The organism is Acinetobacter sp. CFCC 10889 (assembly GCF_003268395.1).
Classification (GTDB): Bacteria; Pseudomonadota; Gammaproteobacteria; order Pseudomonadales; family Moraxellaceae; genus Acinetobacter.
Window position 1 is genome coordinate 1 of sequence record NZ_LQXQ01000005.1, and the last position, 57671, is coordinate 57671.

General features: G+C 37.3%; 49 protein-coding genes, 3 pseudogenes and 1 other annotated feature (1 of these 53 running past the window's edge). Of the genes and pseudogenes, 26 read left to right on the forward strand and 26 right to left on the reverse strand.

Annotated features, from left to right (window positions below; genetic code table 11):
- A pseudogene (locus AVJ19_RS02675) lies at positions 1-731 on the reverse strand (IS3 family transposase); the annotation flags it as partial.
- Positions 340-456, reverse strand: a sequence feature (AL1L pseudoknot). (Overlaps the previous pseudogene by 117 nt.)
- 51 nt (positions 732-782) lie before the next feature.
- Between AVJ19_RS02675 and AVJ19_RS02680 the strand changes: the two are divergent.
- The gene (locus AVJ19_RS02680; protein ID WP_322873937.1) at positions 783-1214 is read left to right on the forward strand and encodes an HAD family hydrolase; all 432 of its coding nucleotides are present in this window, start codon (positions 783-785) and stop codon (positions 1212-1214) included.
- A 13-nt stretch (positions 1215-1227) separates the two neighbouring features.
- On the opposite strand, the gene AVJ19_RS02685 is transcribed toward AVJ19_RS02680, so the two are convergent.
- On the reverse strand, positions 1228-1476 hold the full coding sequence (locus tag AVJ19_RS02685) for a hypothetical protein (protein ID WP_111858272.1): 249 nt from the start codon (positions 1474-1476) through the stop codon (positions 1228-1230).
- A 77-nt stretch (positions 1477-1553) separates the two neighbouring features.
- Here AVJ19_RS02685 and AVJ19_RS02690 point away from each other — a divergent pair, with 77 nt between their 5' ends.
- Positions 1554-1793, forward strand: coding sequence for a helix-turn-helix domain-containing protein (locus AVJ19_RS02690; RefSeq protein WP_111858273.1), 240 nt, complete (start codon positions 1554-1556; stop codon positions 1791-1793).
- 223 nt (positions 1794-2016) lie between these two features.
- Here AVJ19_RS02690 and AVJ19_RS02695 read toward each other — a convergent pair whose 3' ends face one another.
- The 4 genes from AVJ19_RS02695 to AVJ19_RS02710 form a co-directional block, all read right to left on the reverse strand.
- Positions 2017-2442 (reverse strand): hypothetical protein, encoded by a 426-nt coding sequence (locus tag AVJ19_RS02695; RefSeq protein WP_111858274.1) that lies wholly within the window; start codon positions 2440-2442, stop codon positions 2017-2019.
- Between the two features lie 300 nt (positions 2443-2742).
- Positions 2743-4068: a type II toxin-antitoxin system HipA family toxin gene (locus tag AVJ19_RS02700; RefSeq protein WP_111858275.1), complete on the reverse strand. Its 1326-nt coding sequence runs from the start codon at positions 4066-4068 to the stop codon at positions 2743-2745.
- Positions 4062-4424, reverse strand: a complete 363-nt coding sequence (locus AVJ19_RS02705) for a helix-turn-helix transcriptional regulator (RefSeq protein WP_111858276.1) — start codon at positions 4422-4424, stop codon at positions 4062-4064. Before AVJ19_RS02705 ends, AVJ19_RS02700 begins: the two co-directional genes overlap by 7 nt.
- Positions 4425-4680: 256 nt before the next feature.
- Positions 4681-7344, reverse strand: coding sequence for an ankyrin repeat domain-containing protein (locus tag AVJ19_RS02710; protein ID WP_111858277.1), 2664 nt, complete (start codon positions 7342-7344; stop codon positions 4681-4683).
- 249 nt (positions 7345-7593) lie between these two features.
- Between AVJ19_RS02710 and AVJ19_RS02715 the strand changes: the two genes are divergently transcribed.
- Positions 7594-11475: a DUF4365 domain-containing protein gene (locus AVJ19_RS02715; protein ID WP_111858278.1), complete on the forward strand. Its 3882-nt coding sequence runs from the start codon at positions 7594-7596 to the stop codon at positions 11473-11475.
- Between the two features lie 507 nt (positions 11476-11982).
- Here the strand turns inward: AVJ19_RS02715 and tmk are convergent.
- From tmk to pabC, 3 genes and pseudogenes are all read right to left on the reverse strand, one after another.
- A pseudogene (gene tmk / locus AVJ19_RS02720) lies at positions 11983-12276 on the reverse strand (dTMP kinase); the annotation flags it as partial.
- Between the two features lie 9 nt (positions 12277-12285).
- Entirely contained in the window at positions 12286-13341 is a 1056-nt protein-coding gene (gene mltG / locus AVJ19_RS02725) for an endolytic transglycosylase MltG (RefSeq protein WP_111858280.1), read from the reverse strand.
- A complete protein-coding gene (gene pabC, locus AVJ19_RS02730) occupies positions 13334-14158 on the reverse strand; it encodes an aminodeoxychorismate lyase (RefSeq protein ID WP_111858281.1) in 825 nt (274 codons plus the stop codon). The genes mltG and pabC overlap by 8 nt, the downstream gene beginning before the upstream one ends.
- Before the next feature lie 160 nt (positions 14159-14318).
- On the opposite strand from pabC, the gene AVJ19_RS02735 reads away from it, so the two are divergent.
- The 7 genes from AVJ19_RS02735 (at position 14319) to AVJ19_RS02765 (ending at position 21224) form a co-directional block, all read left to right on the forward strand.
- Complete coding sequence (locus AVJ19_RS02735; RefSeq protein WP_111858282.1) at positions 14319-15326, forward strand: sulfate ABC transporter substrate-binding protein; 1008 nt, start codon at positions 14319-14321, stop codon at positions 15324-15326.
- Between the two features lie 36 nt (positions 15327-15362).
- On the forward strand, positions 15363-15965 hold the full coding sequence (locus AVJ19_RS02740) for an RBBP9/YdeN family alpha/beta hydrolase (protein ID WP_111858283.1): 603 nt from the start codon (positions 15363-15365) through the stop codon (positions 15963-15965).
- Between the two features lie 82 nt (positions 15966-16047).
- Positions 16048-16881 carry a sulfate ABC transporter permease subunit CysT gene (gene cysT / locus AVJ19_RS02745; protein ID WP_111858284.1) on the forward strand — a complete coding sequence of 278 codons (834 nt, stop codon included), beginning with the start codon at positions 16048-16050 and terminating at the stop codon, positions 16879-16881.
- Positions 16878-17771 (forward strand): sulfate ABC transporter permease subunit CysW, encoded by an 894-nt coding sequence (cysW, locus tag AVJ19_RS02750; RefSeq protein WP_111858285.1) that lies wholly within the window; start codon positions 16878-16880, stop codon positions 17769-17771. Before cysT ends, cysW begins: the two co-directional genes overlap by 4 nt.
- An 11-nt stretch (positions 17772-17782) precedes the next feature.
- Entirely contained in the window at positions 17783-18844 is a 1062-nt protein-coding gene (locus tag AVJ19_RS02755; RefSeq protein ID WP_111858286.1) for a sulfate/molybdate ABC transporter ATP-binding protein, read from the forward strand.
- Positions 18845-18899: 55 nt separating this feature from the next.
- The gene (locus AVJ19_RS02760) at positions 18900-19829 is read left to right on the forward strand and encodes a CysB family HTH-type transcriptional regulator (RefSeq protein WP_111858287.1); all 930 of its coding nucleotides are present in this window, start codon (positions 18900-18902) and stop codon (positions 19827-19829) included.
- A gap of 177 nt (positions 19830-20006) precedes the next feature.
- Positions 20007-21224, forward strand: a complete 1218-nt coding sequence (locus tag AVJ19_RS02765; RefSeq protein ID WP_111858288.1) for an outer membrane protein transport protein — start codon at positions 20007-20009, stop codon at positions 21222-21224.
- A gap of 62 nt (positions 21225-21286) precedes the next feature.
- Here the strand turns inward: AVJ19_RS02765 and carO are convergent, their stop codons facing one another.
- Positions 21287-21997 carry an ornithine uptake porin CarO gene (gene carO, locus AVJ19_RS02770; RefSeq protein ID WP_111858289.1) on the reverse strand — a complete coding sequence of 237 codons (711 nt, stop codon included), beginning with the start codon at positions 21995-21997 and terminating at the stop codon, positions 21287-21289.
- A 304-nt stretch (positions 21998-22301) separates the two neighbouring features.
- On the opposite strand from carO, the gene dapD reads away from it, so the two are divergent.
- The 6 genes from dapD (at position 22302) to AVJ19_RS02800 (ending at position 26348) form a co-directional block, all read left to right on the forward strand.
- Positions 22302-23123, forward strand: coding sequence for a 2,3,4,5-tetrahydropyridine-2,6-dicarboxylate N-succinyltransferase (gene dapD / locus AVJ19_RS02775; protein ID WP_111858290.1), 822 nt, complete (start codon positions 22302-22304; stop codon positions 23121-23123).
- Positions 23124-23220: 97 nt separating this feature from the next.
- Positions 23221-23931: a 7-carboxy-7-deazaguanine synthase QueE gene (queE, locus tag AVJ19_RS02780; protein WP_111858291.1), complete on the forward strand. Its 711-nt coding sequence runs from the start codon at positions 23221-23223 to the stop codon at positions 23929-23931.
- 90 nt (positions 23932-24021) lie between these two features.
- Positions 24022-24690: a 7-cyano-7-deazaguanine synthase QueC gene (gene queC / locus AVJ19_RS02785; protein WP_111858292.1), complete on the forward strand. Its 669-nt coding sequence runs from the start codon at positions 24022-24024 to the stop codon at positions 24688-24690.
- Between the two features lie 16 nt (positions 24691-24706).
- Positions 24707-25114 (forward strand): hypothetical protein, encoded by a 408-nt coding sequence (locus AVJ19_RS02790; protein ID WP_111858293.1) that lies wholly within the window; start codon positions 24707-24709, stop codon positions 25112-25114.
- Between the two features lie 68 nt (positions 25115-25182).
- On the forward strand, positions 25183-25869 hold the full coding sequence (locus AVJ19_RS02795) for a diphthine--ammonia ligase (protein ID WP_111858294.1): 687 nt from the start codon (positions 25183-25185) through the stop codon (positions 25867-25869).
- Positions 25870-25889: 20 nt separating this feature from the next.
- Entirely contained in the window at positions 25890-26348 is a 459-nt protein-coding gene (locus tag AVJ19_RS02800; protein ID WP_111858295.1) for a peroxiredoxin, read from the forward strand.
- 66 nt (positions 26349-26414) lie between these two features.
- Here AVJ19_RS02800 and AVJ19_RS02805 read toward each other — a convergent pair whose 3' ends face one another.
- The 4 genes from AVJ19_RS02805 to AVJ19_RS02820 form a co-directional block, all read right to left on the reverse strand.
- Entirely contained in the window at positions 26415-27656 is a 1242-nt protein-coding gene (locus AVJ19_RS02805) for an alpha/beta hydrolase family protein (RefSeq protein ID WP_111858296.1), read from the reverse strand.
- Positions 27657-27780: 124 nt separating this feature from the next.
- A complete protein-coding gene (gene ubiA / locus AVJ19_RS02810) occupies positions 27781-28668 on the reverse strand; it encodes a 4-hydroxybenzoate octaprenyltransferase (RefSeq protein WP_111858297.1) in 888 nt (295 codons plus the stop codon).
- 14 nt (positions 28669-28682) lie between these two features.
- On the reverse strand, positions 28683-29183 hold the full coding sequence (locus AVJ19_RS02815; RefSeq protein ID WP_111858298.1) for a chorismate lyase: 501 nt from the start codon (positions 29181-29183) through the stop codon (positions 28683-28685).
- A 195-nt stretch (positions 29184-29378) separates the two neighbouring features.
- A complete protein-coding gene (locus AVJ19_RS02820) occupies positions 29379-29807 on the reverse strand; it encodes a hypothetical protein (protein ID WP_111858299.1) in 429 nt (142 codons plus the stop codon).
- Between the two features lie 294 nt (positions 29808-30101).
- On the opposite strand from AVJ19_RS02820, the gene AVJ19_RS02825 reads away from it, so the two are divergent.
- Entirely contained in the window at positions 30102-30500 is a 399-nt protein-coding gene (locus AVJ19_RS02825; protein WP_111858300.1) for a DUF596 domain-containing protein, read from the forward strand.
- A gap of 236 nt (positions 30501-30736) precedes the next feature.
- Here AVJ19_RS02825 and dapF read toward each other — a convergent pair whose 3' ends face one another.
- The 5 genes from dapF to AVJ19_RS02850 form a co-directional block, all read right to left on the reverse strand.
- Positions 30737-31582 (reverse strand): diaminopimelate epimerase, encoded by an 846-nt coding sequence (dapF, locus tag AVJ19_RS02830; protein ID WP_111858301.1) that lies wholly within the window; start codon positions 31580-31582, stop codon positions 30737-30739.
- Positions 31583-31595: 13 nt separating this feature from the next.
- Complete coding sequence (gene lysA / locus AVJ19_RS02835; protein ID WP_111858302.1) at positions 31596-32840, reverse strand: diaminopimelate decarboxylase; 1245 nt, start codon at positions 32838-32840, stop codon at positions 31596-31598.
- Positions 32841-32870: 30 nt separating this feature from the next.
- Entirely contained in the window at positions 32871-33089 is a 219-nt protein-coding gene (gene lptM, locus AVJ19_RS02840; protein WP_111858303.1) for an LPS translocon maturation chaperone LptM, read from the reverse strand.
- A gap of 118 nt (positions 33090-33207) precedes the next feature.
- Positions 33208-34773 (reverse strand): hypothetical protein, encoded by a 1566-nt coding sequence (locus tag AVJ19_RS02845; RefSeq protein WP_111858304.1) that lies wholly within the window; start codon positions 34771-34773, stop codon positions 33208-33210.
- Positions 34774-34936: 163 nt separating this feature from the next.
- Positions 34937-36334, reverse strand: a complete 1398-nt coding sequence (locus tag AVJ19_RS02850) for an amino acid permease (RefSeq protein ID WP_111858367.1) — start codon at positions 36332-36334, stop codon at positions 34937-34939.
- A gap of 421 nt (positions 36335-36755) precedes the next feature.
- On the opposite strand from AVJ19_RS02850, the gene AVJ19_RS02855 reads away from it, so the two are divergent.
- The 3 genes from AVJ19_RS02855 (at position 36756) to AVJ19_RS02865 (ending at position 40753) form a co-directional block, all read left to right on the forward strand.
- Positions 36756-38111 carry an alanine/glycine:cation symporter family protein gene (locus AVJ19_RS02855; RefSeq protein WP_111858305.1) on the forward strand — a complete coding sequence of 452 codons (1356 nt, stop codon included), beginning with the start codon at positions 36756-36758 and terminating at the stop codon, positions 38109-38111.
- 138 nt (positions 38112-38249) lie between these two features.
- Positions 38250-39635 (forward strand): DNA repair protein RadA, encoded by a 1386-nt coding sequence (radA, locus tag AVJ19_RS02860; protein ID WP_111858306.1) that lies wholly within the window; start codon positions 38250-38252, stop codon positions 39633-39635.
- Between the two features lie 125 nt (positions 39636-39760).
- Positions 39761-40753, forward strand: a complete 993-nt coding sequence (locus tag AVJ19_RS02865) for a Tim44 domain-containing protein (RefSeq protein ID WP_111858307.1) — start codon at positions 39761-39763, stop codon at positions 40751-40753.
- A gap of 78 nt (positions 40754-40831) precedes the next feature.
- On the opposite strand, the gene AVJ19_RS02870 is transcribed toward AVJ19_RS02865, so the two are convergent.
- Positions 40832-41524, reverse strand: coding sequence for an aspartate/glutamate racemase family protein (locus AVJ19_RS02870; RefSeq protein ID WP_111858308.1), 693 nt, complete (start codon positions 41522-41524; stop codon positions 40832-40834).
- Positions 41525-41695: 171 nt separating this feature from the next.
- Positions 41696-42871, reverse strand: a complete 1176-nt coding sequence (locus tag AVJ19_RS02875; RefSeq protein WP_111858309.1) for a S1C family serine protease — start codon at positions 42869-42871, stop codon at positions 41696-41698.
- A 294-nt stretch (positions 42872-43165) separates the two neighbouring features.
- Here AVJ19_RS02875 and AVJ19_RS02880 point away from each other — a divergent pair, with 294 nt between their 5' ends.
- From AVJ19_RS02880 to AVJ19_RS02890, 3 genes are all read left to right on the forward strand, one after another.
- A complete protein-coding gene (locus AVJ19_RS02880) occupies positions 43166-43924 on the forward strand; it encodes a Nif3-like dinuclear metal center hexameric protein (RefSeq protein WP_111858310.1) in 759 nt (252 codons plus the stop codon).
- Positions 43925-44209: 285 nt separating this feature from the next.
- Positions 44210-44833 carry a superoxide dismutase gene (locus tag AVJ19_RS02885; protein ID WP_111858311.1) on the forward strand — a complete coding sequence of 208 codons (624 nt, stop codon included), beginning with the start codon at positions 44210-44212 and terminating at the stop codon, positions 44831-44833.
- A 231-nt stretch (positions 44834-45064) separates the two neighbouring features.
- Positions 45065-45691: a superoxide dismutase gene (locus AVJ19_RS02890; RefSeq protein ID WP_111858312.1), complete on the forward strand. Its 627-nt coding sequence runs from the start codon at positions 45065-45067 to the stop codon at positions 45689-45691.
- A gap of 77 nt (positions 45692-45768) precedes the next feature.
- Here AVJ19_RS02890 and AVJ19_RS02895 read toward each other — a convergent pair whose 3' ends face one another.
- The 4 genes from AVJ19_RS02895 to AVJ19_RS02910 all read right to left on the reverse strand — a co-directional run bounded on the left by AVJ19_RS02895 (position 45769) and on the right by AVJ19_RS02910 (position 52490).
- Positions 45769-46662, reverse strand: a complete 894-nt coding sequence (locus tag AVJ19_RS02895; RefSeq protein WP_111858313.1) for a metal-dependent hydrolase — start codon at positions 46660-46662, stop codon at positions 45769-45771.
- A 136-nt stretch (positions 46663-46798) separates the two neighbouring features.
- Entirely contained in the window at positions 46799-47980 is a 1182-nt protein-coding gene (locus AVJ19_RS02900; RefSeq protein WP_111858314.1) for a lipid-transfer protein, read from the reverse strand.
- Positions 47981-48143: 163 nt separating this feature from the next.
- Positions 48144-51158, reverse strand: coding sequence for a peroxisomal multifunctional enzyme type 2 (locus AVJ19_RS02905; RefSeq protein WP_111858315.1), 3015 nt, complete (start codon positions 51156-51158; stop codon positions 48144-48146).
- Between the two features lie 156 nt (positions 51159-51314).
- Positions 51315-52490: an acyl-CoA dehydrogenase family protein gene (locus AVJ19_RS02910; RefSeq protein ID WP_111858316.1), complete on the reverse strand. Its 1176-nt coding sequence runs from the start codon at positions 52488-52490 to the stop codon at positions 51315-51317.
- Positions 52491-53201: 711 nt separating this feature from the next.
- On the opposite strand from AVJ19_RS02910, the gene AVJ19_RS02915 reads away from it, so the two are divergent.
- Complete coding sequence (locus AVJ19_RS02915) at positions 53202-54713, forward strand: outer membrane protein transport protein (RefSeq protein WP_111858317.1); 1512 nt, start codon at positions 53202-53204, stop codon at positions 54711-54713.
- A gap of 85 nt (positions 54714-54798) precedes the next feature.
- Here the strand turns inward: AVJ19_RS02915 and AVJ19_RS02920 are convergent, their stop codons facing one another.
- Positions 54799-55413 carry a carbonic anhydrase gene (locus AVJ19_RS02920; RefSeq protein ID WP_111858318.1) on the reverse strand — a complete coding sequence of 205 codons (615 nt, stop codon included), beginning with the start codon at positions 55411-55413 and terminating at the stop codon, positions 54799-54801.
- 390 nt (positions 55414-55803) lie between these two features.
- On the opposite strand from AVJ19_RS02920, the pseudogene AVJ19_RS02925 reads away from it, so the two are divergent.
- Both AVJ19_RS02925 and AVJ19_RS02930 read left to right on the forward strand, forming a co-directional pair.
- A pseudogene (locus tag AVJ19_RS02925) lies at positions 55804-56771 on the forward strand (alpha/beta fold hydrolase).
- A 12-nt stretch (positions 56772-56783) separates the two neighbouring features.
- Positions 56784-57671: the 5' portion of a hypothetical protein gene (locus AVJ19_RS02930; RefSeq protein WP_111858319.1), read on the forward strand. It continues 123 nt past the right edge of the window; the window shows 888 of its 1011 coding nt (coding positions 1-888); the start codon lies at positions 56784-56786; the stop codon falls past the right edge of the window.

Sequence of the window (57671 nt, forward strand, 5' to 3'; positions counted from 1 at the left end):
AAAGTCACTCACCCACAGTTGGTCAGGATGATCAGCATTAAAATTACGTTTCACTAAATCATCTGCTCTTTTTTGATCATCTCGGTTACGGGTGGTTTGTTTATTCTTACCACGCCAAACACCTTGTATACCTAGCTTCTGCATCAATTGAGCAACTGTACAACGTGCGATAATATAACCTTCACGTTTCAATTGTTGCCAGACCTTACGCACACCATATCGACCTGAACTTTCTTTCCAAATTCGTTTAATTTGTTCAGCATGATACTCATCATGTAGATCTCGTTTCGCTCGATGTTCTGGATTGTCAGCGAGATCTAAAGTTCGGTAATAGGTTGAAGCTGCGATCGGTAAAATCCTACAAATCGCATCAACACCATATAAGCCTTTATTGTTATGGATGAAATCCACCATTATTTGTGTGGGCGGTCGAGCTCCGCCTGGGCGAAAAAAGCGGCTGCTTTACGTAGAATTTCATTGGCACGCTTTAATTCTTTAATTTCACGTTCCATTTGTTTCATTTTTTCTTGATCAGATATCTGTTGTACTTTAATAGGATTTTGCTGATCTAAATGCTTTTGATGCCAGGCACGAAGTGTTTCAGGAGTACAACCAATCTTAGGCGCAATTGCTGTGATTGCAGCCCAAGTAGAAGGATAATCTTTTTCAGATTCAATCAATAATTGAACCGCTCTTTCTCTGATTTCAGGGGTATATTTTAATTTTGTCATCGGGGTAGTCTCTCAGAATATTGACTCTCCGACAAACCCGGTACGGTTCAATTGGCTAAGCTTTTTGGGAAAGTAATTCCATTACAACTTTTGAAAGAAATCAACGAAGATCTTATGTATGACTTAAAGTCGATTGAACTATACGAAGATACACTTTCCACTCTTCAAACTCTAAAAAAGTATGGTTTCCAAATTGCACTTTGTTCCAATTTAGCAATGCCCTATGGTGAACGGCTTAAAACAATATTTCCTAGTATCTTTGATGCCGTTTTTTTAAGTTATGAAGTTGGGGCTATAAAGCCTGACCAGCAAATCTATGAAGTTATTAAAGCTCATTTTAGCTGTGAAATGACAGAAATACTATTTATTGGAGATCATCCAATTTTAGATTTTGAAAAACCAATTTCTTTAGGAATGTCCGCAAGACTAATTGAACGCCATAGCGAACAAAACCTATCGGATGTAATACATGATCTAATTTAAAGCTAGATAGGCCTTAGCTTTGATTTTCAAGAAAAATATCCGATGTATACATATATGGAGATTTTTCAGTACATGCTGTTACAAAACCACTTTTTTGTGCTTCTCTAAATGCTCGATAGTGTTTTCTATAAAGTGACTTTTCCTTAAATTGAGGAAATACAAAATAAAAACACTCATTAATTTCTTTAAATGTACTCTCTTTAAAATATGTTTGCGATAAGAAACTAAACCAATAGCTCTTAATTGATTGATATTCATACATAATTTTACACACATATAATTCTTAATGAAAATATCCCATTTTGGGATAATTTTGTTAATAGTACAACATCTTGAGCCATGAGCTCAATACATGACCCTCGCTATAAAAAGCTAATAAAAGAACTTATTCGTATACGTGAGTTAAAACAAGTGACTCAGGTAGAATTAGCCACATCTTTAAATAAACCCCAATCTTACGTTGCTAAAGTTGAAAACTTAGATAGAAGACTAGATATATTGGAACTGAATGATTGGTTAACTGTTTTGAATATTTCTATCATTTCGTTTATAGAACAAGCTTTAGGCATAGACACTTAAAATGCAGCAATAATTTCTCTAGAACCCAATAGAAATATTTTAAGGTAAGTACCCAAAATGGTACTTACCTGCGACTATTCATAAATCATCAAACCACTGAAAAATTCTCAGATTATAGGGGCTTTTGTTGCACAAACCTGAATAGTCATAGATTGAGCTAATCCAAACAGTAGTAACTCATTCCATTGTTTAATTAAGATGTATATGAAATAAAATTAGATACTTAAACAAAATGAGCCATCAGCTTCTTATATTGCTCATATGTCACATTGGATATTTTTATAATCCTTGCAATCTGCTTTAATCCATTAATTCTTTTATCATCAATTGCTGAGTGAATTGTATCAGTGCCACTATATCGCTTGATATTCTCTGCGTTAAAGACTCCTAGTTTTGAAACCTGCACAAATGCCTGTGAATCATTTAGATATAGAGTGGTGCTGTCTTTATTAGCACGATAGGCTATTGTTACATTTGATGAGATTTGATAAGCAATAAATGGACCTGCCTGATGCTTAATCGCATGTAATGCTTCTTCATCACATAATGTATTTAAATCCTTAAAAATATTATAGCTTTCCTGATTTAGAATTTCAGTTTCTAGAATTTTACCTTTACGATTTTTAGCATTAATTTTGACTTTAAACATCACACTTCATCCATCATCAACCTATCTAATTGATAAATATTCGTTTTATATAATTTACTTTGTAGAGGTTGAAGTTGGTCAATCATAGAATAGAGTTGATTTACTTTTTCAATAATACGTTTCTGTTTATCTAATGGCAGTAATAAAACAGGAACTTCTATTATCCAAATAATTATTCATAATGATTAAAAATATCAACAATAGTTCACAAAGAAGAACTTATGATAAAAAATATCAGCGTTATACATACTAAAATATAATACAATATAGCGCTGACTTGTAAACATTCTAACGTCAAATTTAAAACTTCAGCCTCAAATTTTCGGATACTTCAGCTATTAGTTTTCCAGGAACATTTGAAGCTTTAGCCAGATCCTTCCATCCTGACACAACCTCTATTGTGTGATTTAAAACCTCTAGCACATATTTACGAGTAAATTTCCTACTCAAATGTTCTACTGAAAGAATATCTTCTAATACATAATCTCTGCGTTTACCATTCAGGGACATCCAGTGAGAATCTACCCAGAATGAATCTGGTTTATAACTAAATGCTAAATCATAAGCAGGTGCTAGCTCCCATTTCTGATCTCGAAGTATAAATGAGAAGTTTTTGGCATGATCATCGTGATTACGTGCCACAATATTGAAAATCATTCGCTTTAATATTTGTTCAGCTTCAACTGCAGTCATTTTAAGCTCACGAAGTACAAGAAATAGTTCTTCATAAGAAAATGATCCAGGCATCTTATAATCGACATGAGCCATTGCATTTAAAGTTTGTACATGCAGCTTTTCGTTCCCGATTCTGTCATATCTTTGAGTTACGAAATGTTGTCTGTCACCTTCATGCAACAGATAACAAGGCATCATATCAATATCACAGGCAGTAGCCATTTGATAATAGACATATTCCATTGCACCATACCCTAAAGGATCACCAAATGTTTCTTTGTTGGTATTCCTCTCAGTTACACCATCAAATTTCATTAGGTAGTGTGTGTAACCATTTGGAACATTCGCTTGCCCTGATCTGACTTTTGTAAAATCCTTATTAAATGCTAAAACTGCTTTAGGTCTTGCTCCACCTGCGCTTGTCCCTACGCTTAAGAGTGACAACATCGCTTCCTGGTCATCAGAGCCATCTGATCTTAGCTCGGCATCAAATTCGTTACGTGCCGATAAAACTTCCTGTGCAATAGCTACAAGTTCATCTATTTGAACAGATTCATTTGCATTTAATTCTCCACGAGCTTCAGCAGGTAAGAACTCTAATGCCCCCATGCCACGCTTCCCTATGTAGCGAAGTCGTTCAATTGGGGTAATGCTATTTGCTGCACGTCCTTTTGAAGCTAGCCAGGTATTTAAGATACGATTACCAAAATCATCTGGAAGCGAATCAGCTAGCACTCCTGGTAATCCTTTGAAAGTTTCAGGATTTAAAGCATTAAAGTTATATATATAATTTTCCCGTAAAGGCATCATTAAAGGCGATAACTCTATACCAGCACTAACAAATTTTGGCATATATATAAACGCGCTTTGACCTGTTATGGGATCAAAACTTAAAGCTCCAACATCTAATTCTTTGTATACAACTTTAATTACATCAACTTTATCTACCATCCTAAATCTTCTTCTCTATCTGTCTTATCAATTTTCTTGTTCGATACTGTTTTGTTGTGTGAACCAGATGCTCTCTTTCTAATCCGACCTCTTAGCTTCAATAATTCTATAGGCGATATCTGTTGCGGTGGCATTAAATTGTCTAATTGATCAGTGCTTTTCAAAGCAATTAAAACAGCCATCAAATCCTGAATACTACCTCGGCCTTGTTCTAAATTTTTTATAGTGTAGCGACTCACGCCTGCCGATAAGCCGACTTCTTCTTGAGTAAGATCTAAATTAAGTCGTGCTTGCTTTAGTCGGTCACCTAATTCACGCCCCATCGCTTCTGGTGTTTTCAATGCTCCAAATTTCATAGCTTCACCATTTTAGAATTTCCCTAATATGAATTTACTTTATCATTTTTAATATTTACTGTCATTATGATAATAAAATTCATCATTAAGACTATAATTTCATATTTATGATTAAATATTTAATCATTATGGTTATAAGTTATAAAGTAAAAAATTTTGTCTAAAAAAATTATTTAAGAATAAGTTTGTGCAAATAAGCCGTATTAATATAAAGAAACCCTGTACACAATATCTACAGGGCTTTGAAAGAGAGAAATTAACTGTTAATAGATAAATTCTGCTCTAAAACTTCAAGAATTTTTTCAAGTTCTTGTTGTGTCCCGCAAGAATAACCATTTTTTCTACTTTGCTGTCTTAATATATCTAATGCATCAGGATTTTCTATGAGGTATTCAACCAATTCCAGCGGTGTGAAGCCAGCATGATCTTTTTCCCAAAGTTGTTTCGGTACTAATTCTACTAACTTTTCGACAGCGTAAATATTTCCTGACCAACAAGCAGTATGTAACGGTAATCTTCCATCCATTGTTCTCAAATTCCAATTAGAAGACTCTGTACAGAAAGTATCAAAAACTTTTGGAGATTTAATTTTACAAGCTGTATGTAAGGCGGTCATCCCTTGATAATTTTGAATATTCGCATCAGCTCCAGCTACTAGCATCTGTTCCACCAATAGCGTTTCACGAGCTTCAACAGCCAACATTAATGGTGTTTGGCCTTTTAGATCAGGAATATTCAGTTGTTTTGGATATTTTTCAAAAATATCTTTTAAAAGGGTTTCCCAAACTTCTAATATCTTTGTATCCATCACTTTTTGAGCTTTAAGAAATAGTTTCAGCATCAGCATGAGCATTGAATTGCCTTCAACGTCGGGCAGATTAGATTTAAACAAAGCTTTATTAGAATTTAGCCAATCCTTCAATCCTGCTAAATTATTTTGTTGTAGCAAAGGAAAAAGTTTATCCAAGGCTGGTTTGACCAGAATTTGACTGAGCGGGTGTTCAGGTTTAATTCTAGGATACGGTTTATAAAGATCTTCCCAAAAATAAGAGTATGCCCAACGTGCTACTTCCTCTATAGAAGGTATTTGATCACTTTCTATCATTCCACCACTAAGCATTTCACGATAATATTTTTCGTGATTGTTTGTGATAAGTTTTTGATTCGCCACTGCTACAGCTAAACAATCTCGTGCAATTTCTCCAGTCATTAGACCGTAGCTACCTTTAAAACTTTCTTCCAATGCATCTCTGAAATATTTTGATGCCTCGTCAAAATTATTTTGTGCCAATAAGTGTTTAGCTTTGTACTGCAAAAGGGCAAACTTCCATAAATCATATCCTTCGGTTTTTTCTGCTTCATCAAGTAAAGCTTCAACCTTATTTTTACAATCTTTAGGTCTGTTTTTACTTTCACCATTTAAATAGTAAGCAAGTTCGGGGATAACAACTAGAATTTTCTCTATAGGCGTATTAGCCAGTTCTCTCATACGCTTAGCGGTTATTTCTTTCAAGTGAATAGGTAGCTCTGGTAACTGGGCTACGCCACTTACTATCCAATAATTCTGTTCATTTTGTAATGCTCTCCATGGTGAGCTTTGTTGCATACGAGCCTTTAACTCTTCAGTTTTGGTTTGCTCTTCATAAAAGTTATGGAGTTTACGTACAGTATGTTCAGCAATTTCAGCACATGATTCCGGATCATGACCAATTACATCATCAAGTACATCGCTTGCATTGATACGGAAGCTATAGCTCAGATACGTTGCTAGCTCATCAATAGCTGTTTCTTTACATGAAGGTAGAATCGAAAGTAATAAACTTTCTTTATCCCATTCAGGTAAATGGGCCTCAAACCACATATCCTCAGCAAATTCACCAGCATCTTTGCAATTTTTCCAAGCCTCAATCGTTAGGTTATAAACGCCTTTATATAACGCAAATAATTGTAGGATTTTATTTTTGGTTGGATCTATACAATACTTATCTACATCAGGACATTGGGCTTTGATCAAACGGTGATAAATATCTTGCACTGCACTAGCAACAATAAGTCGTTGGCGAATAACGTCTATTGAAGGCGCTGAATAGCGATTCAATAAGCATTCAATTAATCTAGATTTTTCTTCTTCATTTCCGTTCCCCTGCAAAATTTCCGTAAGGATTTCCTCAGATAAAGGAATTTCAAATTTCAGCTTTTGAGCATTTAGATCCTTTTTGTTGATAAAAGCTAATGCTTGATTAAATTGCTCATCAAAAGTAATCGTTTTATCTAGGGTAAAGGCACCTGCAAAATCTAAACTTAACCCTTCTGGGAAATATTCATAAATAGAGCTATAACGAATAGTATTCGTACCATTCTTCCAGTTATAGAGAGAACGTCTTAAATTTTGAATGTCTATATCTAAGCTATGGTTGGCAACACTGTCTACCTCTGTTCCTAGTAGATCTGTTAACCAGTCAATGACTTGTGGCACAGGTAGAATTAGTTTTTTATCACCATCACTTTCAATCACCTCAGGTAAATACCAGAAACGACCACCAGGCATACCTTTATCAAAAGGGGTCTCAATAGCCTGGAATGCCGAAAATCGTGCTAAACCTGGCACTAAGAAATGCGTTAGAAGCATCCAGTTAATTTGTTTTTGATCAGCATTAAATGTCCAAGTTTTGAGTTCAAGACCTTTATAGGCATTTGCAATATTGGTTAATGATTGCCAAATGGCATCAAAAGACTCAGGGCGAACATTAAGTTTTTCAAAAATAGATAAAATAATTGTTTTCATCATGTCAGATTGCTTACTGATACTGATTTTCCCAGTAGCAAATTTGTTCTTTTGAACTGTCGAATATGAGGTATTACTACCAAGACTTTGATGGATTTCTAACAGTACTGATTCAATTTTTGGTAAAGTGCCCATGTTATAAGTGTATGCGAAATTAATTTGAGGACATCTTATCTATTTATCTACGAAACTACGATGAAAAAAGATGTCCCCCCCTATCAGTAATAAATATAGATCAATGTGTTGCTTTTACAATTAAAGACTTCATAGCCTCAAATCTATAGCGGACTATGGAATTAGTATCCCGACACATTAGACTCTTAATAAAAAAAATAAAATGCTTATAATCAAATTACTAAATTTAATTTTTATTACGGTTTCATCATGAGTGATAACTTACCAACGGAAGGATTAGGCCAAGAAATTGGACGTAATGCAAAAGATATTTTTGCAATTAAAAGACCTCGTAGTTGGATACTAAAAGAACTTGATGGTGATACCGACTTTGGTATTGATTATATTGTTCAAGTTCACAATCCTCAGAAGCAAGTTGAATTCTCCTTTTACTTACAACTAAAAGGAACACAATCACCAAAATATAATTCTGATAACCTTCATATTAAACATCAATTTAAAACGAAAACACTCAATTATTATTTAAGGCAAGATTCTATAGTAATGGTTGTTATTGTTGATTTAAAAGATGAAGATGAAGATGAGCCAGGTAAGGTTCCTGTTTATTACCAATGGTTGGATGAAGCATGGTTTAGAAAACAGCCAGTAGATTTAGATCAGCAAGATCACTTTACAGTCTCTGTCCCAACAGAAAATAAGTTATTCAGAAATCTTGAAATTTATGATTTTTTAAAAGCTCGTTATCATGAAAAAATAGCTGCTGAAAATTTAAAATTCACTATTAAAGATCTCAATAAGCCCGTAGTAAAAAACTTAGAACTAATTTCTGAAAAAATAAAGACTAAGCCCATTTATTTAGAAAGTATGGCTACTGACAACCTAGAGCCTTGGATTAACGATCCTGAAGGCGCTGTAGCAAGTCAGCTTAAAATTTGTGCTAGATATTTTGATAATAATAAAATCAAAGAAGCAAAAGATTTACTAATTAAGTTAGAAACTAAAAGTATTGAATTTTCAACACACGAACTTGCTGAATTTCATCTTCAACTTGGACATCTTGCCATTTTTGAAGATAAATATGAAGAAGCCTTAGAACAGTTTGAGAAAGCTGACAGTCTTAAAGTAAATAATCGCTATTTATATACTTACTTATTAAATAAGATTCGTTATCTAGATCTCAGCAACGAACAGTTAGAAGAAATTTTGAGTTTACCTCTAAATGATAACGACAATGCTCATCTAATACGTGCAATCGCAATGACTTTAATAGGGCAAGAACAAGAGGCTCTTGGTTATTTTCAAGAAAAGAATCCTGAAAAGGTCATCAGACAATTACTTATATGTATGAATGGTGAGCTTTATGACGAAGCAGATCAGATCATCGCTACTTATGTTCAAACTGATTTAGATTCTGATGAAGATAAATTTCTCTATCACTCCTTAGCTGCCAAGAGATATTTTCATCGGGCGACAGGAAAAGAGTCTATCTATAACACACCTTTTCCTTTAGAGGGTTTTCCAGACTTTGATATAGGTTTAATGACTAGTGCTTTTAATGCGATACAAAAGGCTTGGGAAATCAATAAAAATTTAAATTATAAATTTGATATTGAGCCAATCTTATCGATAAGTCCATTTATTTATGGGTATTTTGATAAGTCCAACCATTTATTTTCTTATTTGGAGCCACTTCTTCATGCGAGACCAACTAAATCTGTATTAAGACAAGCGTGTCGGATTCAATACGATTACCATAATTTTTCAGAGGCTCTTGGTTTACTTGAACAACTTAAAGAGTTAGATGCTGATGAAAAAGCCATGCTTATAATATGTCTATTTAAAGAAGGTAGGCACCAAGAAGCTTTAGACTTCTTGGCTCTTCATGAACAAGAAATTATAAGCACATGTGGGAACTCAGCTATTCAATTATTTATTATGGCTAGTGGTATAGCATCTGAGATATTAAACACTAACCTTGCAGAGAAATATCAAAAAATTGTAGAGGAGATGCCAGATGCAGAAGCGGCCATAGCCCTTCAAAAGTTTATTAGATCATCACATCTAAATCAAAACCAGTCTAACGAATATCTTAAAGAGCTATATCAAACTTACCTTACCTTGCATAAACCAAAGATACTCGCAGAACAATTAATAATATTCATTCAACCAGAAAGTCAAGAAACTGCCCTAGCATATATTGATGTAGCAGAAAAAATTTTAGAATCTCAAGAACTGTCAAATCATAAGTATTTAGGCTTATGCCAAGCTTTATTTATAGTGAAAAATTGGCCTAGAACTATTCAAATTGCAAATAAAAATATAAAAAAAGGTGTAAGTATCGGCAAGTGGAATTTGATTAAAATCGGGGCTCAATTCAATTTAGGACTTATAGGTTTGGCTAGTAGCCAAATCCATCAAATGCTGAACAATCAGCAATTAGATGATCAAGATAAAAAGTTCTATATTGAACTATGTTTGGGAATGGGACTTGGTCAAAAAATCATTAAACAGATGGTGGGACTTTTACCAAATATAAAAAGTAGATTTGAAAAAGTTAAACTACTTTTTCAAATCATTAATGTATATAAAAGCGATTCTAAATATGCTAGCGAACTTCAAAATGCTATTTTCAGTTTAGGTGCTTATGTAGATCAAAATGATTATTACCAAGAAGGTAATTATCTAGCTTTATTTATGACTTGTATTATGCTCAGAGGCTCTCTTAAGCCTGAACATGAAGTTTATATAAATGATTTTAAAGAGCGCCAGAATAAATACTTTATGCAATTTCCCGAATCTACAATTTTCAGATCAGCAGTCTTTCCAGAGAACGCAACTGGAGAGGAATTAATAGCATTTTTAAATAAACTGACAGGTCGTAATCAGAATCATATTGATCAAATAAATGAAATTACTGAAAAAATTAGAAATGGTAAATCTCAATTGCCTTTTGTTTTTAGACAAAAAATTTTACAGAATACGGTCAATATTTTTCAAGCATGGCATAATGCTTGTGATAAATCTGAAAAATATTTAGATTACAAAATCATCCATAATCCAGCTAGTACTAATGAAAAAGAAATTAAAGCCTTCATTGAAAATAGCTCAGGATATATTGTTTTGGATGAAACAAGCTTATTGTTACTTAATCAACTTGATTTACTAGATATTTTTCTAAAAGAGTTACCTAGGTTTACGCTTTTAAGATCCGTTTTTAATAGAATTAAAAGTATAGCTCACGATAAGATGCAGCTTTTCAGTGAGCAGGCCGATAAGATTTGGCTTGCAATTCAAAGTAATATAGATAAATTAACGTTAATAGAAGAGGATAAAGTTTTAGGGTATGTAGAATCATTAAAAGATTCATCTTCATTTATTTTTACTGAAGATAAAATACTTTATGTTTTGCTAAAAGAGAAAATTAAAGATTTAAATTCTGGAAATATATTTAATATTATCTCATACTTGTATGAAAATAATGCAATAACTAAATCTATATTTGTAGAGAAAATATCAGATTTTTTTATCTTAGATTTTAAGGGAGTCACCTTTTCAGCAAAGAACGTTCATAGTTATATGACCTGTATGCTTGAAAATAAAACTTTACTCAATGAATATCGATCTTCTCCGTTATCAAAAGTAATTGATTATTACTTATCGTCTGAAGATAACCAGGCCCTAAAATTAAAAAACTCTTTTGTCTTAATTACACATATTACCCCTTATGAATTAAGTTCTGATATCCTTTCTCATATTATAAATCATGTCTTGGAATATACTCCTTATTTTGATAGTTATTATATTATATCAATATATATAATATCTTTAGGACTGCGATTCAATTTAATATTAAACCCTACCACTCATATTTCTTCCGCACATAAAAAACTGTGGGAAAAGTATAAAGAATTAATGGAATTAAATTCTGAAAATATTTTTACAGATGATTTTTTAATTAACACTGTTTTAAGCTCTTTACTCAGACTTAAGATTAATAAAATTGATAGAGAAATGACTTTAATCAACGAGAAAAATATTAAACAAGCTTACTTAAACTTATTATTAACCTTCCCCTTAAATACAAAGGAACATACTAAAATTAAGATTTTCAAAGCAGTATTTGATTATTGATATTTAAAAATCATGTTAAGTATATTTCTTTCAATTATTTTTATTTATTATTAAACTAAGGTTTATTTATGATCATCAAAGAAGAACACTACCCTCCTAGACTTCCTTTTATAAATAATTTATCTGTTTAGTAATGTTTAATACTAATTAATTATTTATAAAATTTCTGCACATTTCTTATTTATAAAATAAGCCTATTAATAAAGAGTAAAAATATCCATTTTTAAAATGGTACCTTTACGATTTTTAAAATCGACGGTTTAATATGTAGTGCTAAATTCTTAAATATGTATGTAACACATCAACTATGTTTACATTTTATGCAGTTTGATTGTTAAATTTGAGCTATTATTTTGGTCCTTTTAGTTTACAAAAGGTATATTAGATTGAAAATTTGAAGATGTTTACATTTTCAATAAAAGTTTTAGCGATAAATTATTAGACGCTAGAATTACTGTGTATTTCAAGCATCTCTCATGAGTTTACATAAAATAAAAAGGATTATAATGAGTCAGTAAAGCGATCGCATAAGACAATTTTTCCCAAAGCCAAAGCAGGTAAAATCACAGTTTCCACATGCTGTGCACGTGCGGCATACATCAGCAATAACTCCGTGTCATTGCTCATCTTTTCTTCGTGATTCACTGACAACAAGAGAGCCCGCATTTGTTCTGCCAAAGGTGTGCCCCCTGGTTCACGAGTAAGTACAACATCTTTACCTAATGCTTGAAAATGCTCAAATAATTTTCGAATCAGTGTAGTTTTACCTACACCTTCTGTGCCTTCAAAACTAATAAACATCATGACTCCTTATTTTTTAGCACGCATCACAGCAAGATATTCCTGAACCGCACGATTATGATCTGCCAAATTGGCTGAGAATTTGTGCCCACCATTGCCTGTTGCCACAAAGTAAATATTGTCCGAATCATCAGGATGCATGGCTGCCTCAATGGCTTTTTTACTTGGTAATGCAATCGGCGTAGGTGGTAAACCATTGATCGTATAAGTATTATATGCAGTTGGTGTGCGTAAGTCTTGCTTGGTGATATTGCCTTTGTAGTTATCCCCCATACCATAAATCACCGTTGGATCTGTTTGCAGGCGCATACCCATTTTCAAACGGCGGACAAATACACCCGACACCTGACGAAGCTCACGATCCACACTGGTTTCCCGTTCAATGATCGATGCCATAATCAAGGCTTCATATTTATTTTGATAAGGTAAACCTTGAGCACGTTTTTCCCATGCAGTATCTAAAATTTTCATTTGACGTTGATATAAATCCATCAAAATCTTTTTATCGCTTGCACCTTTATCAAAGAAATAAGTATCGGGTGCGAATAAACCTTCCGCATGTTCATAAGGAATATTGAGTGCTTTCAGCATTTCAGCCGTAGGGAGATTTGCCACTTCTGCTTTAACATATTGATCTTTTTTCAAAGTTTTTAACAATTGTTTTGTGGTAGTGCCTTCAATCACCAAAATTCGGTTCATTTGCGCATTGTCCGCATCAGAAACCATCATCAAGACTTCACGTACACTCATGCCTTTCGAGACTTCATACACCCCAGCTTTCATCGTTTCATCAATAAAAAATTTACGATACAGTTTTAAGAGAATCGGAAAACTGACTTTGTTGTCCTTGGCAAGTTGATCAATAAAACCTGTATAGGTTTCACCATTATCAATGACCAATTTTTGCTTTGTGCCTTCAACTGGATAAGTTTTAAATACACTCATATTTAAAATGATTGCAACAAAGACCAAAAGCCCAATCAATATGAGCGCCATACCTTTATAAAATTTATTGGGTGCACTATTTGGCGCTTTTTTATGACTTTTTGTAGGAGGATTAGACATGAGATTTAAACTGTTGTAATTGCAAAGTTTCGAATAATTCAACACAAGGTTGAAGCGCCAAAGTTCGACCATCCAAAGACTGTACTATTTTCATCGGGCTTAACGCATTACAAAAAAATAGACTTTGAATATGTGGAATTTCATTTAAATCAACTGAACGGAGTTGACATGGAATGTGCTGTTGTTGCATTCGTTGTAAAATCTCCGCACGCATCACACCATGTACACCATTATAGCGGAGTTCAGGGCTAATCCATGTATTGTTTATTTGAATAAAACAATTACTGCTCACTCCTTCAACAACTTTACCTTGCACATCTGTAACCAAAGCCTCAATCCAAGCTTTTTCCTGTGCTTCTTTTTTTAGCATCACTTGTTCAAGGCGATTCAGACTTTTTAAACCCACCAATGCAGGCATGGTTAAACCAATACGTTGTGTCAAGACACCACTATCAATGTATTCAGGCTGAAATAGCTGTATTTTTTGTGGATAGTAAAATACATATAAATCAGCAGGATGATCTGGCATAGCATAACCACGCTGCCCTTCACCCCGACTAATTACAATTTTTAAAGTACCATTCAATGAATCAAATTGTTGCTGAAGTTGTCGCAAACTTTGTTCTAAAAAAGCAAAATCTACCTGTAAAAATAACCGTTCCGCAGAATGTTGCAAACGTAAACGATGTAAGTCTTCCAATTCAATCACATTTTGATAAATTCGTGCTGTGCTAAAGCAACCATCACCATACTGAAAAGCCCGATCAAAAATTGATACAGAATCAATAATTTGACCATTCTTATAACAAAATACCATGTTTATTTCCCAAAAATACAACAAATCTCAGCGCATTTAAAAACCAATCTTATGCGTTTTTATTCATATAAAATTCGTTTTTTATTATTTTTTATGGATAAAGACTGGCGTTATGCTGCACCCATATTAACGAAATTATGAATTATTTGGGGCATAACACATGCAATTTTCAAAATTAAAATTAGGTATTGCTGCGGTACTTATTTCAGCAACCTCTTTTACAGCAACCGCAAAAGATTTTCTTAATGTCTCTTATGACCCAACCCGAGAGTTATACGACAACTTTAACAAGCAATTTGCTGGTTATTGGAAGTCTAAAACTGGACAAGATATTACTTTTAAACAATCACATGGTGGCTCAGGCAAACAGGCACGTGCAGTAATTGATGGTTTGAGTGCAGATGTGGTCACTTTGGCACTAGCTGCTGATATTGATGCGATTGCAGACAAAACCAATTTACTGCCTAAAGATTGGCAAAAGAAATTTCCACAAAACTCTACACCTTATACGTCAACAATTGTTTTTTTAGTACGTAAAGGCAACCCGAAAGGCATTAAAGACTGGGGGGATTTAGTGAAACCTGGTGTTGATATTATCACGCCAAATCCAAAAACTTCAGGCGGTGCACGTTGGAATTACCTCGCAGCATGGGCATGGGCAAAACATAAATATGGCTCAGATGCTAAAGCACAAGATTTTGTACGTCAAATTTATAAACAAACCAAAGTATTAGACTCTGGTGCACGTGGAGCAACCACAACATTTGCAGAGCGTGGTATCGGTGATGTGCTATTGGCTTGGGAAAATGAAGCATTCTTAGCACAACGAGAGCAACCAGGTAAATTTGAGATTATTACTCCATCTCTTTCAATTTTAGCTGAACCGCCTGTAGCGATTGTTGAAAAAAATGCTGAGAAAAATGGCAGTTTAAATCTTGCGAAAGCTTATCTGAACTATTTGTACTCACCTGCTGGACAGGAAATTGCAGCGAAAAACTTCTATCGTCCTCGTAATGCAGCCACATTACAAAAATATGCAACAACATTTAAACCACTGAAACTCGTCACGATTGATAAAGAATTTGGTGGTTGGGCGAAAGTACAGAAACAACATTTTGAAAATAATGGTGTTTTTGACCAAATCGTTAAAGCCAATACTTCAAAATAAAACTGTGAAATAAATCAGCAATAAAGGAGCATCGACATGACACACAGCATAATTGTTCCAGGTGTAGGTGGCAGTGATTATGATCATTGGCAGTCTTGGCTACAACGCCAACTCATGTCGTGCTCACGTGTACAACAAGATTGGAATCATCCTGTTCTAGCAGAATGGATTGACAACTTTGTACACACCTTAAACAAAGTTAATGCACCGACTCAAATCATTGCACATAGCTTTGGTTGTTTAACCAGTGTGGCTGCTTTAGCACAATATCCTGAATTAAAATCAAAAGTTAAAAAATTGGTTTTAGTTGCACCTGCCAATCCTGCCCGCTTTGGTGAAGCAGGTTTTGCACGAAACAGTGTTGGAAATTATGCTGAATATTTCCACAAACTGCGGATTGATGTACCTGTAGATATGATTATTTCTGAAAATGATCCTTGGTTAAATTTTGAAGATGCTCAAGCCTTAGCAAAAGCATGGAAAATTAAACCACATAACTTCGGACAAGCTGGTCATATTAATGTTGCATCAGGATTTAGTACTTTTCCAGAAATTTTTGATTATTTGATTGCAACCCCTGCAAATGCTTATATCAATAATTTTGATGAGAGCAAGTTGTTTTTTAAATTTGCAATTTGAGTATTGCCTTTTAAGCTTGGCAAAAGTTTTTAGTTTATTGGCTTGTTGACTTCAACAAGCTTTCTCTCTTTGAGGAGTAGTCATGTCGCAGCGATCCCGAGTGCTGCCAGGATTTGGTCTTTCACTAGGCTTCACCCTAGCGTATCTATCTTTAATCGTACTGATACCATTATCTGCCGTATTCATAAAATCATTAGGTGTGGGTTGGGATGGACTCTGGGAGATTCTCAGTTCAGAACGTATTATCAAATCCCTACAATTGAGCTTTGGTACAGCCATTGTTGCAGCCTTAATTAATGTGGTTTTTGGTTTGTTATTGGCATGGTGCTTAGTACGTTATACCTTCCCAGGTAAACGCATTGTCGATGCCTTGGTTGATTTACCTTTTGCTTTACCTACCGCAGTTGCAGGGATTGCATTAACTTCTTTGTACGCACCCACAGGTTGGATCGGTCAATATCTAGAACCTATAGGCATTAAAGTGGCTTATACCCCGATCGGGATCACCTTAGCCTTAATTTTTATTGGTATTCCTTTTGTGGTACGTACTGTACAACCTGTACTCAGTGATTTTGAAACTGAACTTGAAGAAGCGGCATCTGCACTCGGTGCAAATCGTTTTCAGATTATTAGTAAAGTGATTTTACCTGTGTTATTTCCTGCACTATTAACAGGCTTTGCTTTAGCATTTGCTCGTGGTGTTGGTGAATATGGCTCGGTGATTTTCATTGCAGGGAATCAACCTTTTGAAACAGAAATTGCACCACTCATGATTATTTCTCGTTTAGAAGAATATGACTATGCAGGTGCAACCACCATTGCTGTCGTGATGTTAGTCATTTCATTCTTTATCTTGTTCTTGATTAATTTAATTCAAGCATGGGCAAGTCGCCGTACAGGGAGAACTGCACGATGAGCTTAACCACCAATAGTAATGCTTTGGCTGAAAAACTTCAGTCACGTGATGCAACTCGTGAGCCACAATGGGTACGTTATACCTTACTGACAATTGCATTGATTTTCTTTTTAAGTTGCTTAATTTTACCGTTGATTTTGGTTTTTGTTGAAGCCTTTAAACAAGGTTTAGCCGTTTATTTTGAGGCATTAATTAACCCTGATACTTTATCAGCAGTAAAACTCACTTTACTTACCGCAGCGATTGCTGTGCCATTAAACGTGATTTTCGGTGTGGCTGCAGCATGGTGTGTAGCGAAATTTAATTTCCGTGGTAAAGCGATTTTAACCACCATTATTGATACGCCATTTTCGGTATCTCCTGTCATTGCTGGTTTAATGTTGGTGTTGATTTTCGGTTCGCAAGGTTGGTTTGGCGGCTGGCTCATGGACAATGACATTAAAATTTTATATGCAACACCTGCCATTGTGTTAGCAACTGTGTTTATTACTGTTCCTTTTGTTGCCCGTGAACTCATTCCTTTAATGGAAGCACAAGGCACTGAGGAAGAAGAAGCTGCGATTGTACTAGGTGCTTCAGGTTGGCAAACCTTTTGGAAAGTCACCTTACCCAATATCAAATGGGGCTTAATTTACGGTGTAATTCTGTGTAATGCACGTGCAATGGGTGAGTTTGGTGCAGTTTCAGTGGTCTCAGGACATATTCGTGGCGAAACCAATACCTTACCGTTACATGTAGAAATTTTATACAACGAATATACATTTAGTGCCGCATTTGCAGTGTCATCGTTATTGGCTTTATTGGCAATTATTACCCTGATCCTAAAAACATGGGTCGAGTTCCGCCAAGAAAAACATAACCAAAGCAAAGATGATTCAACAGTTTCTTAAGGAATGACCTCATGAGTATTCAAGTTAAAAATATTGAAAAACATTTTGGTGCATTCCATGCATTGAAAGACATCACTTTAGATTTTCCAGATGGTCAATTGGTTGCCCTACTCGGTCCATCAGGTTGTGGTAAAACCACATTATTACGCATCATCGCAGGTCTAGAGTCTGCTGATCGTGGGCAAATCGTTCTTGAGGGTCAAGATGCCACGAATGTTCATGTACGTGAACGTCAAGTTGGTTTTGTATTCCAACACTATGCGTTATTCCGCCACATGACAGTGTATGACAATGTTGCATTTGGTTTGCGTGTTCGCCCTCGTGCAACTCGTCCAAGTGAAGCCGAAATTAAAAAGCGTGTCACTCGTTTACTTGACCTTGTACAACTTGGCTTCTTGGCAGATCGTTATCCTGCGCAATTGTCTGGTGGTCAACGTCAGCGTATTGCATTGGCTCGTGCTTTGGCAGTTGAACCACGTGTATTGCTGCTTGATGAACCTTTTGGTGCTTTGGATGCCAAAGTACGTAAAGAGTTGCGTCGTTGGTTGCGTACTTTGCATGATGAATTACATATCACGTCTATTTTTGTGACCCATGACCAAGAAGAAGCACTCGAAGTTGCTGATCAAATCGTAGTGATGAACAAAGGTGATATCGAACAAATTGGTTCACCACGTGAAGTTTATGAAAAACCTGCTACGCCATTTGTCTTTGACTTTTTAGGTCAAGCCAATCGCTTTGAAGGTGAAAATCGTCAAGGTACGATTTATTTAGGTGAGGATCGCATTCAACTTGCAGCGGCAAAAAATACTGCGGATGGCAAAATCATCGCATTTGCACGCCCTGATGAACTGACAATTCATACCCAGCCCACTGAAAATGCCATTCAAGCTACCTTCTTACGTGAAGTTTGGATTGCAGGCAAAGTCATGGCAGAGTTACATGATCGCCAAGGAAATTTAATTGAAATTTCCTTAAATTCAGAAGAGGCAAAATTACATAAATTTAGACCAAACCAAACCGTTTGGGTCAGCCCTTCCACTTTACATTTATTTGAAAATCAAGTTGCGTAATACGCTCTACGGATGAGTGCCAAACACTCATCCAAACCCCGAGGTAATGATTAAAATGAACTTTCAACAATTACGAATTATTCGAGAAACTGTTCGACAAAATTATAATTTAACTGAAGCATCTGCTGCTTTGTACACCTCACAGTCTGGTGTGAGTAAACATATCAAAGATTTAGAAGATGAGCTTGGTGTACAACTGTTTGTACGCAAAGGTAAACGCCTATTAGGCTTAACTGAACCAGGTCAAGCATTATTAAGCATTGTAGAACGCATGTTAATCGATGCTGACAATATCAAACGCCTTGCAGATGACTTTAATAAAGTGGATGAAGGTACTTTGACCATTGCCACAACACATACCCAAGCACGTTATGTGTTGCCTCCAATTGTCAATTTATTTAAAAAAGCTTTTCCAAAAGTACATTTGATCTTACAACAAGCCAGCCCAGTTGAAATTTCTGAAATGTTACTTCTGGGACTTGCAGATATTGGTATCGCAACAGAATCATTAACCACAGAAGATAACTTGGGTAGTGTGCCATTTTATGAATGGAAACATAGCATTATCACTCCACAAGATCACCCACTGACAAAGCTTGATCCTAAGGACATTACTTTAGAAAAATTAGCTGAATATCCAATTATCACCTATCACGGTGGTTTTACAGGGCGTTCAAAAATCGACAAAGCTTTTCAAGATGCTGAACTAGATGTCGATATCGTCATGTCAGCACTGGATGCCGATGTGATCAAAACCTACGTTGAGCTCGGTATGGGAGTAGGTATTGTCAATGATGTTGCCTATGACACTGAACGTGATCATCGTTTAAAACAAATTGATACTGATATTTTTGGGTTAAATACAACATGGATTGCAGTGCGTAAAGGACACTTACTGCGTGGCTATGGTTATGAGTTTATTTCACTCTGTTCACCTGAAGCGGATATTAAAGCACTTAAAAAAATCGCTTATCCTGAAGATTAAAATAATGAACAAATAGACAAAATCGAATAGAGAGTGCCAATCACTCTCTATTTTTTATTATCATTTTAATAATCAAATAATTATTACCATTAATGATTGCACATCTTTCATAATCCTCATAAGATTCATGTACAAAAATAAAGCAATAATATTTCATACTTGGGTAGGGGTCACGACATGAATATTGGTCTTTGGGGAGTATGCACCTTCGGGGTTGTCCCCTGTCTGTGTTTTGCAGCAGGCTTGGAGAATTCTGATCAATCAATTGTCGCTTTTTTGGAAAAAGACAACTATTTAGAATTATCTACAGCACGTCTTCATCCCAATGTTTCTGGACAAGTCGCCAATCAAGATATGCTAAAAAAAGTTGGGGTGAATGATTTTTCAACGGGGCAACTGATTCAAGACTATTCTCTGTTCAATGCCGCCATTAAAATACAATATCATCCGAATTGGTCATTGGGTTTGATTTATGATCAGCCCTATACCGCTGAACTTGACTACCAATATGCACCTGATTCTTTACTCTCAAACAAAACTATTGAAGCTGCGAAATTTAAAGTCAAAAGCCAAAATCTCACAAACCTTTGGGGTTATCAACCTAATCCAAATTGGAATATTTATGCAGGCTTTTCTCTACAAGAGTTTCAAAGTAATTTAAGTTTGGAAGGTTTATCCTATTCAATTATGAGTGGATATCATGCTAAATTTAAATCAAATACTGCTATAGGTTGGCTAGTAGGTGCTAATTATCAAATTCCAGAATATGCACTTAGTACATCTATCACCTATCGTTCTAAAATCAAACATGATAACCATGTCAATGAAAGTCTCGCAGGGAAAACCATACAATTTATCCCCAATACCAGCACCAATATTCAAACACCACAATCAGTAAATGTTGATTTTAAAACCGCAGTCAGTAGCAATAATTTAGTTTATGGTTCTATACGTTGGGTCAATTGGCAAAATTTTCACATGCAACCAACACAGTTTAATGCCATTTTAGATGCTGCTATTTTGCAATATCCCGAGCTGATCCAAAAATTTAACTTGATTGAATATAAAAAAGATCAATGGGCGAGCAAGTTAGGACTGGCGCATCGCATCAATGAACAATGGATTATATTATCCGATGTTTCATGGGACTCTGGTACAGGTAATCCCGCAGGAACACTTAATCCCTCCGATGGTTTTTATGCTTTTGGTCTAGGTGCAATGTATCGAGCACAACCCAATAGCTTTATTGCTGCAGGCTTAAAATATTTTCAATTACAAAATGCAAATACTGCTCAGAATAATGTTTTTGTGGCAGGCAATCAAAATACCAATCTCAATGCAGTTGATGATAATCATGCAATTGCTTATGGTTTAAAAATTGGTTATTCATTTTAATAACTGATAGACATAAAAAACGAGCCGAAGCTCGTTTTTTTAACTATTATAAATATCAAGTCTTACCAGTTGTAGCTAATACCTACTTTACCAACTGGAAGCCATTCATATTTATCATCATTCTCAACATTTTCTTGGTGTTCAGCCAACAAGTCACGGTCAGCTGCTGTACCACCTACAGCTGTGATTTTCGCTTGTGGATTACCTGTATAATAAGCACCAACTTCACCAAAAACACCTACATTTTTAGTAATTTTAGGTGCCCAACCAAAACCAACGTATGGTGCGATATCATTGTCATAGTTGACTTTACCATGTAATGAATCAAAGTTAGTTTTGTGACCTTCGATTTCGATATTTCCACGACCTGCTTTAGAGTTAAGTTCATATTCAGTATCTACATAACCCACACCCGCTGCTGCATATAAGCCTTGTACCCAACGGTTTTGGCTCGCACCCCAAGGACGGAATTCAGCATTTAAATAAGCGAGGCTATTATCCATATCCATGTCGTATTTTACGCCATCTACAGATAAGTCATCAGACCAAGAAATATCGCCACCATTATAACCTAATGCCAAACCTACATATGGGTTTGCAGTCCAAAGTAAAGCACCACCATAACCTGTAGTACCTACTTCAGCACGCACACCAGTTGGAATAAGTTGGCTTTTATCAAAGGCATAACCACTATGTACAACTTGATCATCAGCCATTGCAAAACAAGACGCAGATAATGCTGTTGCAACTGCTAATACTTTGAACATTTTCATAGATGTCTCCTCAAAAAAGCGTTTTTCTTTAATCATTAACTATATTTTTGACTCGCATTCATCATATTCAAAAATGTAGTGAGGAAAAATATACGTATTGATGAAGTTTTGTTAAGTTTTGATACAATTATACTTAATTATTTGTTTTTGGTTACTTTACATATTGGCAAAACTAGGATTTTTATGCTTAGACCCAAATTGCTTATTTGTAGATCGTATTTTTTCTATAAAAAGCTGTTTTTTTCTCACATTCTAGCGCTTTTTTTGGTGTAGAATCTTGAACAAACTTTTTGGAAGGAAGATCATGTCTCAGCTTTCAACTCTTATTGAGCAAGCATTTGAAGACCGTGCAAATTTTACTGCAGCTACTTGTCCTGCAGAAGTTCGTCAAGCAGTTGAGGACGTTATTGCTGGATTAGATAACGGTACACTTCGTGTAGCAGAAAAAATTGATGGTGAATGGGTTGTTCATCAATGGCTGAAAAAAGCAGTTTTATTATCATTCAAAATTAATGATAACAAACCAATCGAATCATGTGATCTTCGTTTCTATGACAAAGTTGATACCAAATTTAATGGTTGGACTGACGAACAATTTAAAGCAGCTGGTGTACGTGTTGTTCCACCTGCTGTTGCACGTAAAGGTTCTTTCCAAGCTAAAAATGTGGTGCTAATGCCATCTTATGTCAACATTGGCGCTTATGTTGATGAAGGCACAATGGTAGACACTTGGGCAACTGTAGGTTCTTGTGCGCAAATCGGTAAAAATGTTCATTTATCTGGTGGTGTCGGGATTGGTGGTGTTTTAGAACCATTACAAGCCAACCCAACGATTATTGAAGATAACTGTTTCATTGGTGCACGTTCTGAAATTGTTGAAGGTGTAATCGTTGAAGAAGGTTCTGTGATTTCAATGGGTGTATTCATTGGTCAGTCTACGAAGATCTATGACCGTGAAACTGGTGAAATCCATTATGGTCGTGTCCCTGCTGGCTCGGTTGTTGTATCAGGCAGCCTTCCATCAAAATGTGGTAAATACAGCCTATATGCTGCAATCATCGTGAAAAAAGTTGATGCGAAAACTCGTGCTAAAACAAGTTTGAACGATTTATTACGCGAAGACTAATTTTTCATTTTGCTTCTGCGGAACGCAAAGAGTTCCTCATCTCCACGCTCAGATATGATCGTGGAGATTTTTCATTTTGTAACCTGTGGTAAATCTCATGAATGCTCTGCGAACTTCGACTATTTCTGTCTCCGATCCGTCTGCGGGACTACGTATTACGGAGATTTTCTATTCTTTGCAAGGTGAAGCCAATGCTGCGGGCTTACCCACTGTCTTCATTCGTTTAACAGGCTGCCCTTTGCGTTGTACCTATTGTGATACAACCTATTCTTTTGAGGGTGGCGAACGCCAATCCTTAGAGCAAATTATTCAAACAACGCTTGATTTTAAAACCCCTTATATTTGTGTGACGGGGGGTGAACCACTTGCTCAACCCAATGCCTTACCTCTGATGACACGCCTTGCAGACTTAGGTTGTGATGTTTCATTAGAAACCAGTGGTGCATTGGATGTATCCAAAGTTGATCCACGTATTTCCAAAGTTTTAGATTTAAAAACACCAACATCTGGTGAAATGCAACGTAATTTATTGAGTAATTTTGAGTATTTAACAGCACACGACCAGATCAAATTTGTGATCTGTAATCGTGAAGATTATGACTGGGCAAAACAGCAAGTGGTTGAATTCCAGCTCCATGAAAAAGTGAGTACCGTTTGGTTCTCACCTGCTTTTGCAGTCGAAAAAGGTGCTGTACGTTTACCACAATTGGCACGTGACCTTGCACAATGGATTTTAGAAGACCATCTCCCTGTTCGTTTCCAATTACAATTGCATAAATTGTTATGGAATGATGAAACTGGTCGTTAATAGATCGCTTATATGTGTTGGTATTTTATTTATCTAAAATATAATCCACTGTAAGTTATCGAATTTTAGTATTTTTTGGAGACTTTGATTATGCGCCCTCGTGCCGTAGTTTTATTATCTGGTGGCTTAGACTCAACAACCTGTTTGGCTTGGGCTCAAGCCAATTATGACTGTATTGCACTGAGTTTCATGTATGGTCAACGTTCTACAACTGAGCTTGATGCTGCACGTGCCATTACAAAAAATGCAGGTATAGAACATCGTGTGATCAATATTGACTTGGGAAATTTAGGTGGTTCCGCACTGACTGATCATAATATTGAAATCCCTGATCATGAAACTGATGGTATTCCTGTAACTTATGTTCCAGCACGTAACACGATTTTCTTGTCTTATGCACTTGCTGCTGCCGAAGTTTTTGATGCACAAGCGATTGTCATTGGCATCAATGCTGTTGATTATTCTGGATATCCTGACTGTCGCCCTGAGTTTATCGAAGCATTTGCCAATATGGCTCGCCTTGCAACCAAAGTAGGCATTGAAGGTAAACCACTTAAATTTGAAACACCTCTGTTACATTTATCCAAAGCGAATATAATACGCTTAGGTATTGAACATGGCGTAGACTATAGTCAAACGGTCTCATGTTACCAAGCAGATGACCAAGGACGTGCTTGTGGTAAATGTGACAGCTGCCGCCTGAGAAAACAAGGCTTTAACGATGCAGGTGTTGCAGATCCAACACGTTATATACAGTAATAACAAGGTACAGTTTATGAAAAACTTAAAATCGGGTCTTATTCTTTCAACTTTATTTTCTGCGGCGGCTTTATTTGGTACAGCAGCACAAGCAGACAATAATGCATTACAACAAGCATATAAAAGCTCGAATGTTAAATCAGCATTAATTGGCGTATGTAAAACTGAAACTGCGAAAGGCGGTAAGCTAAGCTCTGCTGAAGTCAGCAAATACTGTTCTTGTGCAATTGAATCAGATGGTAAATTAACCAATGATCAAAAATGGCAAATCCAAAGTGCCATTAACCAAAAGAAAAATCCATCTTCTTTAGCATTTGTACAAAAGCAGAATCAAGATCTTCAAGCATGTTTTGGTACGCAGTTAACAGGTAAATTAAAAACTTTAACTGAAGCTGCAATGAAAGCTGCTCAAGCGAAACAATAAGATTTGATGTATATGAAAGCCTGCTTCACGCAGGCTTTTTTGTCGCTGCCACCTTAAGCACACTATATATTTATGCAAAATTTGCCCCAAAACCACTTCAGAATCGTAAATTTGTCGCCTCTTATAGTGGTGGAAAAGACAGTAGCCTTGCCCTCTATCAGGCGATGCAAACAGGTACAGCTGTTGCACTCATTGTGATGTTAGAAGAACAAGGTCTACGCTCACGTTCTCATGCGATGCCTCTCGACATTATTGAAGCTCAAGCGACAGCCTTGGGCTTGCCTATTCTCAAAGCAGCAGCCACATGGGAAAATTATGAGCAGCAATTTTTGCACTTACTGCACAGCACAAAACAGTATGGTGCTGAAATTTTAGTTACTGGTGATATTGATCTGATTGGGCATGCTGAATGGAATCAATCCGTTGCTAAACAGCAAAATCTTGAACTGTGCATGCCACTTTGGCAAAAGCCACGTCTTGATGTGGTACATGATCTTATTTCACTTCATTTCCAATGTATTGTGGTGACTGTTAACCTAAATTTAGGCATGCAAGTTGCGGATTTAGGAAGAATTTTAGATCAAACGTTTGTTAATGAGTTATTGGCTCGTGGTATAGATCCATGTGGTGAGGCAGGTGAATTTCATACCACAGTGATTGATGCTCCTATTTTTAAACAACCGCTTTCAATCGCTAAAGGTGATATCCTATATCATGAAAATTATGCTTTTTTAACATTGAAATTACAGCATTAACAGTACTTTAAGGAATAATCATGACTGAACAGATTCAACTTCCAAATCAAAATTTTGCAAGTACACAAGGTGAGATCAACCTGACTGACATGCCTAATGATTGGCTTATTGTTTATTTTTATCCAAAGGATAATACGCCGGGTTGTACCACGCAAGCCGTTGGTTTTTCATGCTTAAAAGATCAATTTGATGCTTTAAATACCACGATTATTGGTGTTTCTCGTGACTCAGTCAAAACTCATCAGAACTTTACTGAAAAACAAGCTTTAACCATTAATTTGATCAGTGATAAAGAAGAAGTGTTATGTAAACATTTTGATGTGATTAAAGAAAAAAATATGTATGGTAAACAAGTCATGGGCATTGAACGCTCAACTTTTATTTTCCATAAAGGTCAATTGATTAAAGAATATCGTAAAGTCAAAGCCGCAGGACATGCTGAAATCGTATTAGAAGATTTAAAAGCTTTGCAGAAGTGATAAAAAAGAGCTTAAAAAGATATGTTCTTTTTAAGCTCTTAATTAGCTAAAACCGTTATTAAATAATTATTTAGCTGGCATTTTTGCTTGAATGAACTTCACAAGCTCAGGATTCATTTTTACAATCGCTTCAGTATGACTCGCACCTTCCACTGGTAAGAATGTAACATCAGTACCTAATGCTTTCAGATTTTTTTGCAATTGATTGGTCACATCATATGGTACTGCCATATCCTGTGTACCCTGAATAATCATCACAGGCGTATTAATTTTCTTCGTTGCAGGTTGATTATCTGCCAAGAACTGTTTTACTGTGGTATTTTCTTGGAAATTTTTCACCAAACTTGGATAATCAATCACCGTTTTAGTTGGATTCGCTGACAAATACAACTTAATATCATCTGCAAACTTGTTATGCAAATCTGTTAAACATAAGCCATTTTCACCCGTTGTACCCTCTGCAAATTCAGCTACAGGACGTGAACGCTCTTCAAACAGTTCACGATAATTAAATTTCGGATCATAAGCAGTAATACCTACTGTCGTATAAGCAGCATATGCTAATAATTCAGCTTGAATATCAATCGCAGTACCTTTAGGAATAGCTCCTACGGCTTCTCCCATTAACACTTGTTGAATCGCTTTTGGTGCAACTTCAGAAATGATATATCCTAAACTTGACGCAGGTGCACCTGCAACAGCACCTTTATAATTCGTATCATCTGCAGCAATTTCTGCTGTACCTAGAGAAGCATGTCCACCTTGTGACTGACCTACAGACATCCACTGACCATTGATCTGCGTATCATATTTTTCTTTATATGCTTTAACAGCGTAAATAGCAGAGTTTGCAGCACTTTTTAAATTTAAATATGGATGAATACCTGCGGTACCTAAACCCTCATAATCTGGTGCAACAATGACATAGCCAGCTTTTAATAAACTCTCTGCCATGTTTTTAAAACGAGGGTTAAACGCATTATTGCTTGGTGCACAACTATCACCGATCCCTACTGTACCATGCTCCCAAACCACAACACGCCATCCATCTTTTGGACGTGCAGTATTTGGTACAAATACGAGAGCTGTCGCTTCTTTAGTTTTTCCTGCAACTGTAGGCATTTTATATGTCATGACCTTAACAGAAGCAGAATTTGGCATTTGATCTAAATTATAGGTTTTTTCAGAAACATAAGTTTTATGACTTGTCCAAATATAGTCATCATCATCGTCATCACTACACCCCGCAAAAAACAGAACCGAACTACAACTTAAAGCAATCAGTGATTTTTTCAATAAATGTTGCATAAATACATCCTCATTGTTGTTTTTCGCCCTTCATGAGCACTCACCTAATAAAGCATAAAAAAAAGTACCTTACTAGGGTACTTTTCATGAAAATGCAGTGTTTTTATGATTTGTTTCTAAATTATTAATTTTTAAAATATAAAGCGATAAAGATTCCTACAAAAATAATGAATCCCACCCAACGGTTATGGCGAAATGCCCAGAAACAACGCTGTGGATCACGGTCATTAGTTTTTGTCCATTGATAAACAAAATCCGCAACAACCACGAACAAAGCAATTAAACCATAAGGAAATAATAAATTTTCCAAATACAAACTTGCACCAATCAAAATCACTGCTGTCGCTTGCAATAAAGAAATGATCTGAATGTCATATTTTCCAAATAAAATTGCGGTCGATTTCACCCCAATTTTCAAGTCATATTCCCGATCTGTAATGGCATACTGTGTGTCATACGCCACCGTCCATGCCAAATTGCCAAAGTAAAGCAACCAACACGTCCAATCCAAAGACTTACCCATCGCAGTAAAGGACATCGGAATACCCCATGAAAATGCCATTCCCAAAACCACTTGCGGTAAATGGGTATAGCGCTTCATAAATGGATAAATAAATGCCAAGACCAAACCAGCCAAAGCACAGTAAAAAGTTGCTATTGGTAAGAAAAACAACGTACATGCACTCGCTGCAACCAAAGCAATAAATACCCAAATTGCTTCTGTCGCTGAAATAACACCTGTCGCTAAAGGTCTATTCTTGGTACGTTCTACATGTGCATCGACTTTGCGGTCTGCAAAATCATTGATCGCACAACCTGCTGCACGCATAGAAATCGTGCCTAAAACCATCGCAATTAATGTCACTGTATCAGGGATCCCCCCTGCTGCAATCCATAATGCCCACATGGTTGGCCAAAATACCAATTCTGTACCAATGGGTTTATCAAAACGACATAGATAATAATATGCTTCTAGACGATCACGCCATGTGGTTTGTTGCAGAGTTGCCATGAAAATCCAACACCTTATTTCAACGATTTACTTTCAAGGAATTGCTCAAAAGCAGGTAAAAAAGTTTCTTGCACAATAAATTTACAGCCATGCCAAGTATAACAACTTTGCCGAGTCCAACCATCGTCTAAAAGCAATACTCGACGCTCACATGCAGGATTTGTACGTTGAAACAAAAACTTGCCAATCGGTTTACGCCCAATGTGCTGAAACAATCGTGCACGTTTTTGTAAGCTTAAAATCGGAAAAATACTTTTGGCTTTGACCCATGCTTCAGTATCACAACCATATAGAAAACTTTCACGTACCCATGCTGTATGTTGCTGTGGCATCTGCATCCACTGACTATCAATGTACGTTAAACGTTGGAAATGTTCATGTGTCGGTTCAACTTTGAACGCACCACCTGCAATATCCGTCAGTTGTTGTGTCAGAGAACCTTCAGCATATAGCCATGTGCTTAAATGCTCAGGAATATTAGAAACCTGTTTGCGGCAGGAAGCAATCAATGTCATTTCCTTGAAATATTAAATAAAGAAAAAGCATCATTTAGAATGATCAAAAATAATGTCAATTTTTATAAAGTATATCGAGATTATGACAAGCTGTGTTGTGATTGCTTGATTGATCTACAAAATCTATGCAATCACCGACTATTTTTAAAGAAAAGATAGAACTCTTCTATACAAATTTATCAACAATGATATGAGTTACTTTTCTTGGTTTCTCCATTGTTGATATTTCTGACTGATCACCACTGCCATCAAATCATAATTTTCCCAAGTATTTGCAACAGCATAAGTTTCAGTCAAACCTTTAGGGTGCACCAATGTTGCATCATAATCTTTATAATAATCATGGCTTTCATAGTAGGCTTGCGTAAACTGAATCGCCTCTTCATTTAAATCATCTTCCCAAAATTTTTCGTCACAAACTTGTATCAGAAAATCCAAACCTGTCATTTGACGTGTGCGTACCAATTCCAGTTCCTCTACACTTTCCTCAGTATGATCCACACCTTCCAAATGATTATGAATGATCCATGTCAGATAAATTCCGATATGAGTGCCACCATTTTCATAAGGAAAACCTGCTTTTTCAGCAGACTCCGCATGCCAATCAATTCGGTCTATTGCCATTTTTCTTTTCCTGATTTAAATTTTATAAAATAAATATTGACCATATTAAACAAACTTTTTTTGAATAATCTGTATGCGTTTATTATGCTTTTTGAATTCATTTAAATTATTCAATGAATGGCAACCTGATGTAAGAGAAATAACAATTTCATTATACAAGATGGTAAACTTTATGTTGCATTGGTAATAATAATCAAAATCATATTAAAATTTCTAAAGCTAATCCTATAGGGTATGCAGGTCAAGTTTCATCTAGTTCTGGCAATAATACAAAATAAATTTAGGTAGTCAATTATGAGTTATGAATCTTCTATCAAAAAAATAGCATCTAATGAATATGATAATATACAGGCATTAAATGGATTATGGAGTAATATAGATAGTATCTACTTATTTTTGTCTCAGTATGGGGATTTAACTGATTTTAATTTTAAAAAAAAGGTGTTTTTTAATGTTCTTGAATATTCGATGAATAAACATTGGTTAAAGCTTGCAAAAGAAGGTAAATTTCTTTCAGGTTCTATTGATGAGCAAGTTTCATTATTTAGGGATGCATTTCCTAAATCAGAAATTGATAATATGGAACAAGACCCTATTTTTTTTGAAGCTTGGTTTTTTTCAGATGCATGCCCAGCAGGAGCAGTTTGGGTTTATAATTTAGATAATGCAGAAACTCATTATGAATGGACATAAGTCCTGCTTAAATATAGTTCATCGATAAAAGGCTAACAATACAACCTCTATTAAAAAAGCATTTATTTTAATAACATTAAACCTGAATAGAAAATGCTCTAGAATGATTTAGTCTCTTTTGTGATTTTTCCGATGGTTAAAGCGAATAATTTGCCTTATCCTTTTTTATATTACTTTTTCAAAATATTTATTCTAAGTTGAGTCATCTGAACGTATTCAAATGACTCTAATTTAAATCAACCTTGGAAATAGCGTAAATCCAAACGGCCTTCATAGACATTTGCAGTTGGACCGGTCATCCACACCACATCGCCTTCTTTCCATTCGATTTGCAACTTACCACCTGCAAGCTCGATCTCAACACTGTTTGCCAACAAACCACGGCGCATACCCGAAACAGCCGCAGCACAAGCACCTGTACCACAAGCCATCGTTTCACCAACACCACGCTCAAACACACGTAGACGGGCATGTTTTTCGTCAATGATTTGCATAAAGCCTGCGTTAACCCGTTGTGGAAAGCGTTTATGTGATTCAACTTGCGGGCCAATTTTAGCAACATCAGCAGTCAATACATCAGAAACAATGGTCACTGCATGCGGATTGCCCATATTCACCACATCAATGGTCAACTGTTCATCATTGGCAAGTGCAATGTCATACAAAGCATCTGCCTCTTCAGCAACAAAAGGAATTTCACTTGGCAGGAACTTCGGATAGCCCATATTGACCCGCACCCAACCATTTGCACCAATTTCAGGTTCTACAATTCCTGCACAGGTTTGCACCTTAAACTTGGTTTTATTGGTCAATTGGCGTTCATGCACAAAACGGGCAAAACAACGAACGCCATTGCCACACTGCTCCACTTCTGAGCCATCCGCATTGAAAATACGATATTTAAAATCTACATTTGGAAAATCAGGTGGTTCAACGATCAGCAGTTGGTCAAATCCCACACCAAAATGACGATCTGCCAAACGGCGAATCGTGGCTGCATCGAAAAAAGCACGTTGGCTAATCAGATCCACCACCATAAAATCATTGCCTAGACCATGCATTTTGGTAAATTCTAACAACATCTAAAATGACTCCTTATGGCAATAATTGTTCGTTTTCCCAAAGTGATTCGATCGTCTCACGTTTGCGAATCACATGCGCCTGATCGCCATCAACCATCACTTCTGCAGCACGACCACGACTGTTGTAATTTGAACTCATCACAAAGCCATACGCACCTGCACCTAATAGTGCAAGATTGTCATTTTCCTGAATCGCAAGTTCACGTTCTTTACCTAAGAAGTCACCTGTTTCACAAATCGCACCCACGATGTCCCATGTTTTCTTTTCAACATCTGTACGTGGGTTGACTTCTTGAATATCCATCCACGCTTGATACAGTGATGGACGAATCATGTCATTCATCGCTGCATCAATAATGGCAAAATTACGGTGATTGGTCGGTTTAAGCAGATCAACTTTGGTCAATAACACCCCTGCATTGGCAGAAATACTACGACCCGGTTCCATATAGACTTTTAAACCAAGTTTTTCCAATGCAGGACGCATCGCATTAGCATATTCAGCAACGCTTGGCGGTGTTTCATCTTTATAGGTCACACCCAAACCACCACCGATGTCGATGTGTTTTAGATGAATACCCAATTCTTTGAGTTTGTCGATCATACCAATAATACGATCAAGTGCATCAACAAAAGGCTGTGTTTCGGTAAGCTGTGAACCGATATGGCAGTCAATCCCGACCACATCCAAGTTGGGTAATGATGCAGCGTATTGATACGTTTCAAATACCACATCAGACGGAATACCAAATTTGTTTTCTTTCAAACCTGTTGAAATATACGGATGGGTTTTTGCATCCACATCAGGATTGACCCGCAACGAAATTGGCGCTTTTTTACCCATTTTCTCTGCAACTTTTTGGATACGATCCAACTCTGCATAAGATTCTACGTTAAAGCAGGCAATACCCACTTCCAATGCTTTTTGAATATCTGCTTCTTGTTTGCCTAAACCTGAAAAAACGATTTTACTTGGCTCGCCACCCGCTGCCAACACACGTGCAAGCTCGCCACCTGTCACGATGTCAAAACCTGAGCCTAATTTTGCCAATACATTCAAAACCGCAAGATTTGAGTTTGACTTCACCGCAAAACAAATTTGATGATCGATAAAGTCAAACGCTTTATCCATATCCAAATAATGTTTTTCAAAAGTAGCTTTTGAATACACATAAAGCGGTGTGCCAAATTGCTCTGCAAGCTGATCTAAAGAACATTGCTCTGCATGCAATACCCCATTAATGCGGGAAAAACTCATGAATGTATCCTTTCAATGAACACTAAAAAATTAGTTGGTTGTCGCTTGTGATGCAGCAGGTGCATCGAGAGTTGCCACTACTTTATTTTCAGAAGAAGCTGTTTTACTGTCTGTATTTGGGTAAAGCAAATATTGCGCACGTTTGTCATAATTTGGGTCATTTGGTAATTGTAATTCACCTGATTGACCACATGCTGTTAACAGCAGGAAAATTGACAATAAAGCAATTTTATTTGAAATAGCATACATCGGTGTACCCAATACAATGTTTTAAAGCAGTATAGCGTGATCATCCTGATGATAAAAGTAAAAGCCCATGATTTACTCATCGACTTTTAACATAAGTGAAATTGGTAAATTTGCTTAATTATTGGGTCTTTTCCCCAACACTTGCCAATGCCTTTTGAATTGCATTTTGCGCCACATCATAGGACAACGTTGTATATAAATCCTGTAGTGCCTGTATTCCATTTTCACCCTGTTGCAATAAGACATACATTGCTGCATTGGCTAAATTGGTACTATTGGCACCAACACCTGCGATTTTGCGAAAACCGATCTGAACGACACGATGCAATAATGCAATCACATCCTCTTGTGCAGGCAATAACAATAAAAACCACAGCATTCCTTTTAAAGTATTTTCATTTTTACTGTCAAATACACGCATATTGCGTGGTGAATTTTGCTCAATCAAGGTCAGCCACCCTGACACACGCTGTACATAGGCATCCTTGACCGATGACTGTAAAATTTCCTCAGCTTTTTTTAACCATTTTTGACTTGGTTTTTTCGCACTGACATTGTCCACATGCTGCCAAAATATTTGCCAATCCGCTTTCTTTTGCACATCAAAAGCTGCAAATTCTTGTTGTAAAATATCCACCCAACGCAATGGCACAGCACTATAAAAAGTTCTACTAGGTGTCACAGAAGACAATGGCAATTGATATTCAAACTCTTCAGTTTCAGATGAACATGAGGTCGCTTGTTGTCTAAATTCTGTCGCCAAATCACTGACTTTATGTTGAATTTGTTCCAAACGGCGCATTGCAATGGATTGCGTACTGTACGAGGTAAATGGAATTTCCAACATGGCATCGACAATGACAGGATTAAGTTGTTGAGCTTTGGCGAGTTTTTCAATGGAAAATGCCAAATGTAGAATAAACGGCTTGGCATACACCATTTTTTTAATAATCAAGGCATAATTTTGAACTAATTTTTCCAAAATCTCAGGTTGATTCAAACGTTTATCTTTCTGCTCCATCAACACAAAAAATAACTGTTTACTCACCCAATAATGAAAATACGCTTCATGTTCAATCGCAAATAAAAATAGATTTAAAATATCTTCAGGATATTGTTTTACGATCTGCAACTGCAAATCTTTGATTAAAGGTTCACGCTCATCATAATTCATTGCCTGATAAGGATCAAAAAGTGCGATATAACGCTCTAAAAGTGCTAACAATCCTGCTGAAAATACAAATTCCCCCTCATGATACAACTGCTGTAAATCCCAAAATTCCTGTGTCCGCAGCAATATTTCTGTTAACTCAAACATCCCCTTTGCCACATAGTCTTTAAACAAACGTGGCTGTGCAAAATAAGACTCACCCATAAGGAGCAACTCATTCAATACACTGAAAATATCTGCACGTTGCTCAGGATGATCCCGATACAAATTGGCAATTTTCTGTGCATATTCAACATAATGAATTTTGGTTTCAGAAATGGGTAAAGCTGACTGCAAACTTTCCACATAAGCCACACATAAGCCCAATAATTCAGACGATTCTTGCTGATATTTTTCTTGAATCAATTGCAGCCATGCCGCATAACCTGCTCGAATCTCATGATTATGCGAAAGCCCATGTACACGAAACATTTCTTGTAAATGTCGTTGTAAATATTCTTCATCATGGCTCATCCCTGTTCCCCATTTTTATAATAAAAATAATATCTTAATACAATCCAAAAACAGCTTCTATCATTTTATGAGGCTCCTGAGGATCATAACGTCAAATTTTGTCGCATAAAAAAACTGCCTCATGTTTCCATCAGACAGTTTTTAAAATCAGCATGTTATAAGGCTATTTTTTGCGATAAAAACCAAAATAACCAATCGCCAAAATCACCAACCAAATCGGGCTAACAGCCAAAGCTTGTGCTGTAATTTCATCTTTAGACAACACATAAATCATCGCAATAAAGAATAAAATCACCACATAACATGTAATCGGACCACCCGGTAATTTAAAGATTGATTTTTTGTGTAATTCAGGACGCTTAAAGTAATACACCAAATAACTCCACATGATAATAATCCATACGCAGATGAATAAAATCGTGGAAAGTGTAGTTGCTAAGGTAAATGCTTTCACAGTATCAGGCACAACATATTGCAAACCTGCACCTAACAATAAACACACACCTGAGAAATACAAAGCATTGGCAGGAACAGCACGACCATTCAACTTACCAAAAGCTTTCGGTCCCTGTTCTTCACGTGATAAACCAAACAACATACGGCTAGTAGAAAAGACACCACTGTTCATAGATGACATCACAGACGATAGCACCACTAAATTCATAATAATGGCTGCGGCTGCAATCCCCGCTTGGCTGAATAAGTTTACAAATGGACTGATCGTTGGATCAATTTTATCCCAAGGTGTCACAGACATCACGATCACCAAAGATAAAACATAGAAGAAAATAATCCGAATCGGAATCGAATTCACAGCTTTCGGTAAATTCTTCTCTGGATCTTTGGTTTCTGCCGCAGTTGTACCAACAAGTTCAACCCCAACAAAGGCAAAAATTGCAATTTGGAAACCTGCTAAAAAGCCATCAAAACCTTTCGGGAACATACCACCGTGATCCCACAGATGTTTAAATGAAGCAACATCACCTGCTGTATTGGTAAATCCTGTAAAAATCATCCATAAACCGACCGCAATTAAAACCACAATGGCAATGATTTTAATCAGCGCAAACCAAAATTCTAATTCACCAAAAAGCTTCACTGTCATCAAGTTTAAGCCCATGATGAAAACAATGGCAGCGATACTGATCATTGCCCCTTCCATCGGGCTAAAAGGGACACCATGATTAAAAAATTGCAGATAATAAATAATGGCTGATAAATCAGCGATTCCGATGGTGATCCAACATAACCAATAGGTCCAACCGACAAAATAGCCTGCCCAAGGACCAATCAAATCCGTTGAAAAATCAATAAAAGATTTATATTTTAAATTTGATAATAGTAATTCTCCCAATGCACGCATCACGAAAAAAACCATCAAACCAATGATCATATAAATAAATAAAATTGATGGTCCTGCTTTACTAATCGTAGAGCCTGACCCCATGAACAATCCTGTTCCGATCGCACCACCAATTGCAATTAATTGCAAATGACGATTAGACAAACTTCTTGCCAACTCTCCTGTATCAACAGAAGAATTGTGGTTTTGATTAGACATTTTTAATTCAACATTTGTATTAATTTGCACAAATTAGCTTAATTTTGCTAAAAAATAAAAAAAAAATTATCAAGCTTGCTCATTTATTACGCAGCAAGTTTTTATTTTATAGATAAATTATCATACATTAATAATCCTATGATTTTATTTAACTTTCCTAATTATTATAAAAATCAACAATTAAAATGCACTGTTTTTATTCCTTGCTAAAAATAGAAAATGACTTGTAAGTTAAATAAATCTATGTCAAAAAAGAAATCATTGGAAAAAACAATATGGACTTGTTTGCCCATGCTGATGATTGAATCAAGTTTCAGTCTTCGCTATAGGCACTCCACAAACACAAAAAATATAGGGATGGCATAGCCTTTGCTTAAAATTGGCTATGTAAATAACGGACAAGGCACAAGAAGAAGATAATATGCAAAACTTACAATCAATCATGGAAACACTCAGCGGTTGGGTCTGGGGACCTTATATGCTGGTGCTGTTGGTCGGCACAGGTGTATTTCTCACCCTTCGCTTAATGTTCTTACAATTCAGACTTCTACCCTTCGCCTTCAAACAAGTCTTTGGTAAACATGACAAAGCCAAAAACAGTGATGGTGATATTTCCCAATTTGGTGCTTTGATGACTGCACTTTCTGCCACCATTGGTACAGGAAATATTGCTGGGGTTGCCACAGCATGCGTACTGGGTGGACCGGGCGCAGTATTCTGGATGTGGATGACTGCATTGGTCGGTATGGCAACCAAGTATGGCGAAGGTGTACTCGCTGTCAAATATCGAGTCACCAATGAAAATGGACAAAAGTCAGGCGGTCCAATGTACTACATTGAACGTGGACTGAAATGGAAATGGCTTGCTGTTTTATTTGCCTTATTCGGTACCATTGCTTCCTTTGGCATCGGCAGCTCAGTACAGTCCAATACTGTTGCGCTTGCAGTTGAAAACAGCATGGGCATCAAAACATGGATCACAGGTATTGTCATTACCGTTTTTTCGGCTTTGGTGATTTTGGGTGGAATTAAATCCATTGCCAAGGCAGCCTCATTTATCGTTCCAATCATGGCAATCGGTTATGTCTTGGGTGGTTTAGCCATTATTTTCAGTAATATGGACTTGGTTGTACCTGCTTTAAAATTAATTTTCACCGATGCTTTTACAGGTGAAGCGGTGGCTGGTGGTGCGATTGGTGCTGTGATTCGTTATGGTGTGGCACGAGGTGTATTCTCCAATGAAGCAGGAATGGGGTCTGCACCGATTGCAGCTGCCGCTGCCAAAACCGATCACCCTGTACGCCAAGGTCTAGTGTCAATGACAGGTACTTTTATTGACACCATTATCGTGTGCAGTATCACAGGCATTGTTTTGGTCATGGGTTATTTGGTTGCAGGTAATACCTTTGGTGCCGAAACAGGGGCTGTTTTAACCACGCATATTTTTGATCGTTTGCTACCCGGTGTTGGTGGATGGGTGGTCACTTTCGGGATTATTTTCTTTGCATATTCGACCATTTTAGGCTGGTGTTATTATGGTGAAAAATGTGCGACTTATTTATTCGGTGAAAAATTTGTTCTGATCTATCGTTTACTCTATATCGCAACGGTCTTTATTGGCACTGTGGCAACACTTGATCTGGTATGGTTATTTGCAGATACCTTTAATGGTCTGATGGCGATTCCAAACTTAATCGCATTATTGTTACTTTCAAGTGTGATTGTGAAAGAAACTAAAGATTTCCTTGAAAAACGTAAATCAGGTGAATTGTACTAATTTGCAGTCAATTTAATTTAACTCAATTATCCTGATCATCAGAGCGACTTAAACAGTCGCTCTTTTTCATTCTCCCTCTGCTGATGAACAGAAATTTATTGTATAGTCCAAGCAAAGATTGAAGTTATGTAAACGACTATGGCAAAAGCAAAAACCCTCTACCGTTGTGAACAATGTGGCACAGATCATCCTAAATGGTCAGGACAATGTTCTGACTGTGGCGAATGGAATAGCTTGACCGAAGTACGGATTGAACCTGTCGTGTCACATCGTGCCAAACCAATGGGTGGTGGTTATGCAGGTCAAGCCGCCAATGTCACCACTTTAAACAAAGTCGCTGTGTCGACTGAAACACGTTTGGGTACAGGCATTGGTGAGTTTGACCGAGTACTTGGTGGTGGTTTGGTTACTGGTTCAGTGGTGTTGATTGGTGGTGATCCCGGTATTGGTAAATCGACCATTTTGCTGCAAACCGCAACCTATATGGCGGCAGCCAACAGTTCAGCACTGTATGTCACAGGTGAGGAATCACTCTCTCAAGTGGCTTTACGTGCCAATCGTTTAGATTTACCAACAGATAAATTACAAGTCATGGCAGAAACTTGCGTAGAACGCATTTGTGAAACTTTGGCACAACTGCGTCCATCTGTTGCCATTTTAGACTCAATTCAAACTTTATATACCGAAACCTTACAATCTGCACCGGGTGGCGTGTCACAAATCCGTGAATCTGCTGCTCTACTTACCCGTTTTGCCAAAAACAGTGGTACTGCATTATTTATCGTGGGTCATGTGACCAAAGAAGGTTCACTCGCAGGTCCACGTGTTTTAGAACACATGGTCGACTGTGTACTGTATTTTGAGGGTCAATCTGACTCACGCTATCGGATGATTCGAGCGGTGAAAAACCGTTTTGGTGCGGTAAATGAGCTTGGTGTATTTGGAATGACCGATAAAGGCTTAAAAGAAGTTGCCAATCCTTCAGCCATTTTCCTCAGTCGTTATGATGAAGCCATCCCCGGTTCAGTGGTCATGATCAGCCGTGAAGGAACTCGACCACTGTTGGTCGAAGTGCAAGCCTTAGTGGATGATGCACATGGGCAACCACGCCGTGTTGCACTCGGTTTAGAACAAAACCGTTTAAATATGCTCTTGGCGGTGATGCATCGTCATGGTGGTGTACAAACCTCAGGACAAGATGTCTATGTCAATGTCGTAGGCGGGTTAAAAATCACCGAAACAGGTTCAGATTTGGCAGTACTTTTAGCCTGTGCTTCAAGTTTACGCTCCAAAGCCTTACCACAGCAACTGGCGGTTTTTGGTGAGGTAGGATTATCAGGAGAAATACGCCCTGTGCCTAATGGTCAAGAACGCTTAAAAGAAGCGATTAAACATGGCTTTAAATACATCATCGTGCCACGTGGCAATGCTCCACAAAAACCCATTGCAGGGGTACACATCATTGCCGTTGCACGCTTACATGAAGCTTTGACCGAAGCGATGCAACTCTGTGATGAAACATAATCAAGGAAATCGTTGCTTTTATGTGAATGATTGTGCAAAAAACTGGCAAGCATTCTTGAAATTTCACTGAAAAAGCTGCATATATAGAAGTTCAATTCAGATATTATTTCGAGTAGGAAAATTCAATGGAAGTTCGACAGCGTGGTTTAATGGCAGGTGTACTGATGGCAGCATTGGTGGTTGCACCTTTAGCAGAAGCTAAACGTGCAGGCGGCGGTAAAAGTCATGGTATGAGCCGTTCAACAACTTCTAGCCAGTCTTATTCACAACCTCGACAAGCTACGCCTGTACAACAACCGATGCCTGCTCAAAATACCCAACAGAAGTCTGGTTCTGGTGTAGGTAAAATGGTTGCTGCAGGTGTTGCAGGTGCTGCGATTGGTGCAGTTGCTGCAAACGCGATGGCAGATGACAACAATGCCAATACTCAAGCACAGACCAATGATGCAGAATTAGCGAAACAACAAGCGGCTGCACAGCAGGAAGAAAAAGGTGGCATTCCAAGTTGGATTTGGCTCATCCTAATTGCGGGTGGTGCTTTCTTCTTATTCCGTAAATTTGGTGCAAAAAAAAAATTAGCAGCATCTAATCCTTATGCACCAAACAATGCAGGGCAAAATGCTGCACCTTTTGGTCGCTCATCTGCACCACAAAATGCGGATAATACCAATATTTTTGGTCAATCTGTAGGTGGTTCTGCTGCAACACAAGCACCATTTGGCGCAGCATCAATGCACAGTGGTAATCAATTACCTGATGGTAGTGAACCTGCTGCTTTCTTACGTATTGCACGTCAACGCTTCAATCATATTCAATCTATGAACACCGCAAGTAACATTAGCGAAATTCAGCGTTATTTAACTCCTGATCTATATCAATCCATGTATAGCGATATCATGGCAAACCAAGATCAAGACGTTGCTGAATTTTCAAATTTAAATGCGATGGTTACTGACTCTGCTACTGAAAATGGTCAATATGTTGTGAGCGTGCGCTTTACAGGCACAGTCAGTGAAGACTTGAACAGTCAACCTGTTCCATTCACAGAAATCTGGCATTTTGTAAAACCTGCGGGCTCTACACAAGACTGGCTCGTTGCGGGTATTCAGCAAGCATAATTTTATTGAATAAAATCAATATTAAAACCAGTGATTCGTCACTGGTTTTTTTATTTTCTATCACTTCTAAAATAAGTATCACGGTGACAAAGCAAAATTCACCAATGCATCCACATGAATTTGTGTGGTATCAAACACAGGAATATTTAAATTTTGCTGCTGAATCAATAAACCAATTTCAGTACAACCCAAAATCACTCCCTCCACACCTTGTTCAATCATGCTTTGAATAATTCGTAAATACTGTTGTTTCGATGATGCTATGATTTTTCCTTGACACAACTCTTGATAAATCACCTCATGCACAATCACTTGATCATTAGAATTTGGGATCAGTACATCAATACCTTGTGCAAGTAATCGACCTTTATAAAAATCTTGCTGCATGGTAAAAGCTGTGCCAAGCAAACCAACTCGTTGTATTTTTTGTTGTTGAATCACTTGAATCGTGGCATCTGCAATATGCACAAATGGGCAATCAATCGCGCCCTCAATCTGTGCTGCAACTTTATGCATAGTATTGGTACACAGGGCAATCACATCCGCACCCGCTGCGACCAATTGCATCGCATTTTGTGCTAAATACTGCCCTGCTTCATCCCAACGGTTTTCTCTTTGTAAAACTTCAATATCATGAAAATTTACACTATTTAAAATAACTTTGGCAGAATGCAAACCACCACAGCGCTGCTGTATTTTGCGGTTGAGCTGTTGATAATAAAGATCCGAAGACTCCCAACTCATGCCACCAATTAAACCTATTGTTTTCATTTTCAAATTAAATCAATCCTAATTTTCAGGTTTAATTTTTAACATAGCAACATGAAAAACCATACTACCTATTTTCAAAATAATGCTGAAATATAAGAAATAGCCAATGGAATAAATAATAAAAAAGCCCTGAATGTTCAGGGCTTAAATACTATTATTCACACTTTTTGATTAACGCTTTGGCAATGGAATAAACTGTGAATCACTTTGTTCCACTTTACGTTCACCCACTTTTACTATGAGCGCTAAAGTCTCTTGCCCACGAATCACGGCGACTTTAATTTCAGAATTTGGTGCTTGTAGCGCTACATAATTAATTAAATGCGAAGTCGATGTAATTTCCTCATCATTTACTTTGACAATTCGATCACCAATTTTTAAACCAGCATCCGCAGCAGGACCATTTTTCAATACATCAGCCACAACGACACCTGTTTGACGAGGTGCTAATACATCGACCTGTGTTGGTGGAACTAAGCTAATACCTAACCAACCACGGATGACACGACCATCTTTTAAAATTGAATTTAAAACCTGTTGGCAAATTTTTGCAGGGATGGCAAAACCAATCCCAAGTGAACCGCCTGATTGTGAGAAAATGGCAGTATTCACACCAATCAGATTGCCCGCCACATCAATCAATGCACCACCTGAGTTACCAGGATTAATCGCTGCATCGGTTTGAATGAAGTCTTCATAAGTATTGATGCCCAAGTCAGAACGACCTGTTGCAGAGATAATACCTTGAGTAACTGTTTGTCCTACCCCAAATGGATTACCAATCGCAAGGACAACATCACCGACTTCATTGCCACTAAGTTTAAATGGCAAGACAGGTAAACTTTCTAACTCAATTTTAATCACAGCCAAATCAGTATCAGGATCAGTACCGATCACTTTAGCTTCTGCACGGCGACCATCTTGTAAAGCAACCACGATTTGGTCTGCTTGTTCAATCACATGATTATTGGTTAAAATATAACCATCAGGTCGAACAATCACACCTGATCCAAGGCTATTTTCATTCTGCCCCTGATTTTGTTCAGGAATTTGATTTCCAAAAAACTCACGAAACGCGGGATCATTCAATAATGGATGATTTTGTTTCACTTTTTGTGTTGTAAAAATATTGACCACCGCAGGTGCTGCAACTTTGACCGCAGCACTATAAGAGACCACCCCGCCAGTACGTGAAGTATCCACTAATGGCTCAACCTTTTCAGCAGGCATTTTTACCCCATCTGCTGCAATGGGTGCTTTAGGTTGTTGTAATTTTTGCCATACGACAAAACTAATAATTACTAGGATGAGTAACACCCAAGGTAGCCATGTAAAGGTGCGGCGCACTTTTTCGTTCCTCTTAAGAGTTTTTTAATTCATTGATGTGAAAGTATTTTCAATATTGTAATCCAAATCAACAAATAAACCTAAAAAACACAAGGAGTTTTGTTCAGCTTTAGTTACAATTTAACAGATTACTACAATCTGGCATTGTGTTTAGTGTCTATTGATATTTCATATAATAAACACTGCAATTGCAAACACAAATAAATTCCTACATCTCGCTGAATGAGATGTGTTTAAGATCATTTTAATAATGATGGTTCCAATACTTTTTGTATGTAAATAGATTAGAGCATTATGGCAAAATTATCCGATATTATTCAGTGGTGTGATTCAACCTTAAAAGCGGCTGAGTTTAAAGACTACGCACCCAATGGTTTGCAAATTGAAGGCAAAACTGAGGTCAAAAAAATTCTCTGTGCGGTTACCGCATCACAAAGTGCTATTGAAGCTGCGATTGCTCAGCAAGCTGATTTGTTATTGGTTCATCATGGTTATTTTTGGAAAGGTGAAGCTTACCCAATTACAGGCATGCGTGGCAAACGTATCAAGACTTTGATTCAACATGACATTTCTCTCGTTGGTTATCATTTACCCCTCGATGCACATCCAACTCTAGGTAATAATGCTGCCATTGCTGATCTCTTAGAACTGCAAAATATTGAAGCACTTGATCCAAGTGAACGTCATCCGATTGGCAATATTGGCTATTTAAAGCAGGCATTATCACCTGAAGCATTCAAAACGTTATTAACTGAAAAATTAGGCTTCAATACCATTCATTTAGCTGCTGACAAAAGCCAAATTCAAAAAGTAGGCTTCTGTACAGGTGGCGCGCAAGACTTTATTGAAAAAGCTGCAACGCAAGATTGTGATGCTTATATTTCAGGCGAAGTGAGTGAACGAACGTTCTACCAAGCACAGGAGTTAAATGTACATTATTTTGCCTGTGGACATCATGCAACTGAGCGTTATGGTGTGCAACGATTGGGTAAAGCAATCGCAGAACAATTTAATATTGAATACAGCTATTTCGAATTAAATAATCCGATCTAAACTATTTTAGCTTAAAAGCACATAAGCAATTGAATATAAATAATTTTATATTTTATTCCTAAAATAGGAGATGTCTCGAATCATATCAGTAGATAATTTGAGGGATCTCCAATGGTTATTAAAAACAACACTATACATATGATATATATAAATTTATTTAAATAAAATCGATAAATAAAACAAGTAAATGAAAAACATATTGATTCTCATTAACATTTAAATCAATAATAAAGCACAATCTTTCCTCTTTCATTAACACGATTAAAATTAAAGGAATCCAATAGCATGGCTTATTCTCTAGCAACACTTCCCTATGCGTATGATGCGCTTGAACCGAATATTGATGCAAAAACCATGGAAATTCACCATAGTAAACATCATCAAACCTATATCAATAACATTAATGCTGCGATTGCAGGCACAGAATGGGAAAAGCTTACAGTTGAAGAATTAGTTTCCAAAATCAATGAAGTTCCACAAAATCTAAAAAATATGGTGATGAATAATGCTGGCGGTCATGCCAATCATTCTTTATTTTGGACAGTGATGCATCCACAAGGCGGTGGCGAGCCAATTGGAGATGTTGCTCAAGCAATTCTAGAAGATATTGGTGGTTTTGAGGCTTTTAAAGAGGCATTTACCAAAGCTGCGATCAGTCGTTTTGGCAGCGGATGGGCTTGGCTCAGTGTCACTCCAGAACATAAATTGGTTGTGGAAAGCAGTCCGAATCAAGACTCGCCACTGATGCATGGTAACATTCCTATTTTAGCTTTAGATGTATGGGAACACGCCTATTATCTCAAATATCAAAACCGTCGCCCTGAATATATTGCAGCATTTTATAATGTAGTGGATTGGCATGAGGTAAATCGTCGCTATCTCGAAGCTTTACAAGCAAACCAAACATGAGTTTTTGATTGTTAAGCTCAATCAACAGAAGACAAAACTTTAAGTTAGAATGTTAAGCAGCATAACGCAATACATGGTGCGTTCTAACTTGAAGTTATGTATCGCATATGTTGAATACTGAAATTTTTTGCATATTTTGTGTATTAAAAGACTGCCCTATTGTCCATAGAATCATTTACAATACAGGAGTACTTCATTTAAAACCCAGCTTAATTGCAAGGAATTTAGAACATGTCAACAATTACTTTACCTGCACTTCCTTATGGTTATGATGACCTCGCGCCACACATCAGCAAAGAAACTTTAGAATTTCACCATGACAAACACCACAACACTTATGTGGTTAACTTAAACAACCTCATCAAAGGCACTGACCTTGAAGGCAAATCTTTAGAAGAAATCATCGTAGCTGTTGCTGGTGATGCATCTAAAGCGGGTGTTTTCAACAATGCTGCGCAAGTGTGGAACCACACATTCTACTGGAACTGCTTAGCTAAAAATGGTGGCGGTGCTGCAACTGGCGCTTTGGCTGCAAAAATTGATGAAGCTTTTGGTTCTTATGAAAAATTTGCTGAAGAATTTGCTGCTGCTGCAACAACTCAATTCGGTTCAGGTTGGGCTTGGTTGGTTGCTGACAAAGTAAATGGCGAACTTTCTATCCTTAAAACTGCAAACGCAGATACTCCACTTGCTCATGGTAAAGTTGCAGTATTAACAATTGACGTTTGGGAACACGCTTACTACATCGATTTCCGTAATGCACGTCCTGCTTACATCAAAACTTTCCTTGAAAGCCTTGTAAACTGGGATTATGCAAATGCGAAATATGCTGGTCAAGAAGCTGGTGTAGAAAAATAATTCGCTGTTTAAAGTGAAAAGCCAGTCGAGTAAATCTCGACTGGCTTTTTTATTTTCTCAAATTCTCTTGTAGAAAATTAAGATACTTTTTTCTGTTTAGCCGCTGTTGCATCAGCCAATTGATAAATCAAATCTTGTAAAGCCATCATTTTTTCACGGTTATCGTGATCCCAAGGATGATAATTCGGGCGGAAATAATCAATATAATTGCCCAATTGCCTACGCAATGCACCCACTTCACCAAAAGTATATTTATACGCTTTTTTCCAACTTGGAAGATCAGTCAATTTTTTCTCATCGATTACGATTTTGGTAAATACAGGCAGTACAAAGCCCCAAAACACGATGGTTGCAGCGACTAAACCAAAGCTACGCAATAAATAAGCATAAATGCCTTGCCCCATTGCCGTGTTCCACACATCATAAGCTACAGCTTTATGTTCTGTTTCCTCGAAAGCATGCCAACGCCAAATATTGGCATAATGTTCTTCTGCACCATCAAATAATTCAGGAATTTGCAACACAGAATCTGCGAGTAACGCTGTGAAATGTTCAAGTGCAATGGTTGCACTAAGCGAATATGATGCAGGTAAATGCTTTTTCATTAAACCAAATACACCAAGTACAAAGCTTTCAAACTTCGGTGCAATCGGATTTCGCGCAAACAAAGCACTGTTATAGTCTTCATGCTCACGACCATGCATGGCTTCTTGACCAATAAATGCAGTTACCGCTTTTTTAAGTTCAGGGTCTTCAACCAAATCACGATGCGCACGTACTGCATCAATAAAGAATCGCTCACCAATTGGCAAAACAATGGAGAAAGTATTCAATAATGCAGTAAAAATCGGTCCCGCTTCTGTATGCCAATCTGCAATACGATTTGCAGGTAAGTCAAAACGAATATCACGGCGAATTGGTAATGGCTCATGATAAACCGTAGATTTAATAAATTTCTGTAGAATACCCATAGCTGAATCCTGTCTATATTTATTTGAATTGACGTGATGTCCTTAACAAAATTGTACCCGTATGGGTACAATTCGCTATGTCATTTCAACTCATTTCCATGTCATGAAAATCCATTTTGCTGAATTTGATACAGTTTTAGTCACGGCGATACATGGTAATGACACACGCTCCACCCAAACCGAGGTTATGTTGTAAGGCAATACGGGCATTTGCGACCTGACGTTGATCGGCTGTACCACGTAATTGCCACACCAATTCAGTACATTGCGCCAAACCTGTTGCACCCAAAGGATGCCCTTTAGACAATAAACCACCTGATGGGTTAGTGACATATTTACCACCATAGGTATTGTCTGCATCCCAAATGAATTTTTCAGCTTCGCCCTCAGGACAAAGCCCCAATGCCTCGTAGGTGAGTAATTCATTAGCCGTAAAACAGTCATGTAATTCAATTACATCGACATCTTCTGCACCGATGCCCGCCGCTTCATAGACTTGATTTGCGGCTTGTTTGGTCATGTCATAGCCAACCATTTTTATCATGCTTTGTTCTTCAAAACTCGAGGCATAATCGGTGGTCATTGACTGCGCTGCGATATAAACAGGATTGGAAATACTATGCTTTTTGGCAAATTCGTCAGAACATAGAATGACTGCACCTGCGCCACAAGTTGGCGGACAGCATTGAAAACGGGTCAATGGATCGAAGACATTGTCCGATGCCATGATTTCATCTAATGACAGCACTTGACCAAATAAGGCATAAGGATTGTTACTCGCATGTTTACGGGCTTTGACTGCAATCTGTCCAAAAGTTTCTTTTTTCGTGCCGTATTTCCAACGGTACTCACGCCCTGCGCCACCAAACATTTGTGCCGCAGGTGGTGCAGAATTGAAACCTTGTACATTTAACATGACTTGCGCATGTTGCCCCATCGGTGGTTCACGGTCATTAAATTTTGCGCCCAATGCACCCTTTTCCATCTTCTCAAAACCAAGTGCGAGTACACATTCAGCCAATCCACCTTCAATGGCTTGACGGGCAAGGAATAAAGCACTTGAACCTGTAGAACAGTTATTATTCACATTGACAATCGGCACACCTGTTAAGCCAAGTTCATAAGCTGCACGCTGTCCGCAAGTCGAGTCACCATACACATAGCCTGCAAAAACCTGTTCGATTTCATTGTATTGGATATTGGCATCCTGTAAGGCTTTCTGTCCTGCTTCTTTCGCCATTTCATAATATTCAGCACTTGCACCCGGTTTGGCGAATTTGGTCATGCCGACACCAATTACATTGACACGTCTTTTCATTTTATTATCCTGATTTTTAAAGTCCCTTCTCCCTTTGGGAGAAGGTTAGGATGAGGGAAATTTTTTTTATATAAATCCTATCCCTCATACGAAATTCTATTTCTCATCCTTTAAAGTAAGTGAGAACTTCCATTACGAGTTAAATATGAATTCAATCTTCAAATTAAACTGATCCACTTAAAAACTGCATCTGATGCACCAAACGAATATCACCATCCACCACCACATCACCATGCTGATACAAGTCACGAATCTCACGCTGACTTGAAACCAACGCCGCCAAATGATGATCAGACAAGGTCAAAGTCACATCAGCATTGGCATCGCTACCCTGTTGTACACTGCCATTGGCTAAATTCACTGTCCAAGATTCATTCGGTTCAGTAATGTTAAATTGATAAGTATGGTTTGCATTACTTTCATCTTTTAAACGATTCTGTAATGCTGTGAAAATTTCAGGTGCTTTTGCTACTTTGGCTGTACTTGTCGGTGCTGCCGCAGCCTGTGTTGTATCTCCTGAAGCCACACGTGCATCACGTGCCCGATCAATCAGCTTTTTGTCCATATCTTGCAGTACGATCAACTTATTGGACGCCATCACATTGCCACCAATTTTTAGCTGACCACCAAAGAACAACTTTTGTACATCGGCAAGTGAGCCATTAAACACGGTTGGCACATGCTCCTCATCCATTTCAAGGGTCACATCAGGATTGGCAACCTCGCCTGCACCTGCACTACCTGCACCATTTTTCAGGTCAATAAACCAAGTCGATTCAGGATTTTTCAGTTTAAATTGGAATGAAGTTTTGGTTTTATCGACAATGCCTGCTGTATTTGCAATATGTTGATTTACCGCAGTAAAGACATCCGCAAGCGTGATCTCCGTATTTACTGTAGAAGCTGAGTTTGTTGTGCTGTCGGATGATCCTGCATTACTGCCATTGGCAATACGTTGATTTTTCGCGTCAGCAAATAATTTAGAATCAATCTCTTGCAATACAATCAGCTTATTGGAAGCCATAACATTGCCACCAATTTTCAACTGACCGCCAAAAAACAACTTTTGCACATCGGCCAATGAACTTGTCACCACCGTTTCAAGGTGCTCTTCATCCATTTCAAGTGTCACATCCGCATTAGCAATTTCACCCTGCGTACATGAGCCCGCACCATTTTTCAGATCAAGCGTCCACATTGAATCAGGATTTTTGAGTTTGAATAAGAATGAAGTCTTGGTTTTATCCACCAATTCAGGATGTTGTGCGACATGCTCTGCAATGACTTTAAACACATCTTTGGCAATTAAACGATCAGGTTCATTAGAAGTCTGTACTGCCTGAACAGATGCTTGCTCAGTTTTTGCTTTGGCTTTTGCCTTAGGAATTTCTGTATATAATTCAATGGCAGCATTCTTAATCACCACTTCATTACGTTCTTTCACCCATGTTTCAAAAATGATTTTTGTATCCGATTCTTTCCACATTTTGGTGACAAGGGTATCGCCCGGATAGACACTCTTGGCAAAACGTACTTTGATACTTTTGAAATAACGTCCATCATTATTGCTAAATGCTTTAATCACATGGCGACCACTAAAACCAAAAGTACATAAGCCATGTAAAATTGGACGATCAAAACCAAAAGCTTTGGCAAATGCAGGATCGGCATGCAAAGGATTCCAATCGCCTGATAAACGATACAACAGTGTTTGATTCACATCAGTTTTTTCTTCAATCACAGCATCAGGTTCGCGCTCAGGTGCAACATTGATTTCGGTCGAATCACCACGATCACCGCCCCAACCGCCTGCACCACGTACAAATGCGGTCATTTCGTTGTAAATGAGTTCTTCACCATTTTCATCTTTAGACGAAATTGCAAAAGTGACCACAGCATTTGGATCTTTGTCATAGGCACTTTTTAAAGTGAAGGTATGCTGTAGCTTGGCATGTGGCGGTAAAGGTCGTTTAATTTCGGTATATTGCTCACCATGTAGCACACGGTCGAAACCATAATTCATACCCGGAAGTGAAACGCCCTGTTTTGCCATTTGCAACATGGCATTCATTTGTGGCATCACGCCATAAGTTGGAAAGGCTTGGAATTCACTGCCCAACTCATAGACATAGGCAAGTTCTGAACTGTCCAATGGATTTTGTGCCGCACCAATGCCCAATGCATAAAGTGACAAATCACGTTCATCATAAGACGATTCAATCTCAAGTTTGGCTTTAGATGCAACATCCAAGTCGATGAATTCATTACCGCCTAAGTTTGGATGGTTGATACCTTCAAGAATCGGCGTGAATGATTCTGTGGTTGAAGTAGGATGAGTTGATTCTGTGAAATCGGTAATTTTGTCCCAATGCCGTGCCACATCATCGACATTGAATGGGCGTTTGTTCGGGAAAATATAACCCTCTGTACGCTCCCAACGCAGTTTAGCAACGAAGCCTGCCCCGACTTCAAATAAGCCTTTATTTTCCTTGCAATCTTCATGAGCAAGCCAAGCCACCAAAGGACTCACCGCTTCAGGTTTGAGCAAAGCCAATAAATCAGGTGGCATCACGGTTTCAGTCAAACGTGACGCTGCTAAGGGCGCAATGGTATTGACGAAAATGTTTTTACTGCGACCTTCTTCCGCTAAACAGTTGGCTAAACCAAGAATACCCAATTTTGCCGCACAATAATTGGCTTGACCGAAGTTTCCGTAAATCCCTGCGGCTGAAGTCGTCATGATAATACGACCATAACCTTTTTCACGCATGATTGGCCAAGCTGCATGTGAGACACTTTTTGAACCATTCAAATGTACACGCATGATCAGATCCCAATCCTGCTCAGTCATTTTGGCAAAACTGACATCCCGTAAAATCCCTGCATTATTAATGACAATATCCACAGTACCAAAATGATCTAATGCAGTTTGAACAATGGCTTCACCATTTTCCACCGAGTCATAATTGGCAACCGCTTCACCGCCTGCGGCACGAATTTCTTCCACGACTTTGTCGGCCGCCGATGAAGACTGACCTGATCCATGTGCGCCACCACCCAAGTCATTCACCACCACTTTACAGCCTCGTGCTGCAAGGGTGAGTGCATGTTGTCGTCCTAAGCCACCACCTGCACCTGTGACAATGGCTACACGTCCATCAAAACGTAATTCTGACATTTTTATATCCCTGATTTGATTATTTTATTGTTTAACTTACATCTATCCATAACCAAAAATAAATTTTAATCAATGGAAGTTCCCCTCTTTTTAAAGATGAGAAGCTTGCTTCGCAAGAGGGGGAGATTTTGGGTATTCATTAATGCCTATCACTATTTAAATCGTCCGTGAAATCAACTCTTTCATGATTTCATTGGTACCACCATAAATACGATTTGGACGCATATCCAAATACGCACGGGCGATTGGATATTCCATCATATAACCATAGCCACCATGCAATTGCAGACACTCATCGACCACTTTACAGGCAAGATCAGATACCCAATATTTCGCTGTACATGCGGCTTCAATTGACAGTTCATTCTTCAAAACAAGCTGCATACACTGATCAACAAACGTCCGTGCAATTTGAACTTCAGAACGCATTTCCGCCAATTTAAAACGAGTATTTTGGAATGCAGAAACAGGTTTTCCAAACGCTTTACGCTGTTTGACATACTCTACTGTACTTGCCAAAGCAAACTCTGCACCTGCTGCACAAATGATACCGATCATCATCCGTTCCCATGCTAACTCTTTCATTAACATGATAAAGCCCATGCCTTCCATACCCAGTAAATTACTTTTTGGAATACGCACATTATCAAAGAACAATTCGCACGTATCCTGACCATGCAAACCCACTTTCTTCAATGGTTTCCCTTTGGTAAATCCTGCACGGGATGCTTCGATTATCACCAAAGATACATTCTGTGCTTCGCTCTCGCCCTTACCTGTTTTGACCGCAACCACAGCCATATCGCACAGATAACCATTGGTAATGAAAATCTTAGAACCATTGATAATATAATCATCACCATCTTCAACGGCTGTCGTACGCAAAGCTTGTAAATCAGAACCTGTCCCCGGCTCAGTCATCGCAATCGCACCCACCACCTCACCTGTTGCCATTTTCGGCAACCAATCTTGCTTCTGTTGCTCATTTCCAAAGTTGTTAATGTAATTTGCCACAATATCCGAATGTAGCGAAAAACCTGATGCAGAATCTCCGACGCGTGCCTGTTCTTCCATCAAAATCATTGAATACAAACGATCTACACCTGAGCCACCATATTCCTCAGGCATCGTGCAACATAGCAAGCCTAATTCACCTGCCCGATTCCATAAATTACGGTCTAAATGCTGCTGCGCTGCCCATTTTTCATTGTGTGGTGCAATTTCAGTTTCAAAGAAACGCCGTGCGGTTTGACGAAATTGTTCATGTTCAGTACTGAATAAAGTGCGGGGAATCATTGGTGCGACAAGTTGTGGAATATTTAAAGCTGACATTACATTTCCTTTGAATTGGTTTTATTTTTCTGGCGGTTGAAAGTTAAAAACTTAAACTTAAAAAATTAACTTTCATCTCTAGTTTTAAAATGTGGATGATTTTTCGTCAATTGTATTAAAGATAGCTCAATTCATAAAAATGATGCTTTTTGCCAAGTTTAAATTGATCGAACAAGGTTATTGAGAATAATTATCCAATGTTCTACGATGGATTCTATAATCGTTAAATAGAGCCAATTGATTTTTTTTATCTGGTTATTTGATCTTTCAAGACTCATTTTTAAGCTCAGATGATCGTTTAAAATGCAACTACATTGAAAATAGTACTTGTGATTTCTACAAAAATTTTTAAATTATTTCATCGTTACTCTTTGTAATTTCACTCTATTTTTTAGACAAAAAAGCTCACTAAAACTTTCTATAGAGTCCGATTTTTCACCATTAAAAAATAAATCTTAATATTTTATTTAAGTCAAACTTATCAATATAAATATATGATTCATTTAAATTTAAAATTTTCTAGTCTAAATAATAAACTACACCGTTTACACTTTTTTCACTTTTTCAATTCTTAGAGTATTTACTCTTATTTTTTATATGTTATTTTGTAAAAAGAGGTAAAATTCAAACTCTATTTGTAAGTTACAAATATTCTAAGTTTTGTTTACAAATGCTTCAAATCATTCATTTTATGGCTAGGGAAAAACTAAAATGAAATTAAAAACGCTAACTACTGCTATTTTATTTGCAACATTACCTGCAACAAGTATTTTTGCTGCAGCGCTAGATCGATCTGGTCAATCGATGTCCGCTTTTTTACAACCTGATAACTATTTTGAAGCAGGTCTTTCTGTTTTAGATCCAACTGTTGAAGGTCGTGAAGCTGGAACAAGTGAAACACGCCGTAATATTGAAGATATGGGTGAAGATTATTATTTCCCATCAGCAGCGTTAAAACTTCAATTGACAGACAATATTTCTTTTGGTCTTTTATATGATCAACCTTTTGGTGCAGATGCGAAATATCATGGAAGTAATGTTTTCGTTTCAAATCCAGGAGCAGATACTGTTTTAAGCAATGCTAGTGTTACCAATCTAGCAAATGCAACACTAAAACCGCTTAGTGCCGAACAACGTGTTGGCTTAGCTCTCAAATCCCAAGGAGTAGATTTAACTTCTGCTCAAGGGCAAGCGATATATCAACAAACTTTAACAGCCTACAATGGAAGTCCTGAAGCTAAAAAGAAAATAGATGATGGCGTATTAGCAGGAATTGAAAAAACAGTTAAAGGTACTTTAGCACCAATTGATGCTGGACTTGGTAAGGGTGTTACTCAAGTTGAAGTCGATACTCAAAACTTATCGATGATTTTCGGTTTCCAACCTATTAAAAATATTAACCTCTATGGTGGTGCTGCATACCAAACCATTAAAGGTAAAGTTAGTTTACGTGGTCAAGCGTATAGTCTCTATAATGGCTATGATGCATCAATCAAAGAAACTGGCGGTGTAGGTTGGTTAGCAGGGGCTTCATATCAAATTCCTGAAATTGCCTTAAAAGCATCGATCACATATCGCTCTGAAATCGATCATGATGTAAGTGCAGTTGAAACACTTTCTGCTGAATCTGCTTTGGACTCAAATCCCGCTGTACTTACGGCATTAAAAATCACTGAAGAGGATTACAAAAAAATCAAAGCACCTGGTAAAACTAAAATTACCACACCACAATCAGTCAATTTAGACTTACAAACTGGTATTATGGAAAATACGGTTGCCTTTGCCAATATCCGTTGGGTCAATTGGAAAGACTTCTCAATTCAACCTCATAAATTCGGTGAAATCTCTAAACTGGTTGGTCCTTTAGTTAAACAGGATAAAGGCTTTAATCTCGTTGAATACTCAGATGATCAGTGGTCTGTCAATGCAGGTGTTGGTCGTAAACTAAATGACAAATGGGCAGGTACAGCTTCTGTCGGTTGGGACTCTGGTGCAGGCGATCCAGTTTCTACACTTGGTCCAACAGAAGGCTATTGGAATGTCGGTTTAGGCGTTCAATTTAACCCTACACCTGCAACCTTTATCGCTGGCGGTGTAAAATACTTCTGGTTAGGTGATGCTAAAGCACAAACAGGTGCACAAGCAGGTGGAAGCGAATATGTTGCTGAATTTACAGATAACAATGCGATCGCTTATGGTTTAAAATTAGGTTATAAATTCTAAGCATTAACCTTATAAAAATCACAACATTGTGGGATTTTTTATTTCAACTCTTCATATACACTTTTAAACTTTAAAATACTCAGGCTTAAAAGTCATAAAATAGAACTTCACCAGTTTCGAGTGAATATTCCGCACCAATCACTTTTAACTTCCCTTTTGCAATCAAACTTTCAAGTACGGCTGAACCATGTCGTAACTGATTTACAGAAGCAAATACATTTGACTTCACTGCATGCATAGATAATTTTTCAAGATCATCTTTTAACTCTGTTTGCATCAAAATTTCAACAGAAGGACGGACACGATTCACAATCGACATTAGGTTTGCTGAAGGCGGTGTATTAGGATTTTTGAGTGCTTCTATCGTTGAGTGAATCGCACCACAATGGCTATGTCCTAGCACAATGACCAAAGGACAACCAAAACTCTCTGCAGCAAACTCTACACTGCCCACTTGTGATGGCGCAACGATATTCCCTGCCACACGAATCACGAATAAATCACCAAAACCTTGGTCAAATACCATCTCCGCAGGAACTCGTGAGTCTGAACATCCTAAAATAATGGCAAAAGGTTCCTGACTACCTACCATTTCTGTTCGTTGTTGGTGTGTCAAAAACTTATTATGATTTGTTTCGCCATGAGCAAAGCGTTCATTACCCTGTTTCAAACGTTCTAAAGCTTCTTGAGCAGTTAGCATGTGTCATCAGTTCCATTGTGTGGAGATATATTTAATTTTAATACTGTCAATTTTGATTGTCACTGACTAAAAATAAACTCTGTTACAAATTAAGTTAAGTGTTATGTTTTCATTCAAACAGATAAACATTGACCAATTATGATACAAAATATAAAAATACTTTGAACCAATCGACACTTTAACCACATCCAACAGATGATTTAATCAACAACAAGCGATAAAAACTAACATTTTATGCAAAATATACCAAGACTTTAGCAAAACTAGGTCATCAAAAAATTGCATTTGCTTTATATAATGGTGAATTGTTTAAAAGGAATCTGATTCATGCCGCAAACGCCCTCAAAAACTTTTTCTAAATTTTGTAGAGCCGCACTCATTGCGAGTAGTATGACTTTTACTTTGTCTAGCTTAGGACTAAATATCAGTCATGCCGCAACACATGAATCGATTGATTACCAAAAAGTATTACAAGAAGAGCGAACTTGGGCAGGTGTATCGAGTAAAACCTTACGTGTAGGTGATGTGGTTTGGTCATATAGTGAAGGTGGTGACCGCAGTAAACCCACAGTTTTATTGATTCATGGTTTAGGGAGTAGTCGTGATACATGGAATGATGTTGCTCATGAGTTAACCCGTCATTATCATGTAATTATGCCTGACTTACCTTTTGCAGGAACCACTCAAGTTCCTGCAATTTTGATATTTCTGTTCCTAATGTCACTGAACAACTGCGCCGTTTTATCGAAGCAGCCCGTATTCAAAATAATTTGAATGTCGTGGGGCATTCTTTGGGTGGCGCAATTGCGATGTTTTATGCATCTCAGTACCCTTATGATACTAAAAGTTTATTTTTACTCAGTTCTGGTGGTGTATTTAAAAGCAATAATACTAGCTATTTAAAAACACCTGTTTATCTCAAACAATTATTGGTTGCACAAGCAGGTGACTTAAATTTCGTCATGAATAAAGTCATGTACAATCCACCATTTACCCCAAGCATTATCAATAATGAACGTGAAAAACTTTTGATTTTAAAGGCTCAGGATACCAAAAGAGTGATAGATCAAATCGATGCTTTAAATAAGTTATATACAACAACATCATTTGCTACGATGGTGAGAAATATTGAAGCTCCGACATTGATTGTATGGGGCAAACAAGATCAAATCGTTAACATGGAAGTTGCACAAGAACTTAAAACGATGATCAAACGTAGTGAAACACCTGTAATTTTAGATCGAGTAGGTCATATGCCATTATTAGAAGCACCTGATAAAGTGGTTGATGCCTATCTGTCTTTTCTAGATAAAGTTCAGTTACAAAAGAACCCTTTGGCTGATCAGAAAATTTTATAATAAGGCATCATTATGACTCATCCCATGATTGAACAATTGATCGATGCACAATTGGCTTTTTTAGATCAAGAATTTACACAAGCAGATACCATCCAAAATGAATTTAAAGCATTTTATCTTTGGTTTCGCAAACAAACGCTGCAAAGTATTTGGAGTTTCGAGCAAATTAATCAATTGCTACAGAAGCAAATTTTAGCAACACCTGCCAGTGAGTTTTTGATTGAGCAAATCGCTGAACATATCCGTTTTGCACTGATCCACCCAAGTAATGACAATGCTTGTATTGAAGATATTATTCCTGTAGCCACGATTGATAAAATCGCACAATATGTGGCGAGTAAATCATCACATCGAAAAGCATTGATTAAAAAAGTTGTGAATAATCCTGCATTTTCTCTCATGCTCACACAACTGATTCATCATTCAATCCAAGATTATATGGATAATTCTGTGATGAATAAAAAAGTGCCCGGTGTTGGTCGCTTTATGAAAATGGGGAAATCTGTTCTAGAATCTGTTACTGATACCAATTTAGATGATACAGTAAAGCATTATTTGCAAAAGAATATTATTAAAATTAGCCAACTGAGTGAGCAAGTCATTAACCAACATTTTGATGATGATAAGCTCTACCATTTCCAAGCAAATTTATGGCATAGAATCAAAAAACAGCCATTAAATGTTGTACGAAATTATGTAGAAGTGAATGATCTACCGAAGACTGTCGCTATGGGGCATGAAATTTGGGAATATTTACGTCAGACAGATTATCTCAAACAGCAAGTTCATGATGGTGTTTACGCATGGTACATTCGTAATCAGCAACGCCCTTTTGATTTGTTACTGCATGATCTGAATATTGATGAAGCATTAATTGAACATGAATTACAAAATTTACTT

Bases quoted from the DNA above. Each gene is read 5' to 3' on its own strand.
- AVJ19_RS02685 (WP_111858272.1), bottom strand. From the start codon at position 1,476: ATGTATGAATATCAATCAATTAAGAGCTATTGGTTTAGTTTCTTATCG.
- AVJ19_RS02690 (WP_111858273.1), top strand. From the start codon at position 1,554: ATGAGCTCAATACATGACCCTCGCTATAAAAAGCTAATAAAAGAACTT.
- AVJ19_RS02695 (WP_111858274.1), bottom strand. From the start codon at position 2,442: ATGTTTAAAGTCAAAATTAATGCTAAAAATCGTAAAGGTAAAATTCTA.
- AVJ19_RS02700 (WP_111858275.1), bottom strand. From the start codon at position 4,068: ATGGTAGATAAAGTTGATGTAATTAAAGTTGTATACAAAGAATTAGAT.
- AVJ19_RS02705 (WP_111858276.1), bottom strand. From the start codon at position 4,424: ATGAAATTTGGAGCATTGAAAACACCAGAAGCGATGGGGCGTGAATTA.
- AVJ19_RS02710 (WP_111858277.1), bottom strand. From the start codon at position 7,344: ATGGGCACTTTACCAAAAATTGAATCAGTACTGTTAGAAATCCATCAA.
- AVJ19_RS02715 (WP_111858278.1), top strand. From the start codon at position 7,594: ATGAGTGATAACTTACCAACGGAAGGATTAGGCCAAGAAATTGGACGT.
- mltG (WP_111858280.1), bottom strand. From the start codon at position 13,341: ATGTCTAATCCTCCTACAAAAAGTCATAAAAAAGCGCCAAATAGTGCA.
- pabC (WP_111858281.1), bottom strand. From the start codon at position 14,158: ATGGTATTTTGTTATAAGAATGGTCAAATTATTGATTCTGTATCAATT.
- AVJ19_RS02735 (WP_111858282.1), top strand. From the start codon at position 14,319: ATGCAATTTTCAAAATTAAAATTAGGTATTGCTGCGGTACTTATTTCA.
- AVJ19_RS02740 (WP_111858283.1), top strand. From the start codon at position 15,363: ATGACACACAGCATAATTGTTCCAGGTGTAGGTGGCAGTGATTATGAT.
- cysT (WP_111858284.1), top strand. From the start codon at position 16,048: ATGTCGCAGCGATCCCGAGTGCTGCCAGGATTTGGTCTTTCACTAGGC.
- cysW (WP_111858285.1), top strand. From the start codon at position 16,878: ATGAGCTTAACCACCAATAGTAATGCTTTGGCTGAAAAACTTCAGTCA.
- AVJ19_RS02755 (WP_111858286.1), top strand. From the start codon at position 17,783: ATGAGTATTCAAGTTAAAAATATTGAAAAACATTTTGGTGCATTCCAT.
- AVJ19_RS02760 (WP_111858287.1), top strand. From the start codon at position 18,900: ATGAACTTTCAACAATTACGAATTATTCGAGAAACTGTTCGACAAAAT.
- AVJ19_RS02765 (WP_111858288.1), top strand. From the start codon at position 20,007: ATGAATATTGGTCTTTGGGGAGTATGCACCTTCGGGGTTGTCCCCTGT.
- carO (WP_111858289.1), bottom strand. From the start codon at position 21,997: ATGAAAATGTTCAAAGTATTAGCAGTTGCAACAGCATTATCTGCGTCT.
- dapD (WP_111858290.1), top strand. From the start codon at position 22,302: ATGTCTCAGCTTTCAACTCTTATTGAGCAAGCATTTGAAGACCGTGCA.
- queE (WP_111858291.1), top strand. From the start codon at position 23,221: ATGAATGCTCTGCGAACTTCGACTATTTCTGTCTCCGATCCGTCTGCG.
- queC (WP_111858292.1), top strand. From the start codon at position 24,022: ATGCGCCCTCGTGCCGTAGTTTTATTATCTGGTGGCTTAGACTCAACA.
- AVJ19_RS02790 (WP_111858293.1), top strand. From the start codon at position 24,707: ATGAAAAACTTAAAATCGGGTCTTATTCTTTCAACTTTATTTTCTGCG.
- AVJ19_RS02800 (WP_111858295.1), top strand. From the start codon at position 25,890: ATGACTGAACAGATTCAACTTCCAAATCAAAATTTTGCAAGTACACAA.
- AVJ19_RS02805 (WP_111858296.1), bottom strand. From the start codon at position 27,656: ATGCAACATTTATTGAAAAAATCACTGATTGCTTTAAGTTGTAGTTCG.
- ubiA (WP_111858297.1), bottom strand. From the start codon at position 28,668: ATGGCAACTCTGCAACAAACCACATGGCGTGATCGTCTAGAAGCATAT.
- AVJ19_RS02815 (WP_111858298.1), bottom strand. From the start codon at position 29,183: ATGACATTGATTGCTTCCTGCCGCAAACAGGTTTCTAATATTCCTGAG.
- AVJ19_RS02820 (WP_111858299.1), bottom strand. From the start codon at position 29,807: ATGGCAATAGACCGAATTGATTGGCATGCGGAGTCTGCTGAAAAAGCA.
- AVJ19_RS02825 (WP_111858300.1), top strand. From the start codon at position 30,102: ATGAGTTATGAATCTTCTATCAAAAAAATAGCATCTAATGAATATGAT.
- dapF (WP_111858301.1), bottom strand. From the start codon at position 31,582: ATGTTGTTAGAATTTACCAAAATGCATGGTCTAGGCAATGATTTTATG.
- lysA (WP_111858302.1), bottom strand. From the start codon at position 32,840: ATGAGTTTTTCCCGCATTAATGGGGTATTGCATGCAGAGCAATGTTCT.
- lptM (WP_111858303.1), bottom strand. From the start codon at position 33,089: ATGTATGCTATTTCAAATAAAATTGCTTTATTGTCAATTTTCCTGCTG.
- AVJ19_RS02845 (WP_111858304.1), bottom strand. From the start codon at position 34,773: ATGAGCCATGATGAAGAATATTTACAACGACATTTACAAGAAATGTTT.
- AVJ19_RS02850 (WP_111858367.1), bottom strand. From the start codon at position 36,334: ATGTCTAATCAAAACCACAATTCTTCTGTTGATACAGGAGAGTTGGCA.
- AVJ19_RS02855 (WP_111858305.1), top strand. From the start codon at position 36,756: ATGCAAAACTTACAATCAATCATGGAAACACTCAGCGGTTGGGTCTGG.
- radA (WP_111858306.1), top strand. From the start codon at position 38,250: ATGGCAAAAGCAAAAACCCTCTACCGTTGTGAACAATGTGGCACAGAT.
- AVJ19_RS02865 (WP_111858307.1), top strand. From the start codon at position 39,761: ATGGAAGTTCGACAGCGTGGTTTAATGGCAGGTGTACTGATGGCAGCA.
- AVJ19_RS02870 (WP_111858308.1), bottom strand. From the start codon at position 41,524: ATGAAAACAATAGGTTTAATTGGTGGCATGAGTTGGGAGTCTTCGGAT.
- AVJ19_RS02880 (WP_111858310.1), top strand. From the start codon at position 43,166: ATGGCAAAATTATCCGATATTATTCAGTGGTGTGATTCAACCTTAAAA.
- AVJ19_RS02885 (WP_111858311.1), top strand. From the start codon at position 44,210: ATGGCTTATTCTCTAGCAACACTTCCCTATGCGTATGATGCGCTTGAA.
- AVJ19_RS02890 (WP_111858312.1), top strand. From the start codon at position 45,065: ATGTCAACAATTACTTTACCTGCACTTCCTTATGGTTATGATGACCTC.
- AVJ19_RS02895 (WP_111858313.1), bottom strand. From the start codon at position 46,662: ATGGGTATTCTACAGAAATTTATTAAATCTACGGTTTATCATGAGCCA.
- AVJ19_RS02900 (WP_111858314.1), bottom strand. From the start codon at position 47,980: ATGAAAAGACGTGTCAATGTAATTGGTGTCGGCATGACCAAATTCGCC.
- AVJ19_RS02905 (WP_111858315.1), bottom strand. From the start codon at position 51,158: ATGTCAGAATTACGTTTTGATGGACGTGTAGCCATTGTCACAGGTGCA.
- AVJ19_RS02910 (WP_111858316.1), bottom strand. From the start codon at position 52,490: ATGTCAGCTTTAAATATTCCACAACTTGTCGCACCAATGATTCCCCGC.
- AVJ19_RS02915 (WP_111858317.1), top strand. From the start codon at position 53,202: ATGAAATTAAAAACGCTAACTACTGCTATTTTATTTGCAACATTACCT.
- AVJ19_RS02920 (WP_111858318.1), bottom strand. From the start codon at position 55,413: ATGCTAACTGCTCAAGAAGCTTTAGAACGTTTGAAACAGGGTAATGAA.